This window comes from Ruegeria sp. N11 (assembly GCF_056531525.1).
In genome coordinates, this window is record NZ_JBQFLX010000002.1 from 1 (window position 1) to 55,793 (window position 55,793).

Below are 55,793 nucleotides of genomic sequence, written 5' to 3' on the forward strand. Positions count from 1 at the left end.
CAGTCTATCCTGAGCGTCTCAACCGTCTTTCCAGTCCGTCAGGCCGTCTCCCCGACCCGTCAGCACCGCCTCAGCAGCGCCAGTGAAGGGGGTTCTAAGCATAACACTTATCAGCCGCAAGCGAAAAAACACGTTCTGCGGAAATTTTTTGCAAATCATAATTTTCCACAATAATATCAATGCAATAAGATGTCAGATCGCCCTAGAATCCATACCCCTATCACGGTTAGCAGGCGGGACTCTTTGTTGGAATCGTACCGGGACCGGGAACAGCACACAATATATAGAGGCTACGTGGATACGCTACACAAGAAGCCACGACTCGAATTGGGCGAGTCGCCGGGCTTTCCGAGTCTGAATCGCCAAGTTTGGCGATACCATTGACACAACAAGGCACGTTGAGGATCGATTTCCCCCACCCGTTTGTCCCCAGTCGTTAACCGGAGATACATCCAGCCAAACACTTGCGCCCGTACGTCAGATGCGGTCAGGTTCCCGGGCGACTGTAACAGTACCGGCTATGGCAAAACATGAATACCGTTGATCCTTTCCCAATGGTTCGAACCGTCGGCCTTGACGGCATTCTGGTGACCTACGCCGATACCATGACAGAACGGTCAAATCGTGCAGCGCTGGCGTTTCGGACAGAAGTTGAAAACTGGAACTGGGAAGGTGTGTGCGAAACATCGACCTCTCTTGCATCGGTCTACATTCGGTTCGATCCGTTACGCCTGCACTATCGTGAGTTGGAGATTCGCGTCCAAGCGCTTCTGAAACAGCACGACTGGTACAATGCTGCTTTGCCTTCGGGCCGCAAGCTGTGGCGAGTGCCAACGGTATTTGGCACGGAACTGGCACCCCAACTGGAGGACGCCGCCAGGGCGGCTGGGCTGACAGCAAGTGAAGCGATTCATCGGCTTGGCCAGTCCCGGGTTCGTGTGCTGACAATCGGCTTTGCACCGGGGCAGCCATATCTCGGGCCATTGGATCCGGAGTTCAACATTCCCAGACTGAAGGATTTGAACCCGATGGTGCCAGAAGGGGCTTTGGTTCTGGCAATCTCGCAGTTCGTGCTGTTCTCCGGCCCAACGCCGACCGGATGGCGGCATGTGGGGCAGACTGCCTTTCGCTGTTTCCGGCCCGAGAGCGATCCGTGCTTTGCATTGAATCCTGGGGACGAAATGCAATTCGAACCCGTCTCACGTAAGGAGTTGGAACATATTCAGGCAACAAACAGTGACGGCACAGGTGGCGCGACCTGTCAGGAGATTGTCTGATGAGTCTGATCGTCCATCGCATTGGCCCATCTTGCACGCTCCAGGATCAGGGACGCTCTGGCTATCTGGATCAGGGTCTTTCAAGGTCAGGAGCCGCCGATAATCTTGCATTGCACGAAGGCGCGGCCCTGTTGGGGCAAAGCCCGGAATGTGCAGCTTTGGAATTGGCGGGGACCGGGGGGGAGTTCGAAGCCACCCGGACCATTCGCATCGCTTTGACCGGTGCACCGATGCAGGCCAGCATTGATGGCAGCGCCGTCGCGTGGCACGCCTCGCACAGTTTGGAGACCGGGCAGCGATTGGTAATCGGGGCGGCGCTTCAAGGCAACTATGGCTACCTGCATCTGGGCGGTGGCGTTGATGCCGAGGTTTTTCTTGGGTCCCGCTCGACCCACCTGACCGCCAGGATCGGGCAACCATTGCAGCCTGGCGATGTTTTGGTTGCCGGACCTGACAACGGCAATACTGGGATGAAACTGCGCCCCGATGATCGGTTTTCGGGTGGCGTACTGCGCGTTGTCAGAAGTTTTCAGACCCCTCTCTTTGACAATGCAACCCTTGATCGCTTTGCCGCCACCGAGTTCCGGCGGGGCGCGCGGGCCAATCGGATGGGCATGCAACTGGAGAGTGATGGCGAAGGCTTTGCCGCCAAAGGCCAGCTCAATATTCTGTCCGAGGTCATTACGCCCGGCGACATCCAGATGACCGGCACTGGAAATCCCTTCATTCTGCTGCCTGAGTGCCAGACCACCGGAGGCTACCCGCGTGTCGCTACCGTTCTACCATGCGATTTGCCGCGCGCTGCGCAGACCCCGGCGGGTGGAAAGATTCGGTTTTCGTTTGTTACCATGGACGAGGCCCTGAACCTGCATGCCGCTTACCAATCTGAACTTGCGCGCCTGCCGGGCCGTGTCGAGGCACTTGTGCGCGATCCGCATGACATCGCCGACCTGTTGTCTTACCAATTAATCGGCGGAGTCGTCTCTGCCACCGACTAAGGAGATATGCCGATGCCCCGCGTTGATCTGAATGCCGATATGGGTGAAAGCTTTGGGCCCTGGAAAATGGGGGACGACGAGAACCTTCTAAAGATCATCACCTCGGCCAATATAGCCTGCGGCTTTCACGCGGGCGATCCGGATGTGATGGCAAAAGCAATGGCCACTGCCGCTGAAAATGACGTCGGCATTGGCGCGCATCCCGGCTTCCCCGACCTTCAGGGCTTCGGACGGCGCAACATGAAAGTGCCGCATGCCAGCCTGCGCAATCTGGTGCGGTATCAATTGGGCGCCGCCATTGGGGTGGCGAAAGCAGTGGGGACCCATGTACGCCACCTGAAGCTGCACGGCGCGCTGGCCAACATGTGCTCGGTCGATCTAGACATGGCGCGGGCTTGCTATCAGGGTGCCTTGGACGTGGACCCGGACATCATCATAATGGTTCTGGCAGTAACCCGGCAGGAAGAAGCCGTGCGCGAACTGGGCTGCAACTGGGTGGGCGAGATATTCGCCGATCGCGCTTACAACAATGATGGCACTCTGGTCGACCGTAGCTTGCCCGGTGCCGTCATTCACGACGCCGACATCGCCGGGCCACGCATTCTGAACATGGTCCGAGAAGGTGCCATAATCACCGAAAGCGGCAAGCGGCTGGAAACTTCGATCGACACGATCTGTTTGCACGGCGACGGACCGACCGCCGTTCAGATCGCCCGCTCGGTACGCCAGAACCTGATTGACGGCGGGGTCGAGGTCACAAAATTCACCAGATAGACAGGTCTTCGCAACCATCTGCCCCCGATATCTTACTGTTGCCCGATTGCCGGTCAGCCCCTAGCATGTGCGCAAGTGCATGTTCTGAATACTGTAATTGAAACAACGTAGTTCGCGATGGTTGGTCCGGCCAATCCCGTCGCAGCCTGTTTTCTCGCAAGGAGGCACACAAATGTCTTTCGACCTGATGTCGTATCAGCCCAGAGGCGACAAGAAGAATTCCGAATTTTTCACTGAGTATCTGCAAATGATTTATGAGCGGCGGACCAGTTCCGGAATTGCTGGTCAGGTCGGACCAATGCGGGCGATTGTCATTCAGGTCGAACCGAATGCGTTGTTCGACACGATGGTCGAACTTTACGTGATGACGCCGTATCGCCACTCGGCAAGCTATCTTGGGGCGACGCACAAGTTCGCGGTAATGCACTCTCACCCCGAATATCCGGCGCTGATCATCATGGCCCCGCTGAGCGAAACGTTCGAGGATTTCATACCCCGCATCAACCGCATGTACCCTCTGGCCCGCAAAACACCGCAAACCCGGTACGTGGGTGAGGTATTCGCGGCCTCGAACCTGAATGATCTGAGCAAAACACTGGAAGATCAGAACATCCGATTTGAATATAGCGGTGATACCGAGAATCCGTTTTACACGCTGGACGGATTCCGCTTTACCACCCCGTCGGATTTCACCTGCAACCGGGTCGGCTATTCCTCACATGATTTCAATGATCCCGACAGCCTTGGCCTGGGCGACCGCGTCTTGCTGAGCGACGCCGAGAAGCAGCTTCTGCATGAGGCGGCGGCCTTCGCGGAAGACACCAAGATCGGTCCCTTGATGCTGGGGTTCGACCATCTGGCCACCCGTGTTCTGGCCGGTGAGCGGGAAGATGCGATCCTCGAGTTCCTGACCATGGTGCCCTACTATTTCTGGGGGGCATACAACATCTTTGACATGAATTCGTCCACGAATGTGAACCGGAACGCCAATGTCGATGACGACAAGAAGTCGCCTGCCAAGGTGTTTACGGCCAACAACACACCGTCATTCGTGAATTCATTTGCCAAGCTGCCGATGCCGACCGAAGACTTTGTCCGCAATTTCGGACGCCGCCTGCATCACATGGCCGTCGAAATATTGGATGGCGATCACGGCGCGGGTGAAAAGAACGTCGATTTCGTGGTGAACACCCTCAAGGACAAGGGCGTGCCGTTTCTGGCCCATGTGGTGGGCGAATGCAAAGACGACCCAAACCTTAAACAGATCTTCTCTAAACACTCGAAGAACACTTTGCTGATCACCGAGTATATCGAACGCTGCCACAAGTATGACGGGTTCTTCACCAAGGATAACGTCGCTGCCCTGACAGCCGCCGCCGGTCAGGATGAGCAATACGAACACGGCCACGTATTCGACTGAAAAAAAGGCTGCGAGGGGAACTCGCAGCCCAGACCCATCCAGGAGAGAATATGCCGGGCCTTATGATGGCCCGATCATGAAACATGTGACATTGCGCGCCTGCAGGCGGCGGCAGGCCAGATCGGCCTGTTCGCGGGTCATGCCCTGAAAGGTGGCGTCAAACCCGCGCGAGCTTTGGTTCACCTTGCGCAACGTACCTTCCAGCGTGGTCATCTCCGACAGCGCCGTTTTCAGCAGAATCTTCTCAGCTTCATACCGGGTTGTGTAGCGTCCCACGTTCACGCCCCAAAGATGCCCACCTGACGTAGACAGCCGGGTAACGACCTCCTGCTCGGGTTCGGGCTCCTTTGCAGGTTCGGCCGACGCCAAAACCAGATTGTCCGGGCGAAGCGCCGGACGCGTGTCCGAATTTTCGACAGGAGGTGCGGTCGGCGCGATATCTGCCGCCGCAATCGCTGCCGCTATCCCGTCCTGAATACGCTCTCCGTTCTGGGCTGCTGTTTTGGCGACGGTTCCTGCCACCTGCACTGCACCACCAGCGGTTGGGCGAAGGACCGGTCGCAGGCTTTTTTCCGGCGCGCCTACAAGGCTGGCGACCTGCGTAGCACTGCCCAGCCCGGCGTTTCCTGCATAGGCAGGACGTGCGGGTTTGCGAATTGGCGCGCGCGACGGAGCCCGGCGGAAACCCATGTCCAGCAGTTCGGCCACCTTGGCGTTGCGCGACGCGCCCGACTTGCCGCCAAAGACAGTTGCAATGATCCGTTCATCCTTGCGCTTGGCCGATGCAACAAGGTTGAAACCCGCAGCCCGTGTGTATCCGGTTTTGATCCCGTCCGCGCCTTTGTACGCAGCCAGCAACCGGCGGTTGGTGTTGGGCACGGTCTTAATGCCCGCATGCGTCGACTGTCGCGAAAACAGGTTATAGTACTGCGGATAATCATAAAGCAGATGGCGCCCCAGCGTTGTCATGTCGCGGGCCGTCGACAAATGACCGGACTCGGTCAAGCCGTGCGCGTTCTTGAACGTCGTGCGGCTCATCCCCATCGCCTTGGCCGTGCGCGTCATGCGGCGGGCAAAGGCTGCCTCGGACCCGCTGAGAGTAATCCCGATGGCCGTGGCCGCATCATTGGCCGATTTTACTGCGGCTGCGCGGATCAGATAGCGAAACGCGATGGTTTGTCCGGTCCGCAGGCCCAGTTTTGAAGGCGGCTCGGAAGCAGCCTTGCTGGTGATCCGAACCGGCGTATCCAGCGTGATTTCACCGTTACGCACCGCCTCAAACGCAATGTATAGCGTCATCATCTTGGTCAGAGAGGCCGGGTGAAGGCGCGTATCGGCATTGCGCGAATGAAGAACCTCACCGGTGCGCGCATCAATCACCATCGCCGCGTAGGGTGCTGCAATGGCCTGCAATGGCACAAAAACAAGTAACCACAACAGTGCTGTAAGGAATAAGCCCATTCGGGCTGGAACTGTCCGCCGAATCTGCACGATCTTTGCCTCTGTCTGCCTCGCACCGCCGGGTTTTCCCGGTCGGCTTCATTTATTTTGTTGGCACAAGGCTAGCACAGGGCTGTCGCTAAATAAACCGAAAGCTGGGCAATTCGCCCATTCGTGACGCCTAACAAAACCCCAATATGTAGCGGTGCGGCCAAATCCGCCCACTAGATGCACACCCCGGACTCGGGTTTGGTCACGGTAGATCAAGAATTTATGAAACTGAGACCTATTGGCAACATCAGGTCAGACCCCTGACGAGATCGACCAGATCGCCCAGATCGGCAAGCTCGTGGAATCGCGGATTGTCGCTGGGGGTTTCGGCCTGCTCGACCTCCCAAACCAGCCCGTGCGGTACATGAACGCCCCATGCGCCGGCCTGAATTGGCGCAACGACATCCGACCGCATCGAGTTGCCGACCATCATCGAAGCCAGCGGACCATCGCCATGCTGTTCGAAAATCCCACTATAAACCTCGGGTGTTTTTTCCGAGACAATTTCCACGTGATCAAACAGATCGCCCAATCCCGACTGTGCCAGTTTCCTTTCCTGATCGATCAGATCTCCCTTGGTGATCAGAATCACACGGTGGGTTTCACATACACCTTCGATAGCGGCCTGTGCATGCGGCAAAAGCTCGATCGGGTGGGCCAGCATCTCCTGCCCCGCATTGATAAGCTGCCGAATGACGGATGCGGGCACCCGATCCTCGGTCACTTCGATCGCAGTTTCGATCATGGACAGGGTAAAGCCCTTGATACCGTATCCATAGTGACGGATATTCCGCTTTTCGGCAGCCAACAGGCGATCCATCAAGTGATCGCGGTCCGCGTGATCGGCCAGCAGATCCGCGAAATGGGCCTGGGTGAGCTGAAAGAATCGCTCGTTGTGCCACAGTGTGTCGTCTGCATCGAAGCCGATGGTGGTCAGTTTTTCATGCATTCCGATACGTCCGCTTGCTCTTTCCTCTGACGCCAACGACGTTATATAAGCGCTCAGATAAACCGAAGCCTGAATCGAATTGTTAAACGCGATGCTGCATTACCAATGGATGATGTCTGACCAATCGGACGACGATGCGAACTCGTCGGTTCTTGTGCAGACACGCCCCAAGACCAAGCGTCCGCCATTGTACAAGGTTCTGCTGCTGAACGACGACTACACGCCGATGGAATTTGTGGTGCATGTACTGGAGCGATTCTTCGGGATGACCCATGCACAGGCGTTCGAGATCATGCTGACGGTCCATAAGAAGGGTGTTGCCGTCGTGGGTGTCTTCAGCCACGAGATCGCCGAAACCAAAGTGGGACAGGTAATGGATTTCGCCCGCAGGCACCAACACCCCCTGCAATGCACCATGGAAAGAGAAGAGTAAGCAAAAGCGGCCGGGCCTGATGCTCCGAGCCGGACCTCTTGCCGGTATCACACATGACGTCACGTATTGATCTTGCTCTGGAAAGCGGTCTGGTGCTGTCGCAGCCGCTGACCGTGATCGGCCCTTCGCCGGATTACAATCTTTCCGCTCTGCCACGCGGAACTCAGGTGGTTCAGCCCTTCAAACCCTTCCACGACCATTTCGCGACGTTGGGTTTCGATGTCACGCCGGCATCTGAGGAACCCTGCGAGGACGCAATTGTCTTTTTGCCACGCGCCAAAGCGCTTGCCCGGTCCATGATTCATCAGGCGTGTCACCGTGCCAGCGGTAGGGTCGTCGTCGACGGCGGCAAAACGAATGGCGTTGACAGCATTCTCAAAGACGTTCGCAAACGGGTGCCAGTCGAGGGACCGATTGCAAAGGCGCATGGCAAGATTTTCTGGTTCCAGTCCGACAAATCGACCTTTTCCGACTGGGCCGCGCCGGAAGTTCAGCACGCTGACGGCTATCTAACAGCCCCCGGTGTCTTCTCGGCTGACGGTATCGATCCGGCATCGGCATTGCTGGCGCAGGTACTGCCTAAAAATCCGGGGCCTCGGGTTGCCGATCTCGGCGCGGGCTGGGGATTTCTTTCGGCCAAACTGCTGGAACGAGCCGAAGTTCGCACGCTGCATGTGGTCGAGGCCGATCATACAGCGTTGTCCTGCGCCCGCTCTAACGTGACTTCTCGGGTTGCGTATTTTCATTGGGCTGATGCCGTGACGTGGAAAGCGCCCGAGCCCTTGGACACGGTGATAATGAACCCACCCTTTCACACCGGAAGAAGCGCTGAACCTGCGCTGGGCCAGGACTTTATCAAGGCGGCAGCACGCAACCTGACCCGCAATGGCGAACTGTGGATCGTCGCAAACCGGCATCTGCCCTATGAGGCCACGTTGTCAGACTGTTTCAGGCAAGTTGAAGAGGTCGCCGGTGACAACCGTTTCAAGGTGTTCCACGCCTCTCGCCCTCGCCGGTGATCCCGGTTAACCTGCGCCAAACCTCCGGAGGAAGCTCATGTCGTTTTCCATATCAGGCAAAACCGCAATCGTAACAGGCGGTGCCAGTGGTGTCGGCCTGGCAATCGGCCGTCACTTTGCGGATGCGGGCGCAAACGTCATGTTCGCGGATATGGACGAAAAGCGATTGATCGAGGAGTTGGGGGAACAGGCAGATGACAGCAACATTCGGTATTTCGCAGGCGATCTGCGCGAGAAGCTGACCATTGCCAATTTGCTTTCCGCAACCATCGATGCCTTTGATCAGGTGGATATTCTGGTCAATGGATCAAGACAGGTCCGGCAGACGGACCCGCTGGATGCGGATGACGACTCGGTCCGTGATTTGCTGAACCAGAACCTGATGCCTGCCTTGCGGCTCAGTCAGCTGGTTGCCAAACGCATGACGAAACAGGCCGAAGATCAGGATGATGGCCCTGCGGGTTCGATCATCAACTTGTCTTCCATAGCGGCGCGGCGCACGCACCCCGATTTGCTGGCTTATTCTGTCTCGACCGCTGCACTGGATCAGATGACGCGTTCTCTGGCGGTTGCACTGGCGCCGAACCGTATCCGCGTCAATTCAATCGCATTGGGCTCGGTCATGAGCGCGTCACTGCAATCAACCCTGAAAGAAAACCGCGATTTTCGCAAAGACATTGAAAAACATACACCTTTGGCCCGGATTGCTGCTCCGAACGAACTGGCGGAAACCGCGCAGTTTCTGGCCTCTGATGCGGCCGGCTTCATTACTGGTCAGATCATGACAATCGACGGAGGCCGAACCCTGCTGGATCCGGTCGCCGCTCCAGCGCACTGAGACAAATGTTCGAAAACGAAAAATCCGCCGCTGCCGCATGGTTCCGCCAATTGCGTGATGAAATCGTTGATGCGTTCGAGTCTCTGGAGGATACACATGAGACCGGGCCGTTTTCGGACGCCGCAGCCGGACGTTTTGAAGTCAAACAAACCACGCGGCAATCAGAGGATGGATCGGACGCAGGTGGCGGGTTGATGTCGGTCCTGCGCGGTGGGCGCGTTTTTGAAAAAGTCGGTGTCAACGTCTCGACCGTGTACGGATCACTGGGCGAGCGTGCGCAGCAGGCCATGGCAGCCCGCAAGGGTGTTCCGGGCATGACCGAAGACCCCAGGTTCTGGGCATCAGGCATCAGCCTTGTCGCGCACATGCAAAACCCGCACGTACCAGCGGTGCACATGAACACGCGGATGTTCTGGACACCTCATGCCTGGTGGTTCGGGGGCGGTTCAGACCTGAATCCCTGCATTGAATATGACGAGGACACTGCGCATTTCCACGCCACCCAAAAAGCCCATCTGGACCCGCACGGGCCAGGACATTACCCGCGGCTGAAGGATTGGGCTGACGAGTATTTCTATATCCCCCACCGGAAAAGGGCACGCGGGGTTGGCGGCATTTTCATGGATGATTACTGCACCGGCGACTGGCAGGCTGATTTTGCCCTGACGCAGGACATCGGCCGCGCATTCCTGCCTGCGTTCCTGCCATTGGTGGAAAGGCGCCGGGTCCAGGGGTTTGATGACATCCACAAGAACGCTCAGCTTGTGCATCGCGGGCTTTATGCGGAATACAATCTGGTCTACGACCGGGGCACCAAATTCGGACTGGAAACCGGGCACGATCCGGACGCCGTTCTGATGAGCCTGCCGCCTATGGCCAAATGGGTCTGATCAATCTCGTTCAGAACCCGAAATCCATGAAATTGTCATAGCAATAGTCCTGTGCTGAGGCCGCCGTCATGTTCGCGCCTACCCGTTTGACGGTGACGGAATAGCCCGGGCTGGTATCGGCACCCTCGGGCGGTGTCAGCGAGAACTGTACAGTCCTTGCTTTGGGCACATAGGCGCCGGCAATATATATGCGTTGGTTGGATTTGGTTCTCAGCGTCCGGATTGCATAATCCCCTATGCCGCACCAGTACGCCACCGGGGCAGAAGTGCCGATCGCGGCAACCTCGTAGACACCGTTTGGCTGCGGCGTCACCGTGGTCCGAAACGCGGGCCGCACGGCAATGCCAAAACCGACCGCCTGTGCTATCCCCGGTATGACGATCAACATCGCCAGAGCCGCAGTCTTTGCAATCCGCATCTTGATCGCCTCCGTGTAACCCAAGTTATCCGATATAAAATAATAATTGTGCTGCGCGTCGAGTAAAGCCGTGGTCGCCTGCCCTTTTTCAGTGTTTTACCCCTGTGCATTTGGCAGACGGCTCGAATTTGCCGGTAAAACGAACGCCCTTTATTGACTCATGCTGCACCGGCACAATAGGAGAGGCCGGGTTGGTCGCATCGGGCGGCCTGCGCATTTCCCTATGGAGTTCAAAGCAAATGTCTGACCTGCGTGAAACCGCGATGTCGTCCAAGGCCTGGCCCTTTGAAGAGGCGCGTCGGTTGCTCAAACGCTATCAGAAAGGGGCTCCGGATAAGGGGTATGTGCTGTTCGAAACCGGCTACGGCCCATCCGGTCTGCCGCATATCGGCACCTTCGGCGAGGTCGCGCGGACCACGATGGTCAAGCGCGCATTTGAAGCGTTGTCGGATATTCCGACCAAGCTGATCTGTTTCTCGGACGATCTGGACGGAATGCGCAAGGTGCCGACCAATGTGCCGAACCCCGAGATTCTGGAGCAGCATCTGCAGCGCCCGCTGACCTCGGTGCCGGACCCGTTTGGCGAATATGACAGCTTCGGCGAGCATAACAATGCGATGCTGCGGCGGTTTCTGGACACATTTGGTTTCGAGTACGAGTTCTACTCGGCCAAGGAATTTTATGAGTCCGGGCAGTTTGACGAAGTGCTCAAGCGCGCGGTCGAGCGTTATGACGAGATCATGGCGATCATGCTCAAAAGCCTCCGGGAAGAGCGTCAGCAGACCTATTCGATCTTCCTGCCCCTGCACCCCGAAAGCGGGCGGGTGATGTATGTGCCGATGAAAAAGGTCTGCGCCGAGACCTATACTGTGACCTTTGACGATGAGACTGGTAAGGAATGGACGGTTCCTGTCACCGGTGGCCACGTCAAACTGCAGTGGAAGCCGGATTTCGGCGCACGCTGGGCGGCGCTGGGTGTGGATTTCGAGATGTATGGCAAGGAACATGCCACCAACGAGAAAATCTACGACGCAATCTGCCGGGCCCTGGGTGGTCGCGCGCCCGAGCATTTTTCTTACGAGCTGTTTCTGGATGAGAACGGGCAGAAGATCTCTAAATCCTCCGGCAATGGCGTGTCGATTGATGAATGGCTGACCTACGCACCGACAGAGTCGCTGGCATATTTCATGTATCAGAAGCCCAAGACGGCGAAACGGATGCATTTCGACGTGATCCCAAAGGCCTATGATGAGTATCATCAACAGCTGCGCGCTTATCCGGGGCAGGATCTGAAGGCACAATTGAACAACCCCGTTTGGCATATCCATGGTGGAGATGTCCCTGAATCCACGCTGATGGTTCCGTTCGCGATGCTGCTGAATCTGGCATCGGTGTCTGGTGCCGAAGACAAAGAAGCGCTGTGGGGCTTTATCCGTCGCTACGCGCCGGAGGCCACGGCCGAGACGCATCCCGACTTGGATCAGGCGGCAGGCTTCGCGGTGCGCTACTTCAATGATTTCGTCAAGCCGACTCGCCAGCACCGCGCGCCGACCGAACAGGAGCGTGAAGCACTGGGGGCGCTGAAAGCCGCGCTTGAAGTGTATGACGGGCCTATCGAGGATGAGGCGCTACAATCTGTGGTTTATTCCATCGGACGCGAACGGTTTGATCCGATGCGCGGCTGGTTCACCGCCTTGTACGAAGTGTTGCTTGGCGCCTCTCAAGGGCCGCGTTTCGGCGGCTTCATTGCGCTCTATGGCGTGCCTGAAACCATCGCGCTGATCGACAAGGCGTTGGCCGGAAAACTGGCCTGATTTGACCTGATCCCGCATGGGGCTACCCTTCCGTCAGGAGGTGACCCCATGCGTCGTTCATTACTTGCCTTATCGTTATCTGTCGCAGTGGCTACGGGCGTCTTAGCCCAGAACTCCGAAATCGAGGCAAATATAGCGGCGCAGATTCAGGCGTTCAAAGTCGATGATTTTGATACCGCCTTTACTTTCGCCAGCCCGAATATCCAGCGTCTGTTCCGAAACCCCGATAATTTCGGGGCAATGGTTCGCAATGGATATCCGATGGTCTGGCGCCCGTCGGACCTGCGGTTTCTGGAACTGCGCGAAATTGCCGGGGCGCTGTGGCAGAAAGTTCTGATCGTGGATGGTCGCGGCCAAACCCATATCCTGGACTATCAGATGGTTCAGCAGGAAGACGGCTGGAAAATCAACGCGGTTCAGTTGCTGGGGAAAGCAGACCCCGCAGCCTGACGCAACACGACCGTCACGGTGACATGAGACCCGGTTAATCCCCATTCGTTATCCAGACTTTCGCGCCCGGAATTCACCCGGGCAATGGTCTGGTGCGCGCTGCAATCTGATCGGCAGCGCTTGGGAAAGGGATTCGAATTAACAAGGCAATCACCGACGGCATCGTGTTTATGCCGCCTCAGTTCGCAGATGGCTTGGGCGTCTGGTCAAGCGGCGATGGCACCCCGGGGTCTCCGACATATGCCGGGTCGGGTACGGGCGCATTTGTGCCCTCGGATCCGAACTTTGCCGGATGTCTCGAAATCCTCAAAGTGAGCACGACCCAACACTTGCGGTATATGGGGCAGACGCCGTTGCTGCCCGGCTGTTACCTGCAAATCAAGGCACGGGTCAAAGCCATCAGTGGTCCCTTGCCCACCGTCAGGATCGCAGGGTGGGCCGGTGGTGCCGGCGACGTGCACGTGACCGGTGTCGCCGAACAGGGGCCTGCCACGCAATTTTCGGGGTACGGCACAGTTCATGAGATTACCGCCATTGTCGGAACCGGCCAGCGGGCTGGCGTCGACATGGCGTGGGCCGCACAGGCACTGTATGGACATTTCGGTCTGGATATCGACGGGCCAAACGGGGCCGTGGTGCGCATTGACGATCTTCAGATCACCGACATCACGAGTGTTTTTCTGCGCGACATGATCAGCATCGTAGATTTCACGGATTTCGGCGCAGTCGGCGATGGGGTTGTGGACGATTCCCTTGCGTTCGAAGCAGCCGATCAGGCGGCGGGGGGCCGTCGTGTGTTTGTGCCGCAGGGTACTTATTTGCTGGCAGAAAACACAACCATCGTATCAGAAGTTGATTTTGAGGGCACCGTTACAATGCGCGACGACAAGATGCTGTTGCTGACCCAAGGTTTTGACCTGCCGACTTATATATCGGCCTTTGGCGATGAAGAGCTTGCTTTCAAAAAAGCGTTTCAGGCTTTGCTGAACAATTCAGATCATGAATCGCTGGATATGGGCGGGCGCAAGATTTCGGTCAGCCAGCCCATCGACATGGCCGCTGCCGTTCCCAATAAGCAAAGTGGTTTTTCAACCCGGCGCGTGATCCGCAATGGTCAGTTTGACGTCAAAAGCAGCCCGGCCTGGGACACCGAGATCTTCACCTCGGTCGCAACCTACAACCCTGCGGACCAAACCCGGCTGACAAATGTCGCCAACGTTGCGAATATTCCGGTTGGTGCCCTGGTTCAGGGCAATGGTGTCGGGCGCGAGATTTACGTCCGCTCGAAGAACGAGGGGCCGGTGAAATCACGCTGAACGCGCCGATTTACAATGCTGCTGGCACACAGACCTTCACCTTCACCAGCTTCAAGTATCTGCTTGATTTCAGCGGCTTCGACACGCTGCGGAAGTTCGGCCTGGAAGAGATCGAATTGCAGTGCAACAGCAGATGTAGCGCCATTCGCCTGGCTCCATCCGGCAGCACGTTTGCGGTCAGCAATTGCTTTATCAGCCGTCCCATGGATCGGGGGATCACATCCATCGGAACCGGTTGTCAGGGCATGCTGATCGACAATTGCCAGTTCCTGTCCGCCGAGGAGTCCCTGAACGTTACCGATCGCCGTTCGATCGCCCTCAATGCAACAGCTAATGATGTCAAACTGCGGCACAATCGGGCGGTCCGGTTCCTGCATTTTGCTCTGTTGGGCGGCACCAACAACTTGATTCTGGGCAATCATTTCTTTCAGGGCGACAGCATTCCGCAGGGGTTGCGAACCGCCGGGTTGATCCTGACGCGCACTTACAACAGTTCGACCATTGCAGAGAACTACATCGACAACTGCTACTTCGAATGGACGAATGAACGGGATGCCGCTCCGACCTATACGTCCGGCTATTCCTTCAGCGCGCTGAGTATCACAGACAATATTTTTTACTGTAGCGAGGCGCCGTCATGGTTCAGTTTCATCGTTATCCGACCGCACGGCCCCGGCCACTTCCTGAACGGCTTTATCGTCACTGGAAACAAGTTCCGGTCTTCGAGCGGGAGTATCTACAAGGCCGAACGCGTGGACACGAGCTTTGCGGACCTGAACAATAACGCACACATGAATGTCACGTTCCAACACAATACATTCCACGGAACGCTGACGGATTCAGAAAACCCGGTTCGGGTGCGGCACAAGCAACAGACGCCATCCTTTGCATGGGGTGTGTTGTCGGTGGGCAAGCTTCCATTCGCGGGCAAAGCGCGGGGGTGTGACGCCGTGACCACGCTTGGTCCCCTGAGTACGGTGTTTGGCAGTGTGAGCCACGCGAGCCCATATGCCGAGCTCGAACAGGGTTTTGGCGCTCGCGACGTGATCCTCCGCTGGCCAGAGCAACTTAGCGGCGAAGTATCCGTTACCCTACGCATGGACAGCTGAGGCCGACATGGCCGTCCCCGGAGGACGGCCAACTCCCGCCGCATCAGAAGTCGCGCCACAAGGCAAATTTGATCCCGACGTTGCTTTGGAAGGCATTCCGTTCGGCACCAACAACCCAAGTTGTACTCCCGCCCTTTCGGCGGATCATCACTGACGGCCGTGCGCTCCAATAAACCGGACGGCCGGGGGTATATGTGCTTTCAAGCTGCAGCAGTGGATTGATCCATCGCTGAGATGACAGCCCCGCCGTCAGATCAAGTTTGCGAAACAGCGCATCGTGCGTGCGGTATTCCAAAGCTGCGTCGATCGCGATCCAGCCATTTCCCCAACCGCTTTCAAACCCATTTCCGTAAGACATAGTCGCCTTGTACAAGGCCCACGCGCTTTTTTGCCGGTGATGTGCGCCGACACCAAATTCGGCAGCAAACCGACCTTTGCCCCCAAGATCCGCGACCGGAGCACGGGCGAAAATCAAAGCGTGGCCATAAAGGTGTTGGTGCTCCTCGGCGTCTAGCCCAATCGTCAGTCCGGGGCGTAACCCCCATTCTGCATAAAGTGACGATTTGTATTCGTAGCTGCCGTCCTCGGTCCTGAATCCCGTGATTGCAGCCGCGACAAAGCCGGCATTCTGTTCCCTCAGCCAGGCCCCGGCAAAAACCGGACCGGCCAATGTCATCAGAAAAAGGAAAAGCAAGATGCGGATCAAGATGCGGATCATGACCGCACCTTCCCCGAGCATGGTTAACGGATCGTTAGTTTTTCGTTTGTTTTCTGGAAACTAATTCCCGAAGACACCAAACGAAACACGAGACGTTTCCGGTTCCTGTGTTAGGCTGAGAACAGCCAAAGGAGATTCCAGATGCTACAGATTTCAAAATCCGCAAGCGTTCAGACTGTTATCACCACATTCGAAATGACACCGGGGACCTGTCAGGACCTGCTTGAGGCGCTGACGGATGCCTATGCGGAATTCATCTCAAAACAACCGGGTTTCGTATCCGCCGGCCTGCACGTGAACGATGCTCAAACGCGGATCGCAAACTACTCGCAATGGGAACGCCGCGAAGACTTCCTTGCCATGCTCCGCACCCCCGAGATGCGCGACCGGAACCGCAAGATCAATGAGCTGTGCAAAAGTTTCGAACCGGTCATGTATGATGTCGCGGAAACATTCGGCTGATCCTGACCTGAATCAAAGACCACAACTGAACTTGGGTTCAGTCTGAAAACCTGAAACGGAGGCTCGTGTCATGTATCACAACATTCTTGTACCCATTTCGTTCGATGTCGAACGTGACACGTCCGGACCACTGAAACTGGCGCAAATTCTGGCGACCCCCGAAGCAAAGGTCACGCTGCTGCATGTCGTTGAACATATTCCAAGCTACGCGATCTCGTACATGCCGACAGAATATCTGACCGAAGCCCGAAGGGCCATTCAGGCCGAGTTGGACAAACTGGCAGCAAATATTCCCAGCGCGCGGGGCGTTGTGGTCGAAGGGCATTCCGGCAGGACTATTCTGGATTGGGCGCAGGAGCATAAACCTGACCTGATCATCATCGCTTCCCACCGACCGGGCATGCAGGATCTGTTGCTTGGATCAACCGCGAACCATGTGGTGCGCCATGCGGCCTGCGCGGTTCACGTAGTACGCTGACATTCAGTCATTCAGCATTCGCCATTCCGGGGCCAAAGCTTTGCCACAAATCCGGGCGAAGATCAGCGCGAAATGTTGAAAAGATCCGTACCACCTGAGCCCGAACTGAATCCGCGCGCCGCTCACCGGTATCGTCGGGCAGATGCGACGCGCAAAAGGGCTCTGTCCCCGATCCGCATTCTGTTCATGGTTCTGGCCCTGCCCCTGACAACTGCACTGGTCGCCGTCAACATCTATCTGCGGACGTCCGAATACGAAAAAAACGATGCCATTATTCATCTTGTGGCGATGGCGGGCTGTGACACCGTTCTGAAGATTGCCCCGGGACCATTCGTCCGGGGCCAACCAGGGTATCATGAACGAAACGATCCAAATGGCGACGGTGTCGCCTGTGGGATTCTCAATCAAGCCTCTTCGACCGGACAGACACAACAACGCCCCCCAGTCACGAGCGTGCGTTCGGTCGGTAACGCAAAATTCGTCCGGCCCTAAAGGCTGAGCACCTGCTCAACCACAAAGAGAAACCGGAAGCGCAGGCCATCAAACCACGATCAGTCCCCGGCTGAGGGCCGTGGCGATGGCATGGGTGGTATTCTGTGCGCCCAGCTTTGCCCGCGCGCTTTCAATATAGACACGCAGCGTGTGTTCCGAAATCGACAGGGAGTGTGCGACCTGAGCACGACTATATCCCAGCGCAAGCAAGGTCATCGCGTCAATCTCGCGCGGGGACAGAGCGCGAGGAGCGTCCGGTTGCCGCTCACGCTCAAACTCCAGCGCCTTTCGGTTGAAGTAATGGGCAATCAGGATCAGGCCACGCCCATTTTCGGAGATGAAATCCTGCCAGGTTTCGTCATCGCAGGAGTGGTTCACTGTAAACAGGGCAAACTGGCCGTTGGGACCGCGGATCGGGATGGAGTAACCCTGATTGCCGACGCCGTGCTGCTGCGCGTCCAGAAGAAAAGCCTTGGCGACCTTTCCGGACCAGTCCAGTGATTTCCAGTCAACAGGATGAAATCGCTGGAAGCACCCGATTATGACCGGGTCGATCCGGTGATAATTCTTTTCCTGATATCGCTCGGCCCAGGCGTCGGGATAGGTCGTATATCCGTATTGGTCCCCTGCCCCATCAACCCAGTGATAGATGATGTGTTCAATCTGCAGCTTGTCTCTAAGATGAACAGCGATAGCGCTTAGCTCATCAAGCGTGCTGGTGTTTTCCAAATCCTCCAGGATCTGGCTCAAATCGAGTCTTGTGACCATCCGCCGGCGCCCGCACCTCATTCTTCATGGACGCGATTTCGGCCGCTGCGATCAGCCTGGTATCGTCAAGCTGCTCGGCCAGCGCGGTCAAACCGTTTGCCGAAGCAAAGGCGTTGAGGTCCGACAATACGTCCAGTATCCACTCATTTTGCGCCATCAGGGTCTCTCCGAAACGGTTAACGAAGGGTTAACACAACCATAGCATGCATAGTGTTTTTTCGCATATTCACTGCTTTCTACTCCCCAAAAATAGCGGGGGCCGATATTGCAACTCTCTGAAAGCATTGAAGTCCCTCTAAAATAAGAAACGCCCGCAAACCAAAAATGTGATTCGCGGGCGCTGAAATTGGCTTTCGTGGACTTAGTCGCGCGCGTCCAGAACCTCTTCCAGTGTGCGCATACCGGTTCTCGGTGCCTGCACCAGAACGGACATGTTCCCGGGCTTGTGTTCGTTGCGCATCATCTTCATGTGCGCAGCAGGCAATTCGTTCCAGGAAAAGACCTCGGACATGCAGGGATCAAGACGGCGTTCGACCATCAGCTGGTTGGCCGAGGCGGCTTGCTTCAGATGCGCGAAGTGAGACCCTTGAAGGCGTTTCTGGTGCATCCACATGTAACGCACGTCGAAGGTCAGGTTATAACCGGTGGTGCCGGCACAGATCACAACCATGCCACCTTTTTTGACGACGAAGGTTGAGACCGGGAAAGTGCTTTCGCCTGGATGTTCGAACACCATGTCGACGTTCACACCCTTACCGGTGATGTCCCAGATCGCCTTGCCGAACTTGCGGGCCTCTTTGAACCACTCGGCATATTCCGGCGTGTTTACGGTGGGCAGCTGACCCCAGCAATTGAAGTCCTTGCGGTTCAGTACACCCTTGGCGCCCAGCCCCATGACAAAGTCACGCTTGCTTTCGTCTGATATCACACCGATCGCATTCGCGCCGGCTGTATTGATCAACTGGATCGCATAAGAACCCAGACCACCCGATGCGCCCCAGACCAGAACGTTCTGGCCCGGCTTCAGGTCATGCGGCTCGTGACCGAACAGCATCCGGTATGCGGTTGCCAGCGTCAGCGTGTAGCAGGCGCTTTCTTCCCAGGTCAGGTGCTTGGGACGCGGCATCAACTGCTGAGCCTGAACGTTGGTGAACTGCGCGAACGAGCCGTCCGGAGTCTCATAGCCCCAGATACGCTGGCTGGGCGAGTACATCGGATCGCCGCCATTGCAGTGCTCGTCATCACCGTCATCCTGGTTGCAGTGGATCACGACCTCGTCGCCGACTTTCCAGCGTGTGACCTTGTCGCCCACGGCCCAGACGATACCCGAAGCATCGGAACCTGCGATGTGAAACGGCTGGCCGTGGCCATCAAACGGGCTGATCGGCTTGCCCAGCGACGCCCAGACGCCATTGTAGTTGACACCTGCGGCCATCACCAGAACCAGCACCTCGTGGCTGTCCAATACAGGCACATCAACCACTTCCAGCTGCATGGCAGTGTCAGGCTCGCCATGGCGCTCTTTGCGGATGGCCCAGGCATACATTTTCTTGGGGACATACCCCATCGGAGGGATCTCACCCATCTCATAGAGGTCTTTTTCAGGTGCCTCGTACGACGCGATACCGCTGTCGGTGTCCAGAGCCATGTTGGCCTCCTTTAGTCAGTTCGTTTGCCGCGACGCAGAATCGCGCCCGTTAACCGATGGAATATTGGCCATCGAGTAACATTGCAATAGATATTGACAGTGTTTTTGTAATTTTATGACCCAGCAGTTGCAGAAAGACCTTTCGCTTCTGCAGCATAATACGCCTCGATTTCCTTTGGTGCAGAGGCCGCATAGTAGTTCAGAAGATCCAATCTTTGCCCAGAGGATGAGATTTTTCCGTCAACCTGTCGCAATACCCTGCGCTCGACCAGCTGGTTGACAGCGGACGTGATCGCATCGCTGTTGGATTCGGATCCGCCTCCGTCCCGCTGCATGAAGCGGGCGATCAGGTCGGTCAGCATTGCACCGGGCATCTCGCCATGCTCGCGCACAAGCCAACAGGCTGCAGGCGCAGGCACCAAGGGTATCGCCTCGCCAATACGCGCCATCAGCAGACGTGCGAGATCGGTCATAAGATCCTTGCTGCCACCTGCCCGATAGGCCCGCAGCGAAACAGGCTCGCCATAGCGCACGGAGGCAAGGCCGAACCTTGTGTATCGACCAATAATGCGCCGCCAGACCTGCTTGAGCATCCAACGCGTCACAACCCCGATCCTTGCGCGAAAGCGCCGCTCGCTTCCCAGCGCAGCCCGGGTCAGAATCGTATCTTCCAGTACACGATCATAGTTCAGCGCCACAGGGACAAAGACCACATCCCGTCCATCGGATGTGGTCCCGTCTATGATGTATTTAAGCAAGCCAAGCTTGGGCCGCCCCAATGCGCCCGTCAGGCTCAGCCCGCCTTCGGGGAACATCGCCTGCGTAACACCGGCCTCGGTCGCATGACGCACATAACAAGCCAGTACATGACGGTAGAGGTCACTTCCCGATTTACGCCGGATGAAATACGCGCCCATCGCCCGGATAAGGCGGCTCAGCGGCCAGACGCGCGCCCATTCTCCGACCGCGTAAGACAGAGCCGATTGCTGCGCTGCCAGGTAGGTGACAAGTACATAATCCATGTTGCTGCGATGGTTCATGACAAAGACAACCGTCGCTTCGGGATCTATTTTCTTTAAGGCGTCCTCGTCCTGATGGCTCAGTCGGACTTCGTAAAACGCGTTGCTCAGCATGCGCGCGATACGGATCGCAAAGCTGAAATAGGCAAAGGCTGAAAACGACGGAACGATCTCACGTGCAAAACGGCGGGCCTGCTCGAAGGCGACGCCTTCGGGGATGCCTTCTTCACGGGCATGTCGCTGCACCGCATAGCCAACCTGTGGGTCGTAGATGAGCCTTTCGATCATGTCATGCCGCCGGGCCAGCTTGAACGGCTGAATCGGCCTTTGCAGCCGCTGGTTCAGGCGCGACACGGCCCGCTCCAGGCGGCGGCGAAAAAACCAACGCACCGACGGGAACAGAAAATGCGACGCAAAAGTGACCGCAGCGAAGACCACGATCAGTACAAACAGCCAAAGCGGAAGTTCCACGGTCTGCGTCATGGCGGCACAGTGCCATTATTCCAAAACACCTACAATCTGAACAATTAGGGATGCCGCAACGCAGCGAATTGACATATCCCAAAAATTGCGCTTTAGAACCCTTAGACGAAATTATGTTGCCCACCCAAACGCGAGGCCCACCCATGACGCAGATGCAGAAAGACCGCCCCTGGCTCATCCGAACCTATGCTGGTCATTCCACCGCACAGGCCTCGAACGCGCTGTATCGCAGCAACCTGGCCAAAGGGCAGACCGGCCTGTCCGTTGCCTTCGATCTGCCGACTCAAACGGGGTATGACAGCGATCATACGCTGGCACGGGGCGAGGTGGGTAAAGTGGGTGTGCCCGTCTGCCATCTGGGTGACATGCGGGTTCTGTTCGACCAGATTCCGCTGGAGCAGATGAACACCTCGATGACGATCAACGCCACAGCGCCCTGGCTGCTGGCGCTTTATATCGCCGTGGCCGAAGAACAGGGCGCGGACGTTTCCAACCTGCAGGGCACTGTTCAGAACGATCTGATCAAGGAATACCTGAGCCGCGGCACCTATGTCTGCCCGCCGAAACCGTCGCTGAAGATGATCGCTGACGTGGCCGAATACTGCTACACCAACGTGCCGAAGTGGAACCCGATGAACGTGTGTTCCTATCACCTGCAAGAGGCTGGCGCGACACCTGAACAGGAACTGGCCTACGCGCTGGCCACCGCCATCGCCGTGCTGGATGAACTGCGCCCGCGCGTTCCGGCCGAAGACTTCCCCGCGCTGTGCGGACGGATTTCGTTCTTTGTGAATGCGGGAATCCGCTTTGTCACTGAAATGTGCAAAATGCGGGCATTCGTCGACCTTTGGGATGAAATCCTGCAACAAAGGTATGGGGTCGAAGACCCCAAATTCCGCCGATTCCGCTATGGCGTTCAGGTGAACTCTCTGGGTTTGACTGAACAACAGCCTGAAAACAACGTCTATCGCATCCTGATTGAGATGCTGGCCGTGACGTTGTCGAAAAAGGCGCGGGCCCGGGCGGTGCAGTTGCCTGCTTGGAACGAAGCATTGGGTCTGCCGCGGCCCTGGGATCAGCAATGGTCGATGCGGATGCAGCAAATTCTGGCTTATGAAACCGACCTGCTTGAATTTGGCGACCTGTTCGACGGCAACCCGGCCGTGGATGCAAAGGTCGAAGAGTTGAAAGAGGGTGCGCGGGCCGAACTGGCAAACCTCGAATCGATGGGCGGTGCTGTTGCCGCGATCGAATACATGAAATCGCGGCTGGTGGATTCCAACGCGGATCGCCTGAACCGCATCGAGCGCAATGAGACCGTCGTGGTCGGCGTGAACAAATGGACCGAAGGCGAACCTTCGCCGCTGCAAACCGAAGATGGCGGCATCATGGTCGTCGACCCGGCGGTTGAACAGGAGCAGATCGGGCGGCTGAACGACTGGCGGGCGGACCGCGACGACAACACGGTCGCAGCAGCTCTGGCGGCGTTGCGCGAGGCTGCGCAATCCGGGGCCAACGTCATGGAACTCTCGATTGCCGCCGCCAAGGCGGGCGTAACAACCGGCGAATGGGCCGAAGAGATGCGCAAGGTGTACGGCACCTATCGCGGCCCGACCGGCGTTTCTGGCTCGGTCTCGAACAAGACCGAAGGCCTAGAGGATCTGCGGGCCGCGGTGGACGCGGTCAGCGACAAGCTGGGGCGGCGTCTGAAGTTCCTGGTTGGCAAGCCGGGGCTGGACGGTCATTCCAACGGAGCCGAACAAATCGCCTTCCGTGCCCGCGATTGCGGTATGGATATCAGCTATGAGGGCATCCGCCTTACGCCCGAGGAAATCGTGGCGGCCGCGATCGAGGACGACGCCCATGTCATTGGCCTGTCGATCCTTTCCGGCAGCCACCTGCCGCTGGTACAGGATGTCATGGCCCGACTTCGCGAAGCCGGACTGGATCATATCCCGGTCATTGTCGGCGGCATTATTCCGGATGACGATGCGGCAAAACTGAAATCATTTGGCGTTGCCCGAATTTACACGCCAAAAAATTTCGAACTGAATGCGATCATGGGCGATATTGTCACCTTGGCCGATCCAAAAAACCTTGCAGCGGAATAACGCACAAAACCGAGATTAATTCCCAGTTTCTATTCCCAAACCCGAATGAATGGATTACGGCATTGTTCGGGATGCGAAAGGCCAATTGGCCTTTGGTAAAATAAATGAATGGGAGAGAAATAATGGGGATCAATCTGGACAATATGCCCCGCAAGGACCTGTTGGAATTGCGCGATCAGATCGAAAAGGCACTTAAAACAGCGGAAAAACGCGAGCGCCAAAACGCCTTGAAAGCGGCGGAACAAGCGGCAGCCGAATTTGGGTTTTCACTGGCCGAGTTGTCGAGCGACGCGCCGCGTGGACCCAAAGGCTCAAAAGCTAAGGCAAAATACCGCAATCCGGCCGCACCCGAACAGACCTGGTCTGGCCGCGGTCGCAAACCGCAATGGGTACATGACGCGCTGAAATCGGGCGCGGATATCGCAGATCTGGAAATCTGACAGGGCTGGCCGGAAAATGACTATTCATATCGGCGCTGAAAAAGGTGAAATCGCTGAAACCGTTCTTTTGCCCGGTGATCCGTATCGGGCAAAATGGGCGGCGGAAACGTTTCTGACGGATGTCAGAAAAATCAATGACGTGCGCGGAATGCTGGGCTTTACCGGCACCTGGAAGGGAAATCCTGTAACCATTCAGGGCAGCGGTATGGGAATGCCGTCCCTGTCAATTTACGTCAATGAACTGATCCGTGATTATGGCGCGAAAACCCTGATCCGCATCGGCTCGTGCGGTGGAATGCAGGACAGCGTCAATATCCGTGACGTTATTCTGGCCATGACCTCGACCACGCTCAGCACGCCTTCGCGCGGGATCATGAAAGAACTGAATTTTGCCCCCTGCGCCGATTGGAGGTTGTTGCAGGCCGCAGCCAGCGCCGCGCAAGCCAAGGGCACGACCACGCATGTCGGCGGCATCTATTCGTCGGACGTATTCTACGATGAGCGTCCGGATCTGAATGAACAGATGGTCCGGCACGGTATTCTCGGCGTCGAGATGGAAGCCGCAGAGCTTTATATTCTGGCCGCCCGCCACAAATGCCGGGCGCTGGCGGTTCTGACCGTCTCAGACCATCTGCTGACCGGCGAGGCGCTGCCGTCGTCAGAACGTGAAAGCAGCTTTGGCGACATGGTCGAAATCGCATTGCTGGCCGCGTTCCCGGACGCAACGTGACCAAACTAGGGGCGATCCTTTCGCCCCTTATTGCCCCGTCAGGCTAACGCCCATGCGATCGGTCATACCCGTTCGGATCAGGGCTTACCCAGCCGTCCAGCGCACCGTCCAACGGGGCAAAGACTTCAACCAGCAACGGATGGCAGGTTGCGGTATCCGAAGAATGCACGGATGAACAATCCCCGCCCGGACATGCGCTCAGATTGCCTAACAGGTCGATCTCGGCAAAGAACTCCAGGTAATCGCCCGGACGGACGGGTGACGCCTTCATGAAATACTGACCGGTATCTCGCGTGAATCCGGTGCACATGAAAACGTTAAGGACGTCGTGAACTGCCTGCTCAGCCTCGGACATCTCAATTCCCAGATGGTCCGCCAGTGCGCGGGTCAGATTGGAGTGGCAGCAATGGTGGTATTGCGTCCCCGACAACAGGTTTCCGGTGTAAGGATCACACCGGGTTCCAATCACATCATGCACGGACCCGCCAAATTCGTCGATCCCGTACCAGTCCAGCGTGTCTTCGACAATCGTGGCCAGCGGGCGCAAGTTGGGAAAGCTTGACCACATCCGCTCTCCGACTGTCAGATGCGTGCCATGCAGGGCGCGGGACTTTCCGGAATAGAATCGTTCCGATAAGTCGTTGAGATTCCATATATTCAGATCGCCGACCTGCGGCCCTTCGACAGAGGTGATGCGAAAGAAGTGACCCGCCGGCACCTCGAAACACCGGGCGTCGCGCGGGGGCACCAACACCTCATCCGTCTTGATCGCATCCCTGCGGGCGCGCTGGTACAGCGCAAGATCAGGCATGGGCAAAGTGTCATTGGGATAACAGATCACCGGTTTTATCGCCCGGCGGGCCGCAGCATCATCAGGGGGCAGAGCCATCAACAGTCCATCCAGCTTTTTGGCCAGAGTGCCTCATATCGCCTGACCTGAAAAGCCTCGGCGTTCCGGCTAGGTCTGATTCCTCAGGCATTGCGTGGGCTGATCATTTGTTTGGACAACGGCCCCACAAAAAGCGCAGGACCACGTGCCCTCTTTCAGATGCTGACGCCACCGGCAATCCCGGGTCAGAGACGAATGGCGCGACCTCCAAAAGAAATAGGCAAATACACCCGCAGCGAGCAAAAGCAGAAGAACTGGCATGGTTCTGCTTTGCTCATCTGTCGGTGAATTTCAAGAGCGTTGCCCTTGCCGCACGCATCAAGCTGCGTTTGCGTATTCGAACAACTCAGGCTCACCCTCAGCCAGCCGCAGCACAGGTTCAGGCGTGTAATAGGCCCAGGCCTGATCCAGAATTTCCAGCGCTTCGGACGCGTTGATCTTTTTGTTTTCTTTAGATTTTTTCATCGGAGTGATCCCGTTAGATCCTGTCACTCCTCCCTGTCGCAAAGATATAGCTGCAGGGTCACCGCTGCATCATACAATTTTGCAGACGGGCAATGCGCTTGCCGCAAGGCGGCAAGCACATATTGTCGTGTTTCGATTAAACGGCGCGCTCAACCATCATTTTCTTGATCTCGGCAATAGCCTTGGCCGGATTAAGCCCCTTGGGGCAAGTCTTGGCGCAGTTCATGATCGTATGGCAGCGGTACAGCTTGAACGGATCTTCCAAATCATCCAGGCGCTCGCCCGTGGCCTCATCCCGGCTGTCGATGATCCACCGATAGGCGTGCAGCAGAGCGGCGGGGCCGAGGTAACGATCACCGTTCCACCAGTAGCTGGGGCAGGACGTCGAGCAGCTGGCACACATCACACATTCGTAAAGGCCATCCAGTTTCTTGCGATCCTCGATGGATTGCTTCCACTCTTTCGCCGGGCGGTTGGTCTTGGTTTCCAGCCACGGCATGATGGAGGCGTGTTGCGCGTAGAAATGCGTCAGGTCGGGGATCAGATCCTTGACCACCGGCATATGCGGCAGAGGATAGATCTTCACGTCGCCCTTGATCTCGTCCATGCCATAGATACAGGCCAGCGTGTTGATCCCGTCGATATTCATTGCGCAGGAACCGCAGATGCCTTCACGGCAGGACCGGCGGAACGTCAGGGTCGGGTCAATCTTGTTCTTGATGTAGATCAGCGCATCCAGAACCATCGGACCACAGTCATCCATATCAACGAAATATGTATCCACGCGCGGGTTCTGTCCGTCATCCGAATTCCAGCGATATATCTGGAATTTGCGCGCGTTGGTGGCGCCTTCCGGCTTGGGCCAGGTTTTGCCCGTGGTGATACGGGAATTCTTGGGAAGCGTTAATTGAACCATTTTTGGACTCTCCGGCAGGGCATCGGCAGTTCAGGTCCGCACTTGTTCAGCGCGGGATAGCGGCGTTCAGGTCCACCACAGACGAGACAAGCTTTTTTCACTGGCTGACCTCCGCTGCGGTTTCATGTTCGCCTTCAACAGGAAGTGTTTCGACCACTTCCAGAATAGTTCGGACTCTGGCCTCAAACGAATGAGTCTCGCGCATGTGGCTGGCAAATTTCAGGCGCTTACGGCGTTTTGCATCGGTTTCAGATGACGCAGCTTCAATGGCTTTACCAAAGCTTTCTTCGTCGTCAAACAAATATACATACTCACGCAGATCTTCGGGCAACCATCCGACGTCGTCGGAAAGAGGCACTGAGCCACAAGCCAGTGTGTCGAATATACGATTGGACGCCTGGCCATTCTCCTTCATCTGCGGAGTATGATCATTCAGCACAATGTCTGCTTGCGAATAGACTTCGGACAGGCGGCTGTTTTCAACTCGATCACCGCGTACGAACTCAGCATATTCGCTGGCCTTCCAACCCGGTCCCCAGATGTTCAGGTCGCGTTCAGAGCGGGCAGCGTACCCGACGGAAACGCGCTCAAATCCTGCGCGGCTTCTGCCGACGAAAACGATCCCGTCTCCGCGAAGATTTTCACGAGGGTGCATGGTGTGTGAATCGAACCCTTGAGGCAACAGAGACGATTTCTCTGCCATCTCGCTTTCCAAAGCGGCAGCATACATCAGCCCGGATGCCCAGAATACATGGTCGGCCTCGTCGTAGTTTATCTTTCGAATCCCCTTCGAGATCGCCCAATAAAGACATTTCCGACCGGGTTGCCTCCCGAAATTCGCTCGCCCCCGCAGCACAAGATCAATCCCACCGGGTTTCGAATTCCTGTACCATTCATCTGCCGGATCGATCGTTGTTTTGTACCCCAGCCGAGAAAATGCCTTGGCCAGGCCGAGGGCAAAGTAATAGTCTCCCCAGGCTGTCAGCGTCTCACGGTTGGGTGCGGCTACTTTGATGGATACATCCGGATTTCGCTTCCAATCTGCGGGCAACAGCCTTGGACATGCAGAAAGCCACCGGCTTTGTTCGGCGGGAACAATATCGACTGCATCGAAATATCGCTCGACACCGTATTCTTCGATATCGGTATCCTTAAACCTGGCCAGTATTTCGTCATATGCGTCGGACAGCACGTTGCTGTCCGGATCAAGGCCCGTGACGATTACGAGACCCGTCGGTGCGCAATCGACAATCTCAAGCTCCAGGTCCGGACGATACGCCTGAAGAATAGGAACGATTTTCCATACATCACCCGTCCAGTCGCTGGTCGGACCCTGACCACGCTGGCGGGCCGTGATGGCGCTGTTCCAGGGGACGCAATCGTGCATCACGATCACGCTATCCGCGGAACAGTACCGCTCGGTGTTGATGAAGTCGCGCAGCAGGAATTCCATCAAATGCATACCGTCAAGGAACGCCAGATCGACGGTGACCCCAAGAACGGCAAGTCGGTTTTCAGCAAAAAATTCGTCGCTGGTTTGCTGGAACAGATACAGCTCGGGTTTTGCACCGATCAGTTCGTGTCGCACCGCGAAACTGGGATCGACCGATATGGATTTCGCATCGCTCAAACGCAGACTGGCACCTGTCTGGGTTCCAACCTCGAAATACCATTCCGGTTTCAGATTCAAGTGCAGACGCCGGAGGAATTCCAGATAGTCAAGCCCATCAGCAAGGTGGAAACCTTTTTGGTGTTGCTTAGCCATTCCGACGTTTTCTCCGACAACGCATGCAATCAAAACCTCAGAGTTTTACCTTGCCCCGAACCCTCAGAACGTCCGCGCCTTGGGCGCGATTTTCTTCAGGTTTATGCCACCTTGATCTTCGGTCGTCAGCGGATCGACAATAACGGGGCGATAGCTGAGATCGACCTTGTTGCCCTCGACACGGCTGACGGTGTGAACGCGCCAGTTTTTGTCATCGCGTTCGGTGAAGTCTTCATGGGCATGGGCGCCGCGCGATTCCTTGCGGGCTTCGGCGCCGACGATGGTGGCCAGCGCGCTGGGCATCAGGTTTGTCAGCTCCAGCGATTCCATCAGGTCGCTGTTCCAGACCAGGCTGCGGTCGGTGACTTTCAGGTCGTCCATCTTGGCCGCGATCGCGGTCATCTTTTCGACGCCTTCCGCCATGGTCTTTGCAGTCCGGAACACGGCTGCATCGGCCTGCATGGTCCGCTGCATCTCGAGCCGCAGATCAGCGGTCGGGATTGCACCATCGGCATTGCGCACAGCGTCAAACCTGTCGAAGGCCTTGTCGACCGACGCCTGATTCAAAACAGGATTCGCCGCATCTGCGTCCACCACCTTACCGGCGCGGATCGCTGCCGCACGGCCAAAGACCACCAGGTCGATAAGCGAGTTCGACCCCAGACGGTTCGCACCATGCACCGAGGCACATCCTGCCTCACCCACGGCCATCAGGCCCGGAACCACGGCGGTCGGGTCTTCGGCGGTCGGGTTCAGAACCTCGCCCCAATAGTTCGTTGGAATGCCGCCCATGTTGTAGTGCACGGTCGGCAGTACCGGAATCGGTTCCTTGGTGACGTCAACGCCGGCAAAGATCTTTGCGCTTTCCGAAATGCCCGGCAGACGTTCGGCCAACGCTTCTGCCGGCAGGTGGCTCAGGTTCAGGTGAATGTGATCCCCGTCCTTGCCAACACCGCGTCCTTCGCGGATCTCCATGGTCATCGAACGCGAGACATAGTCACGTGGCGCAAGGTCCTTGTACTGGGGCGCATAGCGCTCCATGAACCGTTCGCCTTCCGAGTTGGTCAGGTATCCGCCCTCGCCCCGTGCACCTTCGGTGATCAGGCAGCCGGACCCATAGATGCCGGTTGGGTGGAACTGAACGAACTCCATATCCTGCAGCGCCAGACCGGCACGGGCCACCATGCCGCCACCGTCACCGGTGCAGGTGTGGGCCGAGGTGGCGCTGAAATAGGCGCGGCCGTAACCACCCGTGGCCAGCACAACCATCTTGGCATTGAAGACGTGCATCGTGCCGTCGTCCAGCTTCCAGCAGACGACACCCTGACACTGCCCGTCTTCGGACATGATCAGGTCGATGGCGAAATACTCGATGTAGAATTCGGCGTTGTTCTTCAGCGATTGCCCGTAAAGCGTGTGCAGAATTGCGTGACCGGTTCGGTCAGCCGCCGCGCAAGTGCGCTGCACTGCGGGGCCTTCGCCGAACTCGGTAGTGTGACCGCCAAAGGGACGCTGATAGATCTTACCCTCTTCGGTCCGGCTGAACGGCACGCCGTAATGCTCCAGTTCATAGACCGCCTTGGGAGCCTCGCGCGCAAGATATTCCATCGCGTCGGTATCACCCAGCCAGTCCGAGCCTTTGACGGTGTCGTACATGTGCCATTGCCAGTTGTCGGGGCCCATATTGGCCAGCGACGCGGCAATACCGCCCTGCGCGGCAACCGTGTGCGAACGGGTCGGGAAAACCTTGGTTACGCAGGCTGTGCGAAGCCCCTGCTCGGCCATGCCCAGCGTGGCGCGCAAACCGGCCCCGCCAGCGCCGACAACGACCACGTCATATTCGTGTGTTTCGTATTCGTATGCAGCCATTTCGTTCAGCTCCGGGGTGTTACAGGGCGATGCGCGCAATGGCAAAGATGCCAGCGGCGGCAGCGGCGTAGGACAGGCAGATTGTCAGGATGATCAGGACCTTTTTCATCGTGCCATGCACGTAGTCCTCGATCATCACCTGCGCGCCGTCGGCGAAGTGCTTGAAACCGACCGCCAGGGTCAGCGCGGCGACAATGGCCGGGAACGGGCGCGCATAGTAGTCGAGCACCACGTCAAACGGTTGCCCCAATATCGGTCCAAAAGTGAAAATGAAAAGTGGCACAAGGATCAGCAAAGCAACCGAGCTGACCTTCATCGCCCAGAAATGAGCCGTGCCGGACTTGGCAGAGCCCAGGCCAATCGCACGCTTGCGGTCGGTAAGATAACGCATGAGGGCCTCCTAATTATCCGACGATCAAAAGGGTCAGAACGGTCAGTACAACGGAACCGATCACCACGGCCCAACCCAGCTTGTAGGCGGTTGGAATGTCCAACCCCACAGCGTTGTCCCAGATAAGATGGCGCACGCCCGCCAGCAGGTGATACCACAGGCCCAGCAACGAAAAGGCCATGATCAGATCGCCCAGAACCGAGGTCAGCCACCAGTTGGCCCGTTCGAATGCTTCGGGCGATGTGGCAGCGGCCAGGAACCACCAGACGATCAGCAAAGCGGCCACAATCATGGCGTTGCCGGTGATGCGCGTCAGGATCGACGTGACCGACGTCAGCTGCGGACGATAAATCGACAGATGCGGAGAAAGCGGGCGGTTGCCCCGATTAACATCGGCCATGGCGGCTCCTTTTCGGTTGGCTACCGAAGGTTTTACCGTTTTTTGAGGGTCTGTCACGTGCTGCGAATGCAAAAAGCCGCATATTCAGCCCAAAATCGCAGATAAAGTTTATATGTGATCACGGTAAATATTCTCGTGATCACAAATCACATATTGCGCCGCCTATGTTAGCGTTTTCAACGGCAAAGCAATGTGATCACGAATCTCATCTGCTCTGTCGCAAGCCCGCCGTCTGCTGCGTCACTTCGCGCAGCAGTTTCTTGCGGATACGCTCCGGGTAATCGTCAAATCCAGCCGCCGAGACGACAAATGCGCCCTCGCCGACAATGACATTCTCAAAGAAATAGGCGGTCAGATCCGGCTCGCTTTCTTCGATTGCGATGGCGTTTACGGTGATGCCCCGGCTGCGCAGAACCGCATGGAGCTGCGAGGGTTCAACCCCTTCGTTCGAAATCCCGTCCCCGGAAATGTCGATCAGGCGTCGTTTGCAGTCCGCAACCTCGTCAAAGCTGGGAACCGTCATCTCCAGTGCCTCGCCAATCGCCGTGGAAAAGTTGCGCCATACCCTTGGATCATCAGAAACCTGTTGGGAAAACCGGTCGAGCGCTTCGAAGCTGTCGATGCGGGTCCAGGGGATCGTGATCCTCTGACGCGAGGACCCAGTCCACTGGACAAGCATCAGTTGCGCCTGTCCCCTGACAAGTGCCTCGGACACAATGGGGTCGCGCAATCCAGCAGACAGGCCATCCATCTGAATACGGAACTCCTGCGCGTCGACCGATCCGGACACATCAACCGCCAGTGCCAGCGCCAGATCGCACGCGGCTGCCGGAGGGGCAAAGCAGAGGCAGGCCAGAATATTGCGAAGCCAAGACATGAACGCAGATTAGCATGGTTGGCGCGATCTGCGTTCAAATGAATGTAATCTGTCAGATCGGCATCAGGGCCCAGTAGTCCAGATCCAAAAGAACGTCCGGCAGGTATTTTCCGTCATTGTTTTTCAACCCAAACGGTTCACCCCCCTTGGTCGCCACCAGTCGCAGACGGATGGCACCAATGCCGGGCGTGCCGGTTTCAGCCTTGTCCAGAACCTCGCTCCACGCCTTGATCGTGTCGCCGGCAAAGCACGGATTGGCGTGGGCACCACCGTTCAGGCCGACGATCATCTGCGCGTTTGCCAGCCCGTTGAACGACAGCGCACGTGCCATCGAGATGACGTGGCCGCCATAGATCAGACGTCCTTCGGGTCGGAAGGTCAGATCGAAATGAACCTTGGCGGTGTTCTGCCACAGGCGAGTGGCCAGCATATGCTCGGCCTCTTCCACGGTCACGCCATCGACGTGATCGATGGTTTCGCCTGTTTTATACGCATCCCAGCGGTGGGATTCGCCGGATTGTACAAAGTCATATTTCGAGAAATCGAGGCCCTGCGGCACCACCAGATCTTGCGGGTCCAGCACTTTTTTCAGATCCGGAACAACCGTTTCCGGCGCAGGGGCATCGGGGTTCGCTTTGCGCACCATGACCCAGCGGACATACTCGATCACAACTTCGTCGCGCTGGTTCAGCCCGCGGGTACGCACCCAAACCACACCGGTCTTGCCGTTCGAGTTCTGCTTGAGCCCGATCACCTCGGATTCCGACCGAAGCGTATCGCCGGGATAGACCGGTTGCAGCCAGCGGCCCTCGGCATAGCCCAGATTGGCCACCGCGTTCAGCGAGATGTCGGGGACCGTTTTGCCGAACACGACGTGAAAGGCGGCCAGATCGTCAATCGGACTTTGCGGCAGGCCGCAATTCCGGGCAAATTCATCCGAGGAGTAAAGCGCGTGCCGCGCGGGATAAAGCGCGTGATACAGTGCACGCTCGCCGGTCGTGACGGTGCGGGGCACCGCGTGATGCAGAACCTGCCCGACCGAATAATCCTCGAAGAAATTACCCGGATTTGTCTTTGCCATTATTGCTGTCCCAGTTTCATGTCAGGTGAATAGTCGGCCGCAACCTCCTTGGTCACGGCCTGCGCGCAGCGCATGACGTTGCCGGCCGGATCGAATGCATAGGACGGCGATCCGTGCAATTCCCACCCTTTGGCCAGCGCGTCCGAAACCTTGTGGCAGAAGGCTGACGTGTCTTCCTCGGTCAGGAGACGGTAGAGCAATGCCATATTGTCAGCTCCTTACGAGGGGAAAGGTGAGGGGCCGACCAGCCCGTGGATGTAACCGATGACGCCCAGCAGAACAATCGAGGCCACAAAGAACATCGCGTCCTTGCCATAAGTGCCGGGTTCGCCGGGCGTCCATTCAGGCTCGGACCGGTTGATCACGATCACCTCGACTACAGCCCAGGCCAGAAGCCCGCCGAACAGGATGATCGACGCCAGATCACCGTTTACCAGCAGGTGCGCGAAGGCCCATGTCTTGAACCCGGCCAGCATGGGGTGGCGCATGCCGTTGAGCAGCTTTCCCTTGGTTCCTGCGGGGCTCATCATGAAAATCGCGATCAGGACCAACAGGTTGTTGATGTGGATCATGAAGGTCGGCGGCGACCACACATGGATGAAATCGGTCATGCGGTAGCCGAAAATCATCAGCAGGACCGACACCAGCAGCGCCAATGCCACCGCGCCCTTGCCCTTTTCGCCCATGGCGGCGCGCTGTTCCGGACGGACGCGTTTGAACAGATGCGCCGCCCACCAAAGCGCCACACCAAGAATCAGAAGAAGAAAACCCATTGCCGGCTACCCCGCTTGCAAAGCCAATATTGCCTCTGCTTTTGCCAGAATTTCTCGTGCGGTTACAACGTGAAGGTTTTCAACAATCTTCCCATCGACGACAGCAACCCCCTGACCCTGGGCCTCGACCTCTTCAAACGCGGTGATCTGACGACGGGCCAGATCGATCTCGGCGTCCGATGGCGCGTAGGCCGCATTGGTGACGTCGACCTGCGCCGGATGGATCAGCGTCTTGCCGTCAAAGCCCATGTCGCGACCCTGCGCGCATTCGGCGGCCAACCCGTCATTGTCCTTGAAGGCGTTGTAGACGCCGTCGACGATAATGAGGCCCTCGGCCTTGGCGGCCAGCAGGCACAGGCCCAATGAGGTCATCAGAGGCAGGCGGTCCGGGCGGAACCGGGTTTGCAGTTCCTTGGCCAGATCGTTGGTTCCCATGACAAATCCGGCCATCAGGGGATGCGCCGCGATTTCAGCCGCGTTCAGCATGCCGCGCGGGGTTTCCATCATCGCCCAGATTGGCAGATCGCCGGTGATGGCCGCCAGCGCGTCCACATCTGCGGCAGAGTTGACCTTGGGCAGCAGCACGACGTCTGCGTCCATGTCGCGCACGGCCTCGGCATCGGCGCGGCCCCATTCGGTGTCCAGACCGTTGATTCGCACGATCCGGACCCTGTTGCCGTAACCGCCTTGGGCCAGAGCACCTTTCAGCGTTTCGCGCGCATTGTCCTTTTCGTCTGCTGCAACCGCATCCTCCAGATCGAAAATAATCGCATCCACAGGCAGAGTGCGCGCCTTGTCCAGCGCCCGTTCTTTCGAACCGGGGATATAAAGAACGGAACGATAGGGACGCTGGCGCGGGTCCATCTGTCTTCTCCCAAAGAAATAATGTTGCGCGGAATGGGGCATTTTTTACCGGAAAGTTCAAGGCAAAAATCGCCGCAGCGCAGCATCGGCACGCAACGCTCGGCGGTTTAACCGGATTTCACGCCTCTGCCGTCAGCCTTTGAGGTCTTTCAGCAAAGAGGTCGGATATGAGGATGACGGTTCTGAGGATGACATTGGGTCTGATGATCATGGTCGCCGCCGCGCAGCAGGTCTTTGCCCGGCCGGGCACCTGCGCCCCGCGTCCGGACGTAACCGAGCGGTTGGCGGCCACATTCGGCGAAACGCGAAAAGGCATCGGAATTGCCCGCCAAGGCGCGGTGATGGAGATCTACGCGTCGGACGAAACCGGCAGTTGGACCATCATTGTCACCTTGCCTGACGGCATGGCGTGCATGGTGGCGGCGGGTCAATCCTATGAGGCGCTGGCGGATGCGCTGCCGCCAAAAGGTGACAAGATCTGACCCGTCAGGTTAGTGCATCCCAGATCAGCTTGGTTCCGGTCAGGGTCAGCAGGACGTAGGCGATGCCAAAGAACAGGCGCTCGGACATCATCCAGTGCGCCCGGACGCCCAGCCAGGCGCCAAGAATGGCGAAGGGTGCCAGCAGAAGGTCCGCCAGCGCGGTATGCCAGGTGAACAGGCCGAGAAAAGCATAGGGGACGAACTTGGCGACGTTGATCACCCAGAACACCAGAACGGTCGAGGCCTGAAACTCGGTCTTCGACAGGCGCTGTGACAGAAGATAGACGGCGGCGGGCGGGCCGCCGGCGTGGCTGACAAAGCTGGTGAAGCCTGCGACCAGACCGGCTGTCAGACCTGCCGTAGGCGGCAGCCGGTTGGCAAAGCCGCGCATCCAGCCCCGGGTTTGCGCGACGTGCCAGATCACGAACCCGACGGAGATCCCGCCGATCAGTAGCCGCAGCAGGTCGTCATCGGTGGCGCGATAGAGCCATGCGCCCAGCGCCACGCCCGGCACGCCACCCAGAATCAACAGGCGCGAATCCGGCCAGCTCCAGCGTTTCCAGTAGGGCCCCAGGGTGGCCACATCGATCACCATCAGGATCGGCAGCATCAGGGCAAGCGCCTGCCCCGGCTCGAGGATCAGCGCCAGAATCGACGAGGACGCAAAAGCCACGCCCGAGCCGAAACCGCCCTTGGAAATCCCCGCAAATATCACCGCCGGGATCGCCACGGCAAAAAACATCAGGTTCAGATCGAACATGCGGGCGGCCCCGATTTGGCATATTTCCCAGCCGGTTTAGCGCAAACTGATTGCCCGGCGCAAACGGTATGCGGTCGCATGCCGCGCTGCGCGGCCCTTGCGCGAAACCCATTTAAGGACTAGCAAAACCGCGATTTCAAAACCGACCGGAGATATTCCAAATGGCCAGACCCAAGATTGCGCTGATCGGCGCGGGGAACATCGGCGGCACGCTCGCGCACCTTGCAGCTGTCAAGGAACTGGGTGACGTTGTCCTGTTTGACATTGCTGACGGGCTGCCGCAGGGCAAAGCGCTCGACATTGCCGAGTCCGGCCCGTCCGAGGGCTTTGACGCGGCCATGTCCGGCACCAGCGACTATGCGGATATCGCAGGCGCGGATGTCTGCATCGTCACCGCAGGCGTGGCCCGCAAGCCGGGGATGAGCCGCGATGACCTTCTGGGCATCAACCTCAAAGTCATGAAGTCGGTCGGCGAAGGTATTGCCGCGCACGCACCCGACGCATTCGTGATCTGCATCACAAACCCGCTGGACGCGATGGTCTGGGCCCTCCGCGAGTTCTCGGGTCTGCCGCACAACAAGGTCTGCGGTATGGCGGGCGTTCTGGATTCGGCGCGCTTTGCGCATTTCCTGTCGGAAGAGTTCAACGTCTCGATGCGCGACGTCACAGCCTTCGTTCTGGGCGGCCACGGCGACACCATGGTGCCGTCGGTCCGTTATTCGACCGTCGCCGGCATCCCGCTGCCCGATCTGGTCGAGATGGGCTGGACCACGCAGGAGAAACTGGACGCCATCGTGCAGCGCACCCGTGACGGCGGTGCCGAAATCGTTGGCCTGCTGAAAACTGGTTCGGCTTATTACGCGCCCGCCACCTCGGCGATCGAAATGGCCGAGGCCTATCTGAAAGACCAAAAGCGCGTTCTGCCTTGCGCGGCCTATTGCAACGGAGAGTTCGGCGTCGATGGGATGTATGTTGGTGTGCCGACCGTTATCGGTGCCGGCGGCATCGAGCGGATCGTCGACATCAAACTGAACGAAGACGAGCAGGCGGGGTTCGACAACTCGGTCAACGCCGTCAAAGGTCTGATCGAAGCCTGCAAGGGCATCGACGGCTCGCTGAGCTAATCTCACGCCTGCACTAAAGCTGAGCCGGTCCGTTTCGGGCCGGCTCTTTTTTCATACTATCCGGACGACGACGGATTTCAGGACAAAACCCAATCGGCAGTGTTGGCGCAAACGTCGCAAATGCCTTTTTTGAATATGTTTTCCAGAGCGGTCAAAGAACTTTCGAATCAATAACGACGGCGGTTGAATTTTGTGATCACACGATAAAACGCTGTGATCACAAATCCGAAAAATCTTCGCTAATTTCCCCACCCCCATCAAAAAACCCTTTAAACTTGTCCCTTAGACCCCCCTATAACGGTTTAATCGTAGTCAGACGGGACAGTTTCGATGAACATTCACGAATATCAGGCCAAGGCTCTTCTTCGCAGCTATGGCGCTCCGGTCTCCGAGGGTCGCGCGGTTCTGCGCGCCGAGGAAGCCAAAACCGCAGCCGGTGAACTGGATGGACCGCTTTGGGTCGTCAAAGCACAGATCCATGCGGGTGGGCGCGGCAAGGGCTCCTTCAAGGAAGCCGATGCCGGTGAAAAGGGCGGCGTCCGTCTGACCAAGTCGGTTGAGGAAGCCGCCGATGAAGCCAAGAAGATGCTGGGCCGCACACTGGTGACCCATCAGACCGGCCCGGCTGGCAAGCAGGTCAACCGCATCTATATCGAAGCCGGTTCGGGCATCGAGCGTGAACTGTATCTGGCCCTGCTGGTGGACCGCCAGTCCAGCCGCATCTCGTTCGTATGCTCGACCGAAGGCGGCATGGACATCGAGGAAGTGGCCGCAGCCACGCCCGAGAAGATCCTGTCGTTCTCAGTAGACCCCGCGACCGGCTATCAGGCCTATCACGGCCGCCGCATCGCATTCTCGCTGGGTCTGGAAGGCGCGCAGGTCAAGCAATGCGTCAAGCTGATGAACCAGCTCTATAACGCCTTCGTCGAGAAGGACATGGAGATGCTGGAGATCAATCCGCTGATCATCTCGGACAAGGGCGACCTCAAGGTGCTGGACGCCAAGGTCGGCTTTGACGGCAACGCGATCTACCGCCACCCCGATATCGCCGAACTGCGCGACACGACTGAGGAAGATCCCAAGGAACTGGAAGCGTCAAAATACGACCTGAACTACATCGCGCTGGACGGTGAGATCGGCTGCATGGTCAACGGCGCGGGTCTGGCGATGGCGACGATGGATATCATCAAGCTCTATGGGGCCGAGCCTGCCAACTTCCTGGACGTTGGCGGCGGTGCGACCAAAGAGAAAGTAACCGAAGCGTTCAAGATCATCACCAGCGATCCGAACGTCAAAGGCATTCTGGTCAACATCTTCGGCGGCATCATGCGTTGTGACGTAATTGCCGAGGGCGTTGTCGCGGCTGTGAAAGAAGTCGGCCTGAAAGTACCGCTGGTCGTGCGCCTGGAGGGCACGAATGTCGAAAAGGGCAAAGAGATCATCAACACCTCCGGCCTGGACGTGATTGCGGCAGACAACCTGAAAGACGGTGCCGAGAAGATCGTGAAGGCGGTCAAGGGGTAAGCTCGGGTAGCTGGTTCAACTGCAGGGGCTGATAGGACATCCGGGATGCGCAGCGGTCTGAGAAACGCGTTTGAAACCTTGAGCTGGGCGCGGCGCCATAAAGGGCCGCGCTCGGGTCAGGGCTCGACGCTTGAGGCGACTGCTCCGCTGCGCGCGGCACTGCCCGGTATCTTTGAGAGGTATCGCGTCCGGACATTTCTTGATGCGCCCTGTGGGGACTGGACATGGATGCAGCATGTGGATCTGACGGGCATCGACTATACCGGCGGGGATATCTCGCTTGAGGTGGTTGACGCGGTCAAAGCCCGGCACGAGGCACCGGGTCGTTCCTTCATGCATCTGGACATCACGTCCGATCCGTTGCCCCGGGTCGACCTGATGAAGTGCCGGGATTGCCTGTTTCACCTGAAATGGTGGCTGCGCTGGGCCTTCTTCGAAAATTTCGTGCGAAGCGGGACACCCTACCTGTTGACCACAATGCATTACGTTCCCGTCAATAAAAGGCTGAGAGCCAATGCTGGCTTTCAAAGGTTCAGCCCCTGCGCCGCGCCATTTAATTTCGACGACCCCATTGAGACCATTTCGGAAACAGGCGAGATCAACCTGGACCCCGAGTATCTGCAAAGCCCGGCGGGGCGGAACCAGCGGTCATTGGGGATTTGGTTACGCGAACAGGTCATCGCCGCCCTCGAGCGGCACAGAGGTGCGTCATGAAAGGCGCTGAAACCCTATCATGATCCGTTGGGCATTCATATCGCTTTTGACGCTGGCGCAACCGGTTCTGGCGCAGCAGGGCGTAACGCTGCGTGATGCGGCGCAGGCCAATGTCACCGGCCTGACCTATTGGTGCGTCGAGGTGATGTTCCGTCGGGCGCAGGCCGCGCAGGCCTTTCCGGCGGCGGGGTTCACCTATCGCAAGGTCGATCGCGGCGTGAACGAATACGGCATTCATCGGGGCAGCAGCCACTATTTCGACGCACCCGCAAACACGGCGCATGCCGAGGTGGACGATACCAGCCGTCCCGCCGGTCTTTGCACTGTGTACACAACCCATCTGAATCAGGCGGACATGGCGGCGATCGTGGGCCGAACGCTTTACCAGTATTTTCCGACGACTGAGCAGTTCAGCTCGACAAGCTGGCATATCTCATTGGACGGCGGCTTGCCGTTGATCATCGAACTCTCAACCATCCAGAACAACCACAGATATGAAACTCCGGGCACTGTGCGCGTCTCTATGACCTATCCCGGCTAGCAGGAACAAAGGAAAGTAAATGGCAGTCCTCATCGACGAAAACACCAAGGTCATCTGTCAGGGCTTCACCGGCTCGCAGGGCACATTCCACTCTGAGCAGGCCATCGCCTATGGCACCAAGATGGTCGGCGGTGTAACCCCGGGCAAAGGTGGCATGACCCATCTTGACCTGCCCGTGTTCAACTCGGTCCACGAGGCCAAGCATGTGACCGAAGCCAACGCCAGCGTGATCTACGTTCCTCCGCCGTTTGCAGCCGACTCGATCCTCGAAGCGATTGATGCCGAGATGGAAGTGATCGTCTGCATCACCGAAGGCATCCCGGTTCTGGACATGATGAAGGTGAAGCGCGCGCTGGAAGGCTCAAGCTCGCGCCTGATCGGCCCGAACTGCCCCGGTGTCATCACGCCCGACGCCTGCAAGATCGGCATCATGCCCGGTCACATCCACAAGCGCGGCTCGGTCGGCGTTGTGTCGCGCTCGGGCACCCTGACCTATGAGGCGGTCAAGCAGACCACCGATGTGGGTCTGGGCCAGTCCACCTGCGTGGGCATCGGCGGCGACCCGATCAAAGGCACCGAGCATATCGACGTGCTGGAATGGTTCCTGGCCGATGACGAGACCGAGTCGATCATCATGATCGGTGAAATCGGTGGTTCCGCCGAGGAAGAAGCCGCGCAGTTCCTGGCAGACGAGGCCAAGAAGGGCCGCAAAAAGCCAACCGCCGGTTTCATCGCGGGCCGCACAGCCCCTCCGGGCCGTCGCATGGGCCACGCGGGCGCGATCGTCGCCGGTGGCAAAGGCGGTGCCGAGGACAAGATCGAAGCCATGCGCTCGGCCGGTATTGTCGTGGCCGAAAGCCCGGCACAGCTGGGTGAGGCTGTGCTGGAAGCGATTGGGTAAGTGACCAAGGACCGGGCATATGCTCTGAGTGCAGAGCCTGGAAAAAGGGTGGGCGAAAAACGTCCGCCCTATGTCCCTATCTTTTTACCGCGTAAATTGGCTACTTGGGCAATTCCATTCGTCGCGATATTGGCTGCAACATTCGCTCAATCCAAGGCTGCGTCCGCTGCCGATGGTCGGTTCGTAACGCGATGGTCGGTAAGCCCATGACCTTCTCTGACGCCATCCGCACCTGTTTCTCAAAGTTCTTCACCTTCTCGGGCCGTGCCTCGCGGCCCGAATACTGGTTCTTTTTCCTGTTCATCGTGATCTGGAACATCATTGCCGGTATCATCGACTGGCAGTTCTTCACTCAGGTCGCGGTCAGTGAAAGCGATGAGGTCAAGTCCGTCGCCGCCACGTCCCGGCAACCTGTGCAGAGCATTGTCGGCCTGATCGTATTCTTTCCGCATCTGGCCGTGGCCTTCCGCCGGATGCACGACACCGGGCGGAGCGGGCTTTATGCCCTGCTGCCGATCCTGCTGATTGTGGGCGCGTTTGCGGTTCTGATCTTTGGCATCGGCCTCGCCAGCCAGTTCCACGGTGGTACGATGGATATTCTGCTGACACGTGCCACGCTGCTGATCGTCATTCCGACACTGCTTGTTCTGTTTGTGTCGCCCCTTCTGGTGCTGTGGTGGCTGACCCGCCCCAGCCAGCCAGGCACCAACCAATACGGTCCCAACCCATATGAGGTAGCCCAATGACCGAACATTCGCCCAACTCAGCCTTTCATGCCTCGAGCTTCATGCAAGGGCATAATGCCGAATATCTGGAGCAGCTTTACGCCCAGTACACCAAGAACCCCGGTGCGGTGGATGCCGCCTGGGCCGAGTTCTTCAAAGCCATGGGCGACGACGCGCCGGATGTGCAGAAAGAAGCGGAAGGGCCATCCTGGGCACGCACGGACTGGCCGCCGGTGCCGGCGGATGACCTGACGGGTGCGCTGACCGGCGAATGGGCCGAGATCGACGCCAAGGCGGCAGGCAAGAAGATCAAGGACAAGGCTGCGGCCAAGGGTGTCGAGGTCAGCGACGATCAGATCAAGCGCGCGGTGCTGGACAGCCTGCGGGCCCTGATGCTGATCCGGGCCTATCGTATCCGGGGCCACCTGGCCGCCGATCTGGACCCGCTTGGCATGCGCGCCGCCAGCAACCACCCCGAGCTGGACCCAAGGACCTACGGCTTTACTGATGCCGACATGGACCGACCGATCTTCATCGACAACGTTCTGGGCCTGCAGATGGCCAGCATGCGTCAGATCGTCGAGATCGTGAAGCGGACCTATTGCGGCACCTTCGCGCTGCAATACATGCATATCTCTGACCCGGAAGAGGCCGCATGGCTGAAAGAACGGATTGAGGGATACGGCAAGGAGATCGCCTTCACCAAGGAAGGCCGCAAGGCGATCCTGAACAAGATGGTCGAGGCAGAAGGGTTCGAAAAGTTCCTGCACGTCAAATACATGGGCACCAAACGGTTCGGTCTGGACGGCGGGGAGGCGCTGATCCCCGCGATGGAACAGATCATCAAGCGCGGCGGCGCGCTGGGTCTGAGCGATATCGTGATCGGGATGCCGCACCGGGGCCGTCTGAACATTCTGGCCAACGTGATGGGCAAGCCCTATCGCGCCATCTTCAACGAGTTCCAGGGCGGCAGTTTCAAGCCCGAGGACGTGGACGGTTCGGGCGACGTGAAATACCACCTCGGCGCGTCCAGCGACCGCGAGTTCGATGGCAACTCGGTGCACCTGTCGCTGACCGCCAACCCATCGCACCTTGAGGCGGTGAACCCGGTGGTTCTGGGCAAGGTCCGCGCCAAGCAGGATCAGTTGAACGACACCGACCGCACTAAGGTGATGGCCATTCTGCTGCACGGTGATGCGGCCTTTGCCGGTCAGGGTGTCGTGGCCGAAGGGTTCGGTCTGTCGGGTCTGCGCGGGCACAAGACCGGCGGCACCATGCACATCGTCGTGAACAACCAGATCGGTTTCACGACCGCGCCGCACTTCTCGCGCTCCAGCCCCTATCCCACCGATATCGCGCTGATGGTCGAGGCACCGATCTTCCACGTGAATGGCGACGACCCCGAGGCCGTGGTACATGCCGCCAAGGTGGCAACCGAGTTCCGTCAGAAGTTCCACAAGGACGTGGTCATCGACATCTTCTGCTATCGCCGGTTCGGGCACAACGAGGGCGACGAGCCCATGTTCACCAACCCGATCATGTACAAGAAGATCAAGACGCATAAGACCACGCTGTCGCTTTATACCGAGCGGCTGGTCAAGGACGGCCTGATCCCCGAGGGCGAGATTGAGGACATGAAGGCGGCCTTCCAGGCGCATCTGAACAACGAGTTCGAAGCCGGAAAGGACTATAAACCCAACAAGGCCGACTGGCTGGACGGGCGCTGGTCCCATCTGGACAAGAACAAAGAAGAATACATGCGCGGCGAGACGGCCATCACACCCGAAACGCTGAGCGAAATCGGAGGTGCGCTGACCCGTGCGCCCGAGGGCTTTGCCCTGCACAAAACCGTGGGTCGTCTGCTGGATCACAAGAAACAGATGTTCGAGTCGGGTCAGGGGTTCGACTGGGCCACGGGCGAGGCGCTGGCCTTCGGGTCGTTGCTGACCGAGGGCTACCCGGTGCGACTGGCAGGTCAGGACGCGACGCGCGGCACGTTCAGCCAGCGCCACTCGGGTTTCGTCCACCAGGAAACCGAAGAGCGTTATTACCCGCTGAACCATATTCGCGCGGGCCAGTCGCAATATGACGTGATTGACTCGATGCTGTCCGAATACGCGGTTCTGGGTTTCGAATACGGTTATTCGCTGGCGGAACCCAACGCACTGGTTCTTTGGGAGGCGCAGTTTGGTGACTTTGCCAACGGTGCGCAGATCATGTTCGACCAGTTCATCAGCTCGGGCGAAAGCAAATGGCTGCGAATGTCCGGTCTGGTCACGCTGCTGCCGCATGGGTTCGAAGGTCAGGGACCTGAACACAGCTCGGCCCGTCTGGAGCGGTTCTTGCAGATGTGCGGTCAGGACAACTGGATCGTGGCCAACTGTACGACGCCTGCGAACTACTTCCACATCCTGCGCCGTCAATTGCACCGGACGTTCCGCAAGCCGCTGATCCTGGTGACGCCAAAATCGCTGCTGCGCCACAAGCTGGCGGTCAGCACGTCCGAGGACTTCACCACCGGATCAAGCTTCCACCGGGTGCTGTGGGACGACGCGCAGAAGGGTAATTCGGACACCAAGCTGGTTGCCGATGACAAGATCAAACGCGTCGTCATGTGTTCCGGCAAGGTCTATTTCGACCTGCTGGAGGAACGCGACGCGCGCGGCATCGATGACGTCTACCTGATGCGGATCGAGCAGTATTACCCGTTCCCGGCGCATTCGCTGATCAACGAGCTTGAGCGCTTCAAGGGTGCCGAAATGGTCTGGTGTCAGGAAGAACCCAAGAATCAGGGCGCCTGGTCCTTTATCGAGCCCAATATCGAATGGGTGCTGACCCGTATCGGCGCAAAACATACTCGCCCGGTCTATGCCGGTCGCGCTACCTCGGCCTCGCCCGCGACGGGTCTGGCCAGCCAACACAAAGCCCAACAAGAGGCGCTCGTGAACGAAGCGCTGAGCATTGAAGGAAAGTAAGCGATGACGATTGAAGTTCGTGTTCCCACGCTTGGCGAATCCGTCACAGAAGCCACGGTCGCAACATGGTTCAAGAAACCCGGCGACGCCGTGGCAGTGGACGAGATGCTGTGTGAACTGGAAACCGACAAGGTGACAGTTGAAGTACCCTCGCCCGCCGCAGGCGTGATGGGCGAGATTGTAGCGGCAGAGGGTGAAACGGTTGGCGTGAACGCCCTGCTGGCCACCATTACCGCCGGTGAAGGCACCGCCCCTGCGCCAGCTGCGGCCGCCCCGGCTCCGGCGGCAGCGCCGGCAGCATCCGGAGGCAGCGTCGACGTGATGGTCCCGACTTTGGGCGAGTCCGTTACCGAAGCAACCGTATCCACCTGGTTCAAGCAGGTTGGTGACAGCGTGGCGCAGGACGAGATGCTGTGTGAGCTGGAGACCGACAAGGTGTCTGTCGAGGTCCCGGCCCCGGCAGCCGGCGTTCTGGCCGAAATCGTGGCGCCCGAAGGGTCGACCGTGGACGCAACCGCGAAACTGGCGGTGATCTCGGGTGCGGCCGCTGGCACGGCGCCCGCACCGGCTGTTGCTGCCGCTGCGGCTGCTCCGGCGGCGGCCAGCGCTGGCAAGGACGTTGCAAACGCGCCGTCCGCCGAGAAGGCGATGGCCGAGGCCGGTCTGTCCTCCGATCAGGTCACGGGCACGGGCCGCGATGGCCGCATCATGAAGGAAGACGTGGCAAAAGCTGTTGCAGCGGCTACAGCCCCAGCGCCTGCGGCGGCTGCGCCCGCCCCCGCTGCCCAGGCCCCGCGCGCACCGGTCGCCGCCGAGGACGAGGCCCGCGAGGAGCGCGTGCGCATGACCCGTCTGCGCCAGACCATCGCCAAGCGCCTGAAGGATGCACAGAACACCGCCGCGATCCTGACCACCTATAACGAGGTGGACATGACCGAGGTGATGGCCCTGCGCAACCAGTACAAGGAGCAGTTCGAGAAGAAGCACGGTGTGCGGCTTGGCTTCATGTCCTTCTTCACCAAGGCTTGCTGCCACGCGCTGAAAGAGGTTCCGGAAGTCAACGCCGAGATCGACGGCACCGATATCGTCTACAAGAACTTCGTGCACATGGGGGTTGCCGCCGGCACGCCTCAAGGTCTGGTTGTTCCGGTCATCCGCGACGCTGACAGCATGTCCTTTGCCGCGATCGAAAAAGCCATCGCCGAAAAGGGCAAGCGCGCCCGTGACGGCAAGCTGTCGATGGCCGAAATGCAGGGCGGCACCTTCACCATCTCGAACGGTGGTGTCTACGGCTCGCTGATGTCGTCGCCGATCCTGAACCCCCCGCAATCGGGTATTCTGGGCATGCACAAGATCCAGGACCGTCCGATGGTCATCAATGGTGAGATCAAGATCCGCCCGATGATGTATCTGGCGCTGTCCTACGATCACCGGATCGTTGACGGCAAAGGCGCCGTGACCTTCCTTGTACGTGTAAAAGAGGCGCTGGAAGATCCGCGCCGCCTGCTGATGGATCTGTAATCATGGCGACACATGTACTCTGGCAGGCCGATGTGGCCGATTTCGATGCCTGGCTGAAAGTGTTCCGCGAGGATCTGCCGATGCGCAAGGCCGCGGGCATCCGCGACCTTCATGTCTGGCGGGACCCCGATCAGAAGGATCACGCAATTGCAATGTTCGAGGTGGTGGATCTGAACAAGGCGAAGGATTTTTTCGGATCCGAGGAACTGGCCATGCATCACGAGCGCGGCGGCATTGCCCATATCACGATCAAGCTGTTGGAACCCGTCTAAGGACGAACATGCCCCGACCCGCCGATGCCGGGTCGAGCGGCCACCGGGCGATCCGGTCGAGTTAGGAGAATATTATGGCAAATTATGACGTCATCGTAATCGGCGCCGGACCCGGCGGCTATGTCTGCGCCATCCGCTGCGCTCAGCTGGGGCTGAAAACCGCCGTGGTCGAAGGCCGCGAGACGCTGGGCGGTACCTGTCTGAACGTGGGCTGCATCCCGTCAAAGGCGCTGCTGCATGCCAGCCATCAGCTGCACGAGGCCGAGCATAACTTTGCCAAGATGGGCCTGAAGGGCAAATCTCCATCGGTCGATTGGAAGCAGATGCAAGTCTACAAGGACGAGGTGATCGAGGGCAACACCAAGGGCATCGAGTTCCTGTTCAAGAAGAACAAGATCGACTGGCTGAAGGGATGGGGTTCGATCCCCGCTGCCGGTCAGGTCAAGGTGGGCGATGAGGTGCATGAGGCCAAGAACATCATCATCGCCTCCGGCTCTGAACCGTCTGCTCTGCCGGGTGTCGAGGTCGATGAAAAGGTCGTCGTGACATCGACAGGAGCGCTGTCGCTGGGCAAGATTCCGAAGAAGATGGTCGTCATCGGCGCCGGCGTGATCGGGCTGGAACTGGGCTCGGTCTACGGCCGCCTGGGGGCCGAGGTGACGGTGATCGAATTCCTCAAGGAAATCACGCCGGGCATGGACCCCGAGGTTCAGAAGACCTTTCAGCGCATCCTCAAAAAGCAGGGCCTGAAATTCGTCATGGGGGCGGCAGTCCAGAAGACCGAAGCCACCAAGACCAAAGCCAAGGTGACCTACAAGCTGCTCAAGGACGACAGCGAACACGTGATCGAAGCCGATACCGTGCTGGTCGCCACCGGGCGCAAGCCGTACTCGGATGGATTGGGACTGGACGCTCTCGGTGTTGAGATGACGCCACGCGGCCAGATCAAGGTTGGGGCTGACTGGCAGACCAATGTGCCGGGGATCTATGCCATCGGTGACGTGACCGAAGGCCCGATGCTGGCGCACAAGGCCGAAGACGAAGGCATGGCCGCCGCCGAGCAGGTTGCAGGCAAGCATGGGCACGTCAACTATGGTGTCATTCCCGGCGTGATCTACACCTGGCCCGAGGTGGCCAATGTGGGCGAGACCGAAGCGACCCTCAAGGAACAGGGCCGCGCCTACAAGGTCGGCAAGTTCATGTTCATGGGCAATGGCCGCGCCAAGGCGAATTTTGCTGCCGATGGATTTGTCAAAATCCTCGCCGACAAGGACACGGACCGAATTCTGGGCGCGCATATCATCGGCCCGGCTGCCGGCGATCTGATCCACGAGGTCTGCGTGGCGATGGAATTTGGTGCCTCGGCCGAAGATCTGGCCCTGACCTGCCATGCCCACCCCACCTATTCCGAAGCGGTGCGCGAAGCAGCACTGGCCTGTGGCGACGGTCCGATACACTCGTAGGGATCCACCAGCCTGAACCAAGGGATGCGAGGCTCTGCCTCGCGCTCCGGGATATTTGGGGCCAGATGAAGTTCGGATCCGCTCTTCATCTGGCTGAAAGTATCCCGGGGGAGTCGCGCGGTACGCGCGGCGGGGGCAGAGCCCCCGTTACCACATGGTTTTTGCCGCGCGGGCGCCCCATTCACGATCGTAGTCCGCGCCGCCTTCCTCGCCATCTGACGCTTCGGCCAGCATTTCGCCAATCGTTGGCAGATCGGTGCTCTCGCCCATGCCAGCCCAAGTTCCGGCCCGCATCAGGGCGCGGGCGCATTGGGTGTAGATTTCGTCTATTTCGATGACAATGACGGTTGTCGGGGTCTTTCCGAGTTTTTCAAACCCGTCACGCATTCCGGTATCTGCGGTCAGGCGCGCGGTGCCGTTCAGCCGAACGACGTTGTTCGACCCCGGCACCATAAACATCAGCGAAACGCGCGGGTCGCAGACGATATTGCGCAAGGAATCCAGCCTGTTGTTTCCACGCCAATCCGGAAGCGCCAGAGTTTTGGCGTCAAGCTCCAGCACCACGGGGCCATCATCGCCACGCGGGCTGCCATCGACACCTTCGGGGCCCACCGTGCTGAGAATACAAAGGCGTGAAGCCATGATCCATTTCCGGTAAAGCGGTGTCAGATGGCGCACCACCTTGCGCAAGGACGGCGCGCCGGGTTTGCCATAAAGCGCCTCAAGCGCGGCTATGTCGTCAATGAACTCCATCCGGATCAAACCCCACTTCCCGCATCAAACTGTTCGACCGCGTCTCGATCTCCTGTTCCAGCCGGTCCAGAAATTCGTCCCGGGCCACACCCGGTTCGATCTGATCCAGGAAATCGACAATTGCAAGGCCGGGCTTGCGCATGATCCCGGAGCGGGGCCAGAAAACGCCCGCATTGGTGGCTACCGGAACACATGGGAACCCGAGACCTTCATATAGCACCGCGGTTCCGACCTTGTATGGTTTCTGAACGCCCGGCGCGACACGGGTGCCTTGCGGGTAGATCACCAATTGTCCGGGTTCGGTGAATTCCTTTGCAACGTCCTTGACCATCTTCGCTACGGCCGCGCCCCTTTTGCCGCGGTTGACCGGAATGCACCCCAAGCGGCGGGCATACATGCCAATGATCGGGGTCCACAGAAGCTCTCGTTTCATGATGAACTTGCCGTGGGGGATGGCGCTGAAGATCATGATGATGTCGAGGAAGGACTGGTGCTTGGCGCCGATGACGACTTCGTCATGGGGGGGTGATCCGCGCACCTCGCAGCGGATGCCGACCATCCAGCGGGCCAGCCAAATCGTGCTGCGGGCGTAGGTCTTGCAGGCCTGCAATGCGCCGCGTTTGGTGAACAGGGCATAAGGCGCGAATACAATGCCAAGGATCAACATCCAGGCATAGATTGTGATCATGAAGATCAAAGAGCGAATCCATTGAAAACCTGTTCGCATCAGGAAAGCTCCTTTAGTTTTCTGCGGGCGGCGCTCCAGGTCGCGAAGAACGCAACCGTAGCACCCAGAAGCGGGATGACGGCCGGCAGCAACCATCCTGCCCCCTGAAAGCCGAGCCCGGTCAGAAACCCGCCCGCATCCGAGGTTTCGGGCAGCAGTGACACGCCGATCATTCCAAACAGTGTTCCGATCCCGGCCCCCAGCAGCGCCCGATAGGTAAAGCGGCGAACGAAGGCTCCGGCGATGAAACGGTCGCGGGCACCGACCTGGCGTAGGACCTCGATGATCCGGGCGTTGGCGGCCAACGAGGCATTGGCGGCCAGCGTGATCATGGCGGCGGTTGCACCGCCGATCAGCAGAATGGAAATCCAGCCCAGTCGCCGCACCGACATGGCCGCGTCAACCAGCGGCGCGCGCCAGCGCGTGTGGTCATCCAGAACCGCTCCAGGCACCTCGGCGCTCAGTCGGAGGCGCAGCCCGGCGGCATCCAGCCCCGGTTCGCCTTCGATAATCTCGATCAGTTGCGGCACGGGCAGCGTATCCAGTGGCAGATCGGGTCCGAACCATGGCGATAGCAGAGCGGCCTGTTCCTGATCCGTCAAGGCGCGGGCCGAGGCGACTCCAGGGGTCTGGCCAAGGACGGTCAGGGCGGCTTCGGTCTGGGCCGCAAGCTGTCCTGCAGGGGCGTTGATGCGCAAGGTGGCGGCACCGGCCAGTTCCGACGCCCAGCGATCCGCCACGCGGCCCGAAGCCAGCGACAGGGCCAGCGCAAATACCGCCAGAAATCCCATCGCGCCCGAGACGAACAGGGTCAGATGCGCGGTATACCCTGTGGGCGGAACCACCCGGTCGGCGCGTTTGTCGCGCGACAGCAGGTTGCGGATGGTGCCATTGCTCATAGATCGGCCCCCGCGAGCTGCAGCTTGCGCTGCGAGATCCGCAGAACACGCGCCTGTACCTGGCTTTTGGCGGCGCGGATCAGGCTGAGGTCATGGGTCGCGATCAGCACCGTTTTGCCCATCCGGTTCAGTTCGACCAGCAGGCGCAGCAGGCGCTGCGACATTTCCCAGTCCACATTGCCGGTGGGTTCATCCGCCAGCACCACATCCGGCGACAGGATCACCGCGCGGGCCAGCGCGGCGCGCTGGCGTTCGCCGCCCGACAGTTCCGGCGGATGCGCCTCAAGCCTTGATCCAAGCCCGACCCAGCTCAGCAGTTCTGTCAGATTGTCCTGTTCGGCCGTTTCGGCCCGCCCCGAAACCATCAGCGGCAGGGCCACGTTTTCCGCCAGTGTCATGTGGTCGAGAAACTGGCAATCCTGATGGACCACGCCGATCCGGCGACGCAACAGGGCCATCTGGTCGCGGTCCAGCCGGGCAATATCGCTGTCAAACGCGCTGAGACGACCGGATGTCGGCAACAGAGCGCCGTAGCATAGTTTGAGGAACGTGGTCTTGCCCGCACCCGAAGGACCGGTCAGAAAGTGGAAGGACCCCGGCGGCAGCTGAATCGACACGTCGCTCAGCAGTTCGCCGTCGCCATAGGTGTAGCTGACATTCTCCAGCTCGATCACAAGGTGCGCCCCCAGTTTTTTCTGCCGCTCTTCTTGCCCGAGCGCGGTTGCGGTTTCAATGCCTGCACCGGGTCGATTTGGTGACACTTGACCCGTGAAACCGAAATCGCCCTTTGCTGTTGGGTCTTAACGGAATATGGTTTCTTAAAAAACTACTATCAGGCCGATCAATCGGCCAGGAGGCAGCATGCGTCTTACGTGTCCCAATTGCAGTGCCCAGTATGAAGTTCCGGATGAGGTCATTCCGGAAGAAGGCCGCGACGTTCAGTGTTCCAATTGTGAAGAGACGTGGTTTCAGGCGAAGAACCCGGCTGAAGCAGCCTCTGCGCCCGAACCGGCAGCGCCGGATGCTGCAACCGATGAGGCGCCCGAGCCCGCATCGCCGCCAGCCGACGACTTGAACGAGCCCGCAGAGGCGCAGCCTGCCGAGGCCAAAAGCGGCGTCGACCCCTCTGTCGCCAGCATCCTGAAGGAGGAGGCAGCCCGCGAGGCGGAATTGCGGGCCAAGGAAGGGGGCGGCCTTGAAAGCCAGCCTGATCTTGCGCTGGAACCGGTCGCCAAACCGGCGCCTGCGACGCAATCCGTTCCCGTGGAAACCGCCGCCGATGCGGGGCAGAAAGACGCTTTGCCGGATGTCGAGGCGATCAATTCCAGCCTGCGCAGCGATGAGGTGAACGCGTCCGATACCGACGATCAGCCCGCGCCGCGCAAATCGGGCGGCTTTCTGCGGGGATTCTCACTGATCCTGATCATCGGCGTTCTTCTGTTTCTGGTCTACGGCAACGCGCAGCAGATCAGTGAAGCTGTTCCGCAGGCCGACCCTGTTCTGAAACCCTATGTCTCGCTGGTGGATCAGGCGCGTGTCTGGCTTCAGGCGCAATCCGGGGCGGTTCAGAACTGAGCCGCGCAAAACCAAGCGTCAGAAACGTTCCAGCAAGCGTTTGAGGTATTCCAGCTCGATCTTGGGCCGATCGGATTCACCGGTGCGGCGGCGGATTTCGTCCAGCAGTTCACGCGCGCGGCGATAGACGTCTTCCCCCTGCAACAGGTTGTCGTCGGTCGAGATCGACCCGGCAGCACCCGGGCTGCGGCCCAGCGGGTCACGGTTGTTGGCCTCCATGTCGCCTTCCTGCGAGCCCTGTCCCGGTTGGTTCTGTTGGTTCTGCGCCAGCGCCTCGCCCAGCGAGCGCATGCCCTCGCGCAGGGCCTCCATCGCTTCGGACTGTCGGTCAATGGCTTCGGCCAGATCGTCGCCGCGCAGGGCGTCTTCCGCTTCGTCCATGGCGCGACCGGCGCGGCCCAGCGCCTCGCGCGCCGCTTCACCTTCGGCGGTTCCGGCACCCGGCAAGCCCTGTTCCTGACGTCTGAGTTCCTCGCGCAGGGCCTGCTGGCGGTCTGCAAGCGATCCCTGGCCCTGTTGTCCGCCGCCGGCCTGATCGTCCGAGCCGTCACCCTGACCGCCCTGGCCTTCATGGCTCTGGCCCCGGCCCAGGCCACCGGAACGGCCTTCGTTGCCGCGGCTTTCGCCGGCCTGCGCACCGGGGTTGAACTGTTCCTGTAAATCCCGGAACGCCTGATCGCTGAGGCCCTGCTGTTCGCGCAGGGTTTCCGCAAGCCCTTCCATGGCCTGTTGACCCTCGGACTGTCCGCCCTGCCCCTGTCCTTGGGTCACGCGCATGTTTTCCATCATCTGCTGGAACTCTTCCAGCGCCTGCTGCGCCTCGGCCATGCGGCCCTGTTCCATCAATTCCTGAATACGGTCCATCATCCGCTGCAGATCGTCCTGTGTCATCTGCAGAGACTCGCCATTTGGGCCTGTCTGGTTCTCACCACCTTCACTGTTTTCCTGCGCCAGCCGCTGAAGCTGTCGCATGTAATCCTGCGTGGCTTCGCGCAACTCCTGCATCAGCTCGGCGATTTCCTCGTCACTGGCCCCATTCTTCATCGCCTCCGTCAGGCGCTCCTGCGCGCGGCGCATGCGTTCCAGCGCATCGGCCAGAGTGCCATCTTCGATCAGCACGGCCAGATCCCACAGGGCCTGGGCTATCTCGGCCTGCTGATCCGGCTTCAGGCCATAATCGGTGAACGTCTCCAACCGGCGCAGCACGACCCGAAGCCTCAGATAGGCGGTGTCGGACCGAAACAAATCCTCGGGGCGGTGGGACACGGCGCGCAGAACTTGCGCAATGCGCGGCGCATTGGAACGGGCCCACAACAGGTCACGCCGTTGTTCAATCACCGCGGCAGCCAGCGGGTCGAAGAAACGGCGCGCAGGTAAGGCGGTCTTATAGGGATCGGACCAGGTTTCCTGATCGGCGGCATCCCGTGCCATCAGGGTTATCGTGACCGGTAGGTGCGCCCAGGGATGTTCCGAGAAATCCTCGATCAGGTCTTCCGTGAAATCGGCCCGGTCGCCGGTGATCGGCATGGGCAGTTCAACAGTCACGGCTTCGCGCGGTTCAGGGTCTGCAGTCAGGCCAAAGCGGCGATCAACCGAGGCCAGATCAAGTTCGATCAATGCGGTGCCCGAGACCACGCCATAATCATCGCTTGCCGCAAAGGGCAGTTTCATCTGACCACCCGCCTCGGCTTCGGCCACATCGGTCACCGCAATCTGCGGCGCCGCGTCGGCAAGCAGGTTCAGCGCCCATTCGCGCCCTGCGGGGCCTTCGATCTTCAATTGCCCTGAATGTTCGGCCACGAAATCCTGTTCGGGATTGGTCTCGGCCTCGGCCCCCAAAAGAGACGTGGTCTCGGTCAGGCTATGTGCCCCGACTTCACCATAAAAGCGCAACGTGATGCGGCTGCCCTGTGGAAGCGTCAGATCGGGGCCCGGCTGATCGGCCAGATAGAGCGTCGGCAGACCGGTGTATCTGGGCGGTTCGATCCAGCCTTCCCAGCTTGGCCCCTGCCCCGCTGTCGCGGTACCGGGCGTCATCTCGGCCACGGATCCGATACGCCAGAACGACCCGAACAGGGTTGCGATCACCAGCGCCAGAAGCGCTGCATAGCGCAAGGCAAATGGGTCGCGGTCTGCCAGCCGAAGGTCAGGCTTTACGGGTTCGGCCTGCGCCACCTTTTGTGCCATGCGTTTCTGGTGTGCCTGCCACAGGGCGACCGAGGCCGCGTCCATGGAGCCGATGGCCTGATCGTCCACCAAGGCCTGGATCGGGCGTCCCGGCAGTGTTTCATCCAGCCTCACCAACGCCTCGGCGCGTGTCGGCAGATGGAATCGCCTGACCCCGAACATGAGCGCAGAAAGCAGTCCGATCAGCGCGACACTGCCCGCCGCCCAGACAAATTCGACACTGACAAGATCCTGCAGACCCAACATCAGAGCGGCCAAAATGGCCATCAAAATCGAAAAAAACGGCCAAAACGCGCGCAAAACCCGCTCGGCCAGCATCCCTGCGTGCGTCAGCCACAGGGACAGCCGGGGAATAGGCAGGTTTGATCTGTCGCTCAAGGCGGGCCTCCTGATCAGGCCCGTGCGATCATCGCGTCAGAGCCATGGGGGTATGGTATCGCGGTTTATGATTTCGTCAAAGCTTGGGCGTTCACGAATAACCGCAAATTGATCCCCATGCACCAGAACCTCGGGGATCAGGGGACGGGTATTGTATTCGCTGGCCATCACCGCACAATAGGCCCCGGCGCTGCGGAACGCGACCAGATCACCGGCGTTCAGCGGCGGCATATCGCGCTGCTTGGCAAAGGTATCACCGGTTTCGCAGACCGGGCCCACGATGTCATAGGGTTGCTGTTCGACCCCCGGCGCGGGTTCATGAACGGCGACAATGTCATGATACGCCTCGTACATTGCGGGGCGGATCAGGTCGTTCATGGCGCCGTCAAGGATCAGGAAATCGCGACCCTCGCCGGATTTCACATAGATCACCTTGCTGACCATCAGCCCGGCATTTCCGGCAATCAATCGGCCCGGCTCGATCTCGATCTCGCAACCCAGATGGCCCAGCGTTTTCTTGATCAGTGCACCGTATTCCACCGGCAGTGGTGGTGCGTCATTCGAGCGGGTGTACGGAATGCCGAGGCCACCGCCCAGATCGAGGCGACGAATATCGTGCCCTTCAGACCGCAGCTTTTTGGTCAGCTCCGCCACTTTGGCGTATGCCAGTTCGAACGGCTCAAGCTCGGTCAGTTGTGAGCCGATATGAACGTCGATGCCAATCACCTCCAGCCCGGGCAGGCTGGCAGCATGGGCGTAGACTTCGGAGGCGCGCGCAATCGGGATGCCGAACTTGTTCTCGGACTTGCCGGTCGCGATCTTGGCGTGGGTTTTGGCGTCGACGTCGGGGTTCACCCGCACTGTGATCGGCGCCACAACGCCCAGCTCCAGCGCGACGGCATTGATCACCTCCATCTCGGGCTCGGATTCCACATTGAACTGGCGGATGCCACCGGTCAGTGCGGTGCGAATTTCATCCGCCGTCTTGCCAACGCCCGAAAACACGATCCTGTCGCCCGGCACACCGGCTGCCTTGGCGCGCAGGTATTCCCCGCCCGAGACCACGTCCATTCCCGCACCGGCTTGCGCCAGCGTTTTCAGAATCGCCTGATTGCTGGCCGCCTTCATCGCGTAGCAGACAAGGTGGTCGGTGCCCTCAAGCGCGTCATCGAACAGCTGAAAGTGCCGCAGCAATGTCGCGGTGGAATAGACGTAGAACGGCGTTCCGACCGCGGCTGCAATCTCGGAAATCGGGACATCCTCGGCGTAGAGCGCGCCGTCGCGGTAGAGAAAGTGATCCATGACTGCGCGCTTAGACCAAAAAGGGCATTCGGAGCAAATGATTCCGGCGGAACCCTTATTTTGTCGTCGAAATTCCCACGCGGCCATACCCCGAGATGGAAATGCCCGAACCTCTGGGTTCCGCCGCCGGTTCAG

The 55,793-nt window shown here is 58.8% G+C and carries 56 protein-coding genes and 1 pseudogene (1 of these 57 running past the window's edge); 29 read left to right on the forward strand and 28 right to left on the reverse strand.

What is annotated here, in order from left to right; genetic code table 11:
- The first annotated feature begins 530 nt into the window (after window positions 1–530).
- From ACR0J8_RS01870 to ACR0J8_RS01885, 4 genes are all read left to right on the forward strand, one after another.
- A complete protein-coding gene (locus ACR0J8_RS01870) occupies window positions 531–1,277 on the forward strand; it encodes a 5-oxoprolinase subunit B family protein (RefSeq protein ID WP_480888806.1) in 747 nt (248 codons plus the stop codon).
- Window positions 1,277–2,275 carry a 5-oxoprolinase subunit C family protein gene (locus ACR0J8_RS01875; RefSeq protein ID WP_480522907.1) on the forward strand — a complete coding sequence of 333 codons (999 nt, stop codon included), beginning with the start codon at window positions 1,277–1,279 and terminating at the stop codon, window positions 2,273–2,275. Before ACR0J8_RS01870 ends, ACR0J8_RS01875 begins: the two co-directional genes overlap by 1 nt.
- A 12-nt stretch (window positions 2,276–2,287) precedes the next feature.
- The gene (locus tag ACR0J8_RS01880; RefSeq protein WP_480522906.1) at window positions 2,288–3,049 is read left to right on the forward strand and encodes a LamB/YcsF family protein; all 762 of its coding nucleotides are present in this window, start codon (window positions 2,288–2,290) and stop codon (window positions 3,047–3,049) included.
- A gap of 172 nt (window positions 3,050–3,221) precedes the next feature.
- Window positions 3,222–4,469, forward strand: coding sequence for a hypothetical protein (locus tag ACR0J8_RS01885; RefSeq protein WP_480888807.1), 1,248 nt, complete (start codon window positions 3,222–3,224; stop codon window positions 4,467–4,469).
- A 60-nt stretch (window positions 4,470–4,529) separates the two neighbouring features.
- On the opposite strand, the gene ACR0J8_RS01890 is transcribed toward ACR0J8_RS01885, so the two are convergent.
- Both ACR0J8_RS01890 and ACR0J8_RS01895 read right to left on the reverse strand, forming a co-directional pair.
- Entirely contained in the window at window positions 4,530–5,930 is a 1,401-nt protein-coding gene (locus ACR0J8_RS01890; protein WP_480522904.1) for a D-alanyl-D-alanine carboxypeptidase family protein, read from the reverse strand.
- 277 nt (window positions 5,931–6,207) lie between these two features.
- Window positions 6,208–6,909: an HAD family hydrolase gene (locus tag ACR0J8_RS01895; RefSeq protein ID WP_480888808.1), complete on the reverse strand. Its 702-nt coding sequence runs from the start codon at window positions 6,907–6,909 to the stop codon at window positions 6,208–6,210.
- A gap of 91 nt (window positions 6,910–7,000) precedes the next feature.
- Here ACR0J8_RS01895 and clpS point away from each other — a divergent pair, with 91 nt between their 5' ends.
- From clpS to hemF, 4 genes are read left to right on the forward strand one after another with little or no spacing between them, the layout of a single operon-like run.
- On the forward strand, window positions 7,001–7,342 hold the full coding sequence (gene clpS, locus ACR0J8_RS01900) for an ATP-dependent Clp protease adapter ClpS (protein WP_170614437.1): 342 nt from the start codon (window positions 7,001–7,003) through the stop codon (window positions 7,340–7,342).
- 53 nt (window positions 7,343–7,395) lie between these two features.
- Complete coding sequence (locus ACR0J8_RS01905; RefSeq protein ID WP_480888809.1) at window positions 7,396–8,361, forward strand: class I SAM-dependent methyltransferase; 966 nt, start codon at window positions 7,396–7,398, stop codon at window positions 8,359–8,361.
- Window positions 8,362–8,398: 37 nt separating this feature from the next.
- Window positions 8,399–9,199, forward strand: coding sequence for an SDR family NAD(P)-dependent oxidoreductase (locus ACR0J8_RS01910; protein ID WP_480522901.1), 801 nt, complete (start codon window positions 8,399–8,401; stop codon window positions 9,197–9,199).
- Between the two features lie 5 nt (window positions 9,200–9,204).
- The gene (hemF, locus tag ACR0J8_RS01915; RefSeq protein WP_480522900.1) at window positions 9,205–10,089 is read left to right on the forward strand and encodes an oxygen-dependent coproporphyrinogen oxidase; all 885 of its coding nucleotides are present in this window, start codon (window positions 9,205–9,207) and stop codon (window positions 10,087–10,089) included.
- A gap of 10 nt (window positions 10,090–10,099) precedes the next feature.
- Here hemF and ACR0J8_RS01920 read toward each other — a convergent pair whose 3' ends face one another.
- The gene (locus ACR0J8_RS01920) at window positions 10,100–10,507 is read right to left on the reverse strand and encodes a hypothetical protein (protein ID WP_480888810.1); all 408 of its coding nucleotides are present in this window, start codon (window positions 10,505–10,507) and stop codon (window positions 10,100–10,102) included.
- Between the two features lie 239 nt (window positions 10,508–10,746).
- On the opposite strand from ACR0J8_RS01920, the gene ACR0J8_RS01925 reads away from it, so the two are divergent.
- The 3 genes and pseudogenes from ACR0J8_RS01925 to ACR0J8_RS01935 all read left to right on the forward strand — a co-directional run bounded on the left by ACR0J8_RS01925 (window position 10,747) and on the right by ACR0J8_RS01935 (window position 15,196).
- Complete coding sequence (locus tag ACR0J8_RS01925; protein ID WP_480522899.1) at window positions 10,747–12,321, forward strand: lysine--tRNA ligase; 1,575 nt, start codon at window positions 10,747–10,749, stop codon at window positions 12,319–12,321.
- A gap of 48 nt (window positions 12,322–12,369) precedes the next feature.
- The gene (locus ACR0J8_RS01930; protein WP_480522898.1) at window positions 12,370–12,771 is read left to right on the forward strand and encodes a DUF4864 domain-containing protein; all 402 of its coding nucleotides are present in this window, start codon (window positions 12,370–12,372) and stop codon (window positions 12,769–12,771) included.
- A 137-nt stretch (window positions 12,772–12,908) separates the two neighbouring features.
- Window positions 12,909–15,196, forward strand: a pseudogene (locus ACR0J8_RS01935) (glycosyl hydrolase family 28-related protein).
- A 43-nt stretch (window positions 15,197–15,239) separates the two neighbouring features.
- On the opposite strand, the gene ACR0J8_RS01940 reads toward ACR0J8_RS01935, so the two are convergent.
- The gene (locus ACR0J8_RS01940) at window positions 15,240–15,914 is read right to left on the reverse strand and encodes a hypothetical protein (protein WP_480888811.1); all 675 of its coding nucleotides are present in this window, start codon (window positions 15,912–15,914) and stop codon (window positions 15,240–15,242) included.
- A gap of 141 nt (window positions 15,915–16,055) precedes the next feature.
- On the opposite strand from ACR0J8_RS01940, the gene ACR0J8_RS01945 reads away from it, so the two are divergent.
- The 3 genes from ACR0J8_RS01945 to ACR0J8_RS01955 all read left to right on the forward strand — a co-directional run bounded on the left by ACR0J8_RS01945 (window position 16,056) and on the right by ACR0J8_RS01955 (window position 17,346).
- Entirely contained in the window at window positions 16,056–16,376 is a 321-nt protein-coding gene (locus ACR0J8_RS01945; RefSeq protein WP_170614428.1) for an antibiotic biosynthesis monooxygenase family protein, read from the forward strand.
- 70 nt (window positions 16,377–16,446) lie between these two features.
- Entirely contained in the window at window positions 16,447–16,854 is a 408-nt protein-coding gene (locus ACR0J8_RS01950; RefSeq protein ID WP_480522895.1) for a universal stress protein, read from the forward strand.
- A gap of 72 nt (window positions 16,855–16,926) precedes the next feature.
- A complete protein-coding gene (locus ACR0J8_RS01955) occupies window positions 16,927–17,346 on the forward strand; it encodes an excalibur calcium-binding domain-containing protein (protein WP_480888812.1) in 420 nt (139 codons plus the stop codon).
- Window positions 17,347–17,394: 48 nt separating this feature from the next.
- Here ACR0J8_RS01955 and ACR0J8_RS01960 read toward each other — a convergent pair whose 3' ends face one another.
- The 4 genes from ACR0J8_RS01960 to ACR0J8_RS01975 all read right to left on the reverse strand — a co-directional run bounded on the left by ACR0J8_RS01960 (window position 17,395) and on the right by ACR0J8_RS01975 (window position 21,264).
- On the reverse strand, window positions 17,395–18,114 hold the full coding sequence (locus tag ACR0J8_RS01960; RefSeq protein ID WP_170614425.1) for a LuxR family transcriptional regulator: 720 nt from the start codon (window positions 18,112–18,114) through the stop codon (window positions 17,395–17,397).
- Complete coding sequence (locus ACR0J8_RS01965; RefSeq protein ID WP_170614121.1) at window positions 18,053–18,271, reverse strand: hypothetical protein; 219 nt, start codon at window positions 18,269–18,271, stop codon at window positions 18,053–18,055. Before ACR0J8_RS01965 ends, ACR0J8_RS01960 begins: the two co-directional genes overlap by 62 nt.
- Window positions 18,272–18,475: 204 nt before the next feature.
- Complete coding sequence (gene ccrA / locus ACR0J8_RS01970; protein WP_170614424.1) at window positions 18,476–19,762, reverse strand: crotonyl-CoA carboxylase/reductase; 1,287 nt, start codon at window positions 19,760–19,762, stop codon at window positions 18,476–18,478.
- A 113-nt stretch (window positions 19,763–19,875) separates the two neighbouring features.
- On the reverse strand, window positions 19,876–21,264 hold the full coding sequence (locus ACR0J8_RS01975; protein ID WP_480522893.1) for a 1-acyl-sn-glycerol-3-phosphate acyltransferase: 1,389 nt from the start codon (window positions 21,262–21,264) through the stop codon (window positions 19,876–19,878).
- 143 nt (window positions 21,265–21,407) lie between these two features.
- Between ACR0J8_RS01975 and ACR0J8_RS01980 the strand changes: the two genes are divergently transcribed.
- The 3 genes from ACR0J8_RS01980 (at window position 21,408) to deoD (ending at window position 24,545) form a co-directional block, all read left to right on the forward strand.
- On the forward strand, window positions 21,408–23,375 hold the full coding sequence (locus tag ACR0J8_RS01980) for a methylmalonyl-CoA mutase family protein (protein WP_480522892.1): 1,968 nt from the start codon (window positions 21,408–21,410) through the stop codon (window positions 23,373–23,375).
- Between the two features lie 122 nt (window positions 23,376–23,497).
- Entirely contained in the window at window positions 23,498–23,815 is a 318-nt protein-coding gene (locus ACR0J8_RS01985) for an H-NS histone family protein (protein WP_480522891.1), read from the forward strand.
- 16 nt (window positions 23,816–23,831) lie between these two features.
- On the forward strand, window positions 23,832–24,545 hold the full coding sequence (gene deoD / locus ACR0J8_RS01990; protein ID WP_480522890.1) for a purine-nucleoside phosphorylase: 714 nt from the start codon (window positions 23,832–23,834) through the stop codon (window positions 24,543–24,545).
- Window positions 24,546–24,588: 43 nt separating this feature from the next.
- Here deoD and ACR0J8_RS01995 read toward each other — a convergent pair whose 3' ends face one another.
- The 12 genes from ACR0J8_RS01995 to ACR0J8_RS02050 form a co-directional block, all read right to left on the reverse strand.
- Entirely contained in the window at window positions 24,589–25,434 is an 846-nt protein-coding gene (locus ACR0J8_RS01995; protein ID WP_480522889.1) for an urea carboxylase-associated family protein, read from the reverse strand.
- 318 nt (window positions 25,435–25,752) lie between these two features.
- Window positions 25,753–25,899, reverse strand: coding sequence for a hypothetical protein (locus ACR0J8_RS02000; RefSeq protein ID WP_170614418.1), 147 nt, complete (start codon window positions 25,897–25,899; stop codon window positions 25,753–25,755).
- Window positions 25,900–26,035: 136 nt separating this feature from the next.
- Complete coding sequence (locus tag ACR0J8_RS02005; protein WP_480522888.1) at window positions 26,036–26,815, reverse strand: succinate dehydrogenase iron-sulfur subunit; 780 nt, start codon at window positions 26,813–26,815, stop codon at window positions 26,036–26,038.
- Window positions 26,816–26,912: 97 nt separating this feature from the next.
- Window positions 26,913–28,580, reverse strand: a complete 1,668-nt coding sequence (locus ACR0J8_RS02010; protein WP_480888813.1) for a glycosyltransferase family protein — start codon at window positions 28,578–28,580, stop codon at window positions 26,913–26,915.
- A 63-nt stretch (window positions 28,581–28,643) separates the two neighbouring features.
- Entirely contained in the window at window positions 28,644–30,449 is a 1,806-nt protein-coding gene (gene sdhA / locus ACR0J8_RS02015; protein WP_170614413.1) for a succinate dehydrogenase flavoprotein subunit, read from the reverse strand.
- 19 nt (window positions 30,450–30,468) lie between these two features.
- A complete protein-coding gene (gene sdhD, locus ACR0J8_RS02020; RefSeq protein ID WP_170614412.1) occupies window positions 30,469–30,840 on the reverse strand; it encodes a succinate dehydrogenase, hydrophobic membrane anchor protein in 372 nt (123 codons plus the stop codon).
- Window positions 30,841–30,853: 13 nt separating this feature from the next.
- Window positions 30,854–31,240 (reverse strand): succinate dehydrogenase, cytochrome b556 subunit, encoded by a 387-nt coding sequence (gene sdhC, locus ACR0J8_RS02025; protein WP_170614411.1) that lies wholly within the window; start codon window positions 31,238–31,240, stop codon window positions 30,854–30,856.
- A gap of 205 nt (window positions 31,241–31,445) precedes the next feature.
- Window positions 31,446–32,117 (reverse strand): DUF1194 domain-containing protein, encoded by a 672-nt coding sequence (locus tag ACR0J8_RS02030; protein WP_480522886.1) that lies wholly within the window; start codon window positions 32,115–32,117, stop codon window positions 31,446–31,448.
- 52 nt (window positions 32,118–32,169) lie between these two features.
- Window positions 32,170–33,198: a MaoC family dehydratase gene (locus ACR0J8_RS02035; protein WP_480888814.1), complete on the reverse strand. Its 1,029-nt coding sequence runs from the start codon at window positions 33,196–33,198 to the stop codon at window positions 32,170–32,172.
- Window positions 33,198–33,404 (reverse strand): DUF1737 domain-containing protein, encoded by a 207-nt coding sequence (locus ACR0J8_RS02040; protein ID WP_170679708.1) that lies wholly within the window; start codon window positions 33,402–33,404, stop codon window positions 33,198–33,200. The genes ACR0J8_RS02035 and ACR0J8_RS02040 overlap by 1 nt, the downstream gene beginning before the upstream one ends.
- 12 nt (window positions 33,405–33,416) lie before the next feature.
- Window positions 33,417–33,971: an NnrU family protein gene (locus ACR0J8_RS02045; RefSeq protein WP_321249260.1), complete on the reverse strand. Its 555-nt coding sequence runs from the start codon at window positions 33,969–33,971 to the stop codon at window positions 33,417–33,419.
- Between the two features lie 6 nt (window positions 33,972–33,977).
- Window positions 33,978–34,835 carry an HpcH/HpaI aldolase/citrate lyase family protein gene (locus tag ACR0J8_RS02050; protein WP_170679705.1) on the reverse strand — a complete coding sequence of 286 codons (858 nt, stop codon included), beginning with the start codon at window positions 34,833–34,835 and terminating at the stop codon, window positions 33,978–33,980.
- A gap of 167 nt (window positions 34,836–35,002) precedes the next feature.
- Here ACR0J8_RS02050 and ACR0J8_RS02055 point away from each other — a divergent pair, with 167 nt between their 5' ends.
- Complete coding sequence (locus tag ACR0J8_RS02055; RefSeq protein ID WP_480522884.1) at window positions 35,003–35,317, forward strand: hypothetical protein; 315 nt, start codon at window positions 35,003–35,005, stop codon at window positions 35,315–35,317.
- A gap of 4 nt (window positions 35,318–35,321) precedes the next feature.
- On the opposite strand, the gene ACR0J8_RS02060 is transcribed toward ACR0J8_RS02055, so the two are convergent.
- Window positions 35,322–36,077 carry a sulfite exporter TauE/SafE family protein gene (locus ACR0J8_RS02060; protein WP_480522883.1) on the reverse strand — a complete coding sequence of 252 codons (756 nt, stop codon included), beginning with the start codon at window positions 36,075–36,077 and terminating at the stop codon, window positions 35,322–35,324.
- 161 nt (window positions 36,078–36,238) lie between these two features.
- On the opposite strand from ACR0J8_RS02060, the gene mdh reads away from it, so the two are divergent.
- The 10 genes from mdh (at window position 36,239) to lpdA (ending at window position 47,837) form a co-directional block, all read left to right on the forward strand.
- Window positions 36,239–37,201 (forward strand): malate dehydrogenase, encoded by a 963-nt coding sequence (mdh, locus tag ACR0J8_RS02065; RefSeq protein WP_170614403.1) that lies wholly within the window; start codon window positions 36,239–36,241, stop codon window positions 37,199–37,201.
- A gap of 330 nt (window positions 37,202–37,531) precedes the next feature.
- Window positions 37,532–38,725 (forward strand): ADP-forming succinate--CoA ligase subunit beta, encoded by a 1,194-nt coding sequence (gene sucC, locus ACR0J8_RS02070; protein WP_480522882.1) that lies wholly within the window; start codon window positions 37,532–37,534, stop codon window positions 38,723–38,725.
- Between the two features lie 45 nt (window positions 38,726–38,770).
- Window positions 38,771–39,439, forward strand: a complete 669-nt coding sequence (locus ACR0J8_RS02075; protein ID WP_480522881.1) for a hypothetical protein — start codon at window positions 38,771–38,773, stop codon at window positions 39,437–39,439.
- Window positions 39,440–39,458: 19 nt separating this feature from the next.
- Window positions 39,459–39,980 (forward strand): hypothetical protein, encoded by a 522-nt coding sequence (locus tag ACR0J8_RS02080; protein WP_480522880.1) that lies wholly within the window; start codon window positions 39,459–39,461, stop codon window positions 39,978–39,980.
- A gap of 19 nt (window positions 39,981–39,999) precedes the next feature.
- Window positions 40,000–40,881 carry a succinate--CoA ligase subunit alpha gene (gene sucD, locus ACR0J8_RS02085; protein ID WP_170350627.1) on the forward strand — a complete coding sequence of 294 codons (882 nt, stop codon included), beginning with the start codon at window positions 40,000–40,002 and terminating at the stop codon, window positions 40,879–40,881.
- Between the two features lie 206 nt (window positions 40,882–41,087).
- Entirely contained in the window at window positions 41,088–41,627 is a 540-nt protein-coding gene (locus ACR0J8_RS02090) for a DUF805 domain-containing protein (protein ID WP_170614399.1), read from the forward strand.
- Window positions 41,624–44,581, forward strand: coding sequence for a 2-oxoglutarate dehydrogenase E1 component (locus ACR0J8_RS02095; RefSeq protein ID WP_480522878.1), 2,958 nt, complete (start codon window positions 41,624–41,626; stop codon window positions 44,579–44,581). The genes ACR0J8_RS02090 and ACR0J8_RS02095 overlap by 4 nt, the downstream gene beginning before the upstream one ends.
- 3 nt (window positions 44,582–44,584) lie before the next feature.
- Complete coding sequence (odhB, locus tag ACR0J8_RS02100) at window positions 44,585–46,102, forward strand: 2-oxoglutarate dehydrogenase complex dihydrolipoyllysine-residue succinyltransferase (RefSeq protein WP_480888815.1); 1,518 nt, start codon at window positions 44,585–44,587, stop codon at window positions 46,100–46,102.
- A gap of 2 nt (window positions 46,103–46,104) precedes the next feature.
- Window positions 46,105–46,374, forward strand: a complete 270-nt coding sequence (locus tag ACR0J8_RS02105; RefSeq protein ID WP_480888816.1) for a hypothetical protein — start codon at window positions 46,105–46,107, stop codon at window positions 46,372–46,374.
- A gap of 74 nt (window positions 46,375–46,448) precedes the next feature.
- On the forward strand, window positions 46,449–47,837 hold the full coding sequence (lpdA, locus tag ACR0J8_RS02110; protein ID WP_480522875.1) for a dihydrolipoyl dehydrogenase: 1,389 nt from the start codon (window positions 46,449–46,451) through the stop codon (window positions 47,835–47,837).
- 147 nt (window positions 47,838–47,984) lie between these two features.
- On the opposite strand, the gene ACR0J8_RS02115 is transcribed toward lpdA, so the two are convergent.
- From ACR0J8_RS02115 to ACR0J8_RS02130, 4 genes are read right to left on the reverse strand one after another with little or no spacing between them, the layout of a single operon-like run.
- The gene (locus tag ACR0J8_RS02115) at window positions 47,985–48,590 is read right to left on the reverse strand and encodes a pyridoxamine 5'-phosphate oxidase family protein (RefSeq protein WP_480522874.1); all 606 of its coding nucleotides are present in this window, start codon (window positions 48,588–48,590) and stop codon (window positions 47,985–47,987) included.
- The gene (locus ACR0J8_RS02120; RefSeq protein WP_480522873.1) at window positions 48,577–49,317 is read right to left on the reverse strand and encodes a lysophospholipid acyltransferase family protein; all 741 of its coding nucleotides are present in this window, start codon (window positions 49,315–49,317) and stop codon (window positions 48,577–48,579) included. The genes ACR0J8_RS02115 and ACR0J8_RS02120 overlap by 14 nt, the downstream gene beginning before the upstream one ends.
- Complete coding sequence (locus ACR0J8_RS02125; protein ID WP_480522872.1) at window positions 49,317–50,216, reverse strand: cell division protein FtsX; 900 nt, start codon at window positions 50,214–50,216, stop codon at window positions 49,317–49,319. The genes ACR0J8_RS02120 and ACR0J8_RS02125 overlap by 1 nt, the downstream gene beginning before the upstream one ends.
- Window positions 50,213–50,890, reverse strand: a complete 678-nt coding sequence (locus tag ACR0J8_RS02130) for an ATP-binding cassette domain-containing protein (RefSeq protein WP_170679786.1) — start codon at window positions 50,888–50,890, stop codon at window positions 50,213–50,215. Before ACR0J8_RS02130 ends, ACR0J8_RS02125 begins: the two co-directional genes overlap by 4 nt.
- 187 nt (window positions 50,891–51,077) lie before the next feature.
- Between ACR0J8_RS02130 and ACR0J8_RS02135 the strand changes: the two genes are divergently transcribed.
- The gene (locus tag ACR0J8_RS02135; RefSeq protein ID WP_480522871.1) at window positions 51,078–51,791 is read left to right on the forward strand and encodes a zinc-ribbon domain-containing protein; all 714 of its coding nucleotides are present in this window, start codon (window positions 51,078–51,080) and stop codon (window positions 51,789–51,791) included.
- An 18-nt stretch (window positions 51,792–51,809) separates the two neighbouring features.
- On the opposite strand, the gene ACR0J8_RS02140 is transcribed toward ACR0J8_RS02135, so the two are convergent.
- The 3 genes in view from ACR0J8_RS02140 to ACR0J8_RS02150 are tightly spaced (at most 55 nt apart) and all read right to left on the reverse strand, a layout consistent with a single transcriptional unit that may run on beyond the window.
- Complete coding sequence (locus ACR0J8_RS02140; RefSeq protein ID WP_480888817.1) at window positions 51,810–54,356, reverse strand: TIGR02302 family protein; 2,547 nt, start codon at window positions 54,354–54,356, stop codon at window positions 51,810–51,812.
- A 36-nt stretch (window positions 54,357–54,392) separates the two neighbouring features.
- Complete coding sequence (gene lysA, locus ACR0J8_RS02145; protein ID WP_480522869.1) at window positions 54,393–55,658, reverse strand: diaminopimelate decarboxylase; 1,266 nt, start codon at window positions 55,656–55,658, stop codon at window positions 54,393–54,395.
- A 55-nt stretch (window positions 55,659–55,713) separates the two neighbouring features.
- Window positions 55,714–55,793, reverse strand: partial view of a hypothetical protein gene (locus ACR0J8_RS02150; RefSeq protein WP_170614389.1) — the 3' portion only. It continues 70 nt past the right edge of the window; the window shows 80 of its 150 coding nt (coding positions 71–150); the start codon falls outside the window, past its right edge; the stop codon is at window positions 55,714–55,716.

Bases quoted from the DNA above. Each gene is read 5' to 3' on its own strand.
- ACR0J8_RS01875 (WP_480522907.1), top strand. From the start codon at position 1,277: ATGAGTCTGATCGTCCATCGCATTGGCCCATCTTGCACGCTCCAGGAT.
- ACR0J8_RS02135 (WP_480522871.1), top strand. From the start codon at position 51,078: ATGCGTCTTACGTGTCCCAATTGCAGTGCCCAGTATGAAGTTCCGGAT.
- sucD (WP_170350627.1), top strand. From the start codon at position 40,000: ATGGCAGTCCTCATCGACGAAAACACCAAGGTCATCTGTCAGGGCTTC.
- ACR0J8_RS02075 (WP_480522881.1), top strand. From the start codon at position 38,771: ATGCGCAGCGGTCTGAGAAACGCGTTTGAAACCTTGAGCTGGGCGCGG.
- ccrA (WP_170614424.1), bottom strand. From the start codon at position 19,762: ATGGCTCTGGACACCGACAGCGGTATCGCGTCGTACGAGGCACCTGAA.
- clpS (WP_170614437.1), top strand. From the start codon at position 7,001: ATGCTGCATTACCAATGGATGATGTCTGACCAATCGGACGACGATGCG.
- ACR0J8_RS01985 (WP_480522891.1), top strand. From the start codon at position 23,498: ATGGGGATCAATCTGGACAATATGCCCCGCAAGGACCTGTTGGAATTG.
- ACR0J8_RS02120 (WP_480522873.1), bottom strand. From the start codon at position 49,317: ATGCGAACAGGTTTTCAATGGATTCGCTCTTTGATCTTCATGATCACA.
- ACR0J8_RS01890 (WP_480522904.1), bottom strand. From the start codon at position 5,930: ATGGGCTTATTCCTTACAGCACTGTTGTGGTTACTTGTTTTTGTGCCA.
- ACR0J8_RS01955 (WP_480888812.1), top strand. From the start codon at position 16,927: ATGTTGAAAAGATCCGTACCACCTGAGCCCGAACTGAATCCGCGCGCC.
- sucC (WP_480522882.1), top strand. From the start codon at position 37,532: ATGAACATTCACGAATATCAGGCCAAGGCTCTTCTTCGCAGCTATGGC.
- ACR0J8_RS02030 (WP_480522886.1), bottom strand. From the start codon at position 32,117: ATGTCTTGGCTTCGCAATATTCTGGCCTGCCTCTGCTTTGCCCCTCCG.
- ACR0J8_RS02105 (WP_480888816.1), top strand. From the start codon at position 46,105: ATGGCGACACATGTACTCTGGCAGGCCGATGTGGCCGATTTCGATGCC.
- lpdA (WP_480522875.1), top strand. From the start codon at position 46,449: ATGGCAAATTATGACGTCATCGTAATCGGCGCCGGACCCGGCGGCTAT.
- ACR0J8_RS02050 (WP_170679705.1), bottom strand. From the start codon at position 34,835: ATGGACCCGCGCCAGCGTCCCTATCGTTCCGTTCTTTATATCCCCGGT.
- ACR0J8_RS02000 (WP_170614418.1), bottom strand. From the start codon at position 25,899: ATGAAAAAATCTAAAGAAAACAAAAAGATCAACGCGTCCGAAGCGCTG.
- odhB (WP_480888815.1), top strand. From the start codon at position 44,585: ATGACGATTGAAGTTCGTGTTCCCACGCTTGGCGAATCCGTCACAGAA.
- ACR0J8_RS01925 (WP_480522899.1), top strand. From the start codon at position 10,747: ATGTCTGACCTGCGTGAAACCGCGATGTCGTCCAAGGCCTGGCCCTTT.
- ACR0J8_RS02060 (WP_480522883.1), bottom strand. From the start codon at position 36,077: ATGTTCGATCTGAACCTGATGTTTTTTGCCGTGGCGATCCCGGCGGTG.
- ACR0J8_RS01980 (WP_480522892.1), top strand. From the start codon at position 21,408: ATGACGCAGATGCAGAAAGACCGCCCCTGGCTCATCCGAACCTATGCT.
- mdh (WP_170614403.1), top strand. From the start codon at position 36,239: ATGGCCAGACCCAAGATTGCGCTGATCGGCGCGGGGAACATCGGCGGC.
- ACR0J8_RS02055 (WP_480522884.1), top strand. From the start codon at position 35,003: ATGAGGATGACGGTTCTGAGGATGACATTGGGTCTGATGATCATGGTC.
- ACR0J8_RS01910 (WP_480522901.1), top strand. From the start codon at position 8,399: ATGTCGTTTTCCATATCAGGCAAAACCGCAATCGTAACAGGCGGTGCC.
- ACR0J8_RS01960 (WP_170614425.1), bottom strand. From the start codon at position 18,114: ATGGTCACAAGACTCGATTTGAGCCAGATCCTGGAGGATTTGGAAAAC.
- lysA (WP_480522869.1), bottom strand. From the start codon at position 55,658: ATGGATCACTTTCTCTACCGCGACGGCGCGCTCTACGCCGAGGATGTC.
- ACR0J8_RS02045 (WP_321249260.1), bottom strand. From the start codon at position 33,971: ATGGGTTTTCTTCTTCTGATTCTTGGTGTGGCGCTTTGGTGGGCGGCG.
- ACR0J8_RS02080 (WP_480522880.1), top strand. From the start codon at position 39,459: ATGATCCGTTGGGCATTCATATCGCTTTTGACGCTGGCGCAACCGGTT.
- ACR0J8_RS01870 (WP_480888806.1), top strand. From the start codon at position 531: ATGAATACCGTTGATCCTTTCCCAATGGTTCGAACCGTCGGCCTTGAC.
- ACR0J8_RS02115 (WP_480522874.1), bottom strand. From the start codon at position 48,590: ATGGAGTTCATTGACGACATAGCCGCGCTTGAGGCGCTTTATGGCAAA.
- deoD (WP_480522890.1), top strand. From the start codon at position 23,832: ATGACTATTCATATCGGCGCTGAAAAAGGTGAAATCGCTGAAACCGTT.
- ACR0J8_RS01950 (WP_480522895.1), top strand. From the start codon at position 16,447: ATGTATCACAACATTCTTGTACCCATTTCGTTCGATGTCGAACGTGAC.
- ACR0J8_RS01895 (WP_480888808.1), bottom strand. From the start codon at position 6,909: ATGCATGAAAAACTGACCACCATCGGCTTCGATGCAGACGACACACTG.
- ACR0J8_RS02090 (WP_170614399.1), top strand. From the start codon at position 41,088: ATGACCTTCTCTGACGCCATCCGCACCTGTTTCTCAAAGTTCTTCACC.
- sdhD (WP_170614412.1), bottom strand. From the start codon at position 30,840: ATGCGTTATCTTACCGACCGCAAGCGTGCGATTGGCCTGGGCTCTGCC.
- ACR0J8_RS02095 (WP_480522878.1), top strand. From the start codon at position 41,624: ATGACCGAACATTCGCCCAACTCAGCCTTTCATGCCTCGAGCTTCATG.
- ACR0J8_RS01905 (WP_480888809.1), top strand. From the start codon at position 7,396: ATGACGTCACGTATTGATCTTGCTCTGGAAAGCGGTCTGGTGCTGTCG.
- sdhA (WP_170614413.1), bottom strand. From the start codon at position 30,449: ATGGCTGCATACGAATACGAAACACACGAATATGACGTGGTCGTTGTC.
- ACR0J8_RS02010 (WP_480888813.1), bottom strand. From the start codon at position 28,580: ATGGCTAAGCAACACCAAAAAGGTTTCCACCTTGCTGATGGGCTTGAC.
- ACR0J8_RS01920 (WP_480888810.1), bottom strand. From the start codon at position 10,507: ATGCGGATTGCAAAGACTGCGGCTCTGGCGATGTTGATCGTCATACCG.
- ACR0J8_RS01930 (WP_480522898.1), top strand. From the start codon at position 12,370: ATGCGTCGTTCATTACTTGCCTTATCGTTATCTGTCGCAGTGGCTACG.
- ACR0J8_RS01945 (WP_170614428.1), top strand. From the start codon at position 16,056: ATGCTACAGATTTCAAAATCCGCAAGCGTTCAGACTGTTATCACCACA.
- hemF (WP_480522900.1), top strand. From the start codon at position 9,205: ATGTTCGAAAACGAAAAATCCGCCGCTGCCGCATGGTTCCGCCAATTG.
- ACR0J8_RS02125 (WP_480522872.1), bottom strand. From the start codon at position 50,216: ATGAGCAATGGCACCATCCGCAACCTGCTGTCGCGCGACAAACGCGCC.
- ACR0J8_RS02040 (WP_170679708.1), bottom strand. From the start codon at position 33,404: ATGGCATTGCTCTACCGTCTCCTGACCGAGGAAGACACGTCAGCCTTC.
- sdhC (WP_170614411.1), bottom strand. From the start codon at position 31,240: ATGGCCGATGTTAATCGGGGCAACCGCCCGCTTTCTCCGCATCTGTCG.
- ACR0J8_RS02005 (WP_480522888.1), bottom strand. From the start codon at position 26,815: ATGGTTCAATTAACGCTTCCCAAGAATTCCCGTATCACCACGGGCAAA.
- ACR0J8_RS01975 (WP_480522893.1), bottom strand. From the start codon at position 21,264: ATGACGCAGACCGTGGAACTTCCGCTTTGGCTGTTTGTACTGATCGTG.
- ACR0J8_RS01880 (WP_480522906.1), top strand. From the start codon at position 2,288: ATGCCCCGCGTTGATCTGAATGCCGATATGGGTGAAAGCTTTGGGCCC.
- ACR0J8_RS01885 (WP_480888807.1), top strand. From the start codon at position 3,222: ATGTCTTTCGACCTGATGTCGTATCAGCCCAGAGGCGACAAGAAGAAT.
- ACR0J8_RS01965 (WP_170614121.1), bottom strand. From the start codon at position 18,271: ATGGCGCAAAATGAGTGGATACTGGACGTATTGTCGGACCTCAACGCC.
- ACR0J8_RS01940 (WP_480888811.1), bottom strand. From the start codon at position 15,914: ATGATCCGCATCTTGATCCGCATCTTGCTTTTCCTTTTTCTGATGACA.
- ACR0J8_RS01995 (WP_480522889.1), bottom strand. From the start codon at position 25,434: ATGGCTCTGCCCCCTGATGATGCTGCGGCCCGCCGGGCGATAAAACCG.
- ACR0J8_RS02035 (WP_480888814.1), bottom strand. From the start codon at position 33,198: ATGGCAAAGACAAATCCGGGTAATTTCTTCGAGGATTATTCGGTCGGG.